Here is a 47,177-nt window from a genome sequence, read left to right as displayed (position 1 = left end):
GGGCGGAATGTTTTTTGCGGGGGAAAGATTTCATGGCTCTTGACCTGTAGATTCCCCGGAAAGCGGGTTCGGAAAGGCAGGAAACGAACGCTCTCACAAAAGCGTGAAGGGGATTCCCTTTTCCGGGGGCAGTACAGCAGGAAGAGGCGTCCGGGGGAGCGTGTCGGGCGCCTCTTCCTCTGCAGATTTAAGGATTACTCCGTAGGTCTCGGGGGAATCGTGTAGGTCTGGTTCACGCCGTCCCTGGTCACCGATATGGTGCCGCCCTGGCCCAGCTGGAGATTCTTCTCAACGGACCTTGAGTGGCTCTCGCCGGTGGTCTTGTTGGTCCACTGGGCGCTGTTGGCCGAGTCGAACTCACCGGTGGCGGCATTGAAGGCAAAGCCGCCTTTCGCCGATCCTGACACATAGGGATTGTCGGTAGCGCCGGCGAATCCGCCGATGGCGCCGTTGGGGCCTGCCGCTGCGAACCCTGCTCCGGCGCTCACGCCGCCGTTGGGTCCCACGTGGTAGCCCGCCCCGCCGATTGCGCCCTTTGTGCCGTCGGCGCTCACTCCTGCGGCCCCGCCGTATTCGCCGTAACCGCCGTAAGGTCCCGCGTAAGCTGTCCTGGGCTGGATGCTGATGTCTGCCATTTTATTTTCCTCCTTCTGGTATCTCGTGCTTTATGGGCTCATGATACCACCCCCCCCTTACAGGACCCTCACAGGTGCCTTACAGGGTTCTTACAGGGATGAACAGCAGGTAAACATTTTGCGCTGCCCTGTTATCTTATCGATGCTCCATGGTGCGGGCACCCAGTTTTCCGGAGGCAGGAGAACATTCATGCTTTGGAAAACCTTGTGGGTGCCAGACTGATGGCAGAAATTGGAGTTTCCCGGAGGAACAAGTGTGTCTGCTGGATATCATTGAAGCAATGGCAGAGAATCAGCCCCAGAGGGTGAAGGAGCTCATCAGCAGCCATGAGGTCAACGTGGACCTCAAGGACAGCAACGCGACAACGCCTCTCCACTGGGCTTCGCAGAGGGGGCATAATGACCTGGTGACTTTCCTCATCTCCAGGGGTGCTTCGGTGAATATCCTCGACAGGTGGCGTGCCACCCCTCTTCATTATGCCTCTCAGAACGGCCACACGGAGATAGTGAAGCGCCTCATTGCCAACGGAGCGATACCTTATGTGGCCAATCTGGAGGGAGCGGTCCCCCTGCACCTGGCGGCAAATGCCGAGATCGCCGCAATGTTGAAGGAATGCGGCGGCGAAGAGTACCTCGTCACGGAGCTTGGAGAGCCCGACTACGACTGAGAATCAGCAGCTGCCGCAGGGCACGCTCTGTGGCATATTCTATCGGTTATGCACGGAGTGCTTTTCGATGCTCTGCCAGGTGCTCACTGCCCATTCCCTGTCAGGCCCTTCATCAAAGCAGATGCTTACAATGCACAGGTTGCCAGGCGCTGCCGTATAGCCCTGCAGTACAAAGCCTCCCTGCTGGTCTTCATTGGGAAATACCTGTGCCCACCCGGCGAGGTCATTTTTCCTGTAATCAATAGTCTCCCGGCACCGGGGATGAAGCCGATCCTTTTCAGGGAGCATCGCCTCTGCGGTGAGCTCATCGCCGGGCCTGGGCTCCGCCGTGATGGAAGAGGCCTGCACCGACCTGCCACCGAACCAGAAAATAAGCTCAGTGCCTTCTCTGTTGCTGTCGGTATAGAAATACCCGGGCAGCGCAATGGACCAGGGTCCTCCCAGAAACTGGCGCACCATACCCCTTTTAAAGCCAATGAGGCCGGGTTTCGGGGGGGCGGGCCGCTCTGAAGCCGGCTTTTCAAGAAGTGCCCTGATCTCCATGATTTCTTCTTCAGGCAGGGCCAGGGCGCCGTCCAGGAGCCTTGCCCTCTCAAAGCACTCCAGAACCAGCCTGTACTTGGATTCCTCGTCATCGGACGCCGGATGATGCCAGGGGATATCGAACCACGCCATGGCAAGGCCGCAGTTCTTCCAGAAGAGCCCGTCAATTCCCTTGTTCCACCAGGGAAAAAAGCGTGACCCCAGGGAAATGAGCCCTTCGGCATCCGCTATCAGCACTTTCTCGAACCATTCCACGGGCCAGAATCCCATGGGCGAGGCGGCAAAGTAATCCCCCTCGATGAGAATGTCTGTGGGAAGAGATATCTGAAGGTTTTTTGTCTGGCTGGAGCCGTAGCTTTCCAGGACAGTGCCTGCGAGGTTCCGGAGCCAGTCCAGCATTCTCTCCTGCACCCCGGCAAAATTTCGGTGCTCCGGGAAGCCCGTTTCATCTCCCGGCCCGCCTTCCGGATCTCTCCACTCCCACGTGAGCCTGCATTCCTCAGCAACTTTTTCAAGGGTTTCCACGAGGAAAGCGTGATAGCCCGGCCCTGCTGAATTCGTTTTTGCCGAGCAGAGGAGCCTCTCTCCCTCGCCGAAGGAGAACTCCACAGGATCTTCGGCAGGGTGGAACACAAGGAGCATCCTGTCATCCTGCAGATCAAAGAGAAAGAACTTCTTCATGAGCGGGTCCGTGAGGGCGCCCTCGAAGGCCTGCCTGACATGTGAGAGGATGTCGCTCTTCTGGGGCTTTGCCCCGAAGAAACCTTTCGGCTTGCTATGGGCCTGCAGAAAAAGCCTCACTGCCATGAGCGGGTCCTCCTTTGCTCCCCTGGGTCATTATTTCAATGAAGGGGCATTCCCTCCCTCTTCGTAGGAGGGAAGCCTCCCTGTGAGCCACATGGTCCTCCTCCACTGACAGGCGAGGTATTTCAGCCCTTCCTGCCCTGCCGAGAGGGCATCAAGGAGAGGAAAAGTCATCGAATGTCCCGGGCCCCACGATCCATCTCCGGCGGGAAGAAGGGACTGACCTTCCCGGTAATTCCTCAGGGCGCCGGCGCTCTCCCCCGAAAACCACCGCTCCACAGTCTCAAGGTGTTCGTCAAGGCTCTCAATGTTCCCGGGGAATCCCAGGGAAGCGCTGCACTCCGCAACAAGCTGAAGGCCTCTCAGGATGTCGTAATTATAGAACCGCGGGAAAAGCGGGCCGAGCCACGAGGAATTCAGGATCCTGCCGCTTCTGGCGCTCCTTGCGAGCCTGTGGGCCATCAGGTACTCGCAGCCCCGCTCGAGGTGCTCAATAAAGGGGATGCCGTCAAGCCGCACAAGGGTGAGAAGAAGCTCCAGCATGGGAAGGGTGGACTCTATCGAGCTCACGGGCCGCGGCCTGGTGTAGGCCCCTTCGTCGCAGTTGAAGCCGCCGTCTGCCATCTGGTAGCGCTCTATCCATTCCCTCACCCAGGGAGCCCTTGCAGGAAACTCACCTTCTTCCTCCCTCAGCAGCCTTGCCATTGTCCCCATGGCGCAGTGGCAGATGATGTGGCGGTAAGGATCGGCCCCTGCGGGGATCTCCTCCTCCGTGAGGGGGAAGTGGTGAAGGTAGTGGGACGAGAGGCGCTCACTCATTGCGGAAATGGCGGGGCGGGGAATCCGGTGCGAGAGGCCTGCTTCATGGAGGGCCATCATATGCCACCAAGGGGCGGTCCATTTCGGCCAGTAAGGATCTCGCCCGAGATCGTCCATCACCTTCCCTGAGCCAAGGTATGAGAGGCTCTGCGAGACCGCTTCCTCTACCTCCCTGCTGTGGTCAACGGTGCTGATGTAGAATCGGAGCTTCCGCGGGGCGCCGCTCCCTCCCGGCAGTGAAGGTATCTCCTCGCCGCCGTTTTTTTCTATGACGCGGCGGGAGGCACTATTGGTCTCGTCGCAGGTGAGGAGGACCCGCATAAGGCCGAGGCGCCGCGCTTCAAGCAGGCACAGGCGGAGCATCTGCGTTGCGTATCCCCTGGTGCGTGCCGAGGGGCGGACCTCATAGCCGATGTGCCCTCCAAGCCTGCTGAGGTTGCCGTTCAGATGGAGGCGCAGGGAGATGCGGCCCACGAAGTCTCCTTCAGCGAGGGCCCAGTACTCGACGGCAGGCACAAGCACTCTCTCCCCCGGGCTTGCGAGGGCCTCGAGGCGCCGGAGATATGCAGGGAAATCCCTTCTCAGGTCGCCGGAGGTGAGGCAGAGGTAAAGCGTCGCGTTATCTCTGAGCTCCGGTGGAAGCTCTTCCATTGCCGCAAGGTAGCGATCTTTCAGCTCAAGTGACGGCCGTGCCAGGGTAAGAGGCTCCATGGTGCCACAATACCATGAAAACCGGGTTTTGCCAAGTGGCAGCCCGGGCCCAGCCTCAGGAATGTATCACCTTTCACATATTTTCACCGGGAGAAGTGATATGATAGCTATGAAGGGGAGGGTGGAAAAAATAAGCAGCGTCCGGGGTGGGAAAAGAAGCAGAGCCTCTGAGACGGGGGAGGTGAGCAGGGCCGCCGGGATTCGGGCAGCCAGGAAGAGCGGCCGGCAGGGGTGAGGGATTTCCCGCCCCTGCCGTGTTTTTGCCCTTGTGCATGCCGGAGCGGCGCTACTTGCCGCGCTTCCAGATATAGTAATCCATATCATCGGAGCCCGAAGATTTAAAATTCATGAGGCCCCCCTCTCTGATGGTGACCACGACTTCAAAGTCCCTCCGTGGTGCCTTGCAGGAGAGGATGGTCTTTGACCCGTCGTTTGACTTCACCGTGTAGGGAATGGCATTCGTTTTTCCTCCCCTGTGGTATATCATCTCCCGGGTGGTGAATTCCACTTTCATGGTCGCCATCAGGCGTTTCATCATCTCACCCATCGCTGCCGCCTCTTTGGCGTTATACTTCGGGCTTTTCTTCGCCTCCTCCATGGTCCTTTCATAATCGACGGCCCATATCCCCACGAAGTTCTGAGCCCCCTGGCCGCGGGCCGGGGCTGCCCACAGCACGGACGCTGCAATGAGCACAATCACTATCACCATCTTTTTCATGAGAGCCTCCTGTGACACTACTGGTGAATTTCGCCTGCCAAGGCAATGAATTTCGCTTTCTGAGGTGATTCCCTCTATTCGCCCAGGATCCTTTCAAGACTCCCGCCGCCTTTACATAATACTGTTCCATCGGCAGCCTTGGTGGGTTCCAGGCCCCTTCGGTTGGAATCCGGAGAGGCTTTGGAATTCATGGCAAGAGCATCGGGCGCAAGCCAGCCGATCCTTTTGCCACTGTCTGAGTCCGAAAGGGCGAGTTGTGGCAAAAGAGGCAGGCGAGCCCAGATGCGCTCCAGGAATGGAGCCTAGCTGCGGAGGATCCACCGGAGGGGCATTGCCCACCATTGCATGAATAAATGTGGCAACAGCTGATACTGTAGGAAATTTCCACAGGAGGCTCATGAGAAATGATTGACATGATTGGCGGCACGATCCTGGAAATGTCCCGTGGAGCACTCAATGCGATGGGAAAGCCCTCCGCAGGCCCTGCAAAGGCCGCCGGTGACGGTGAAAAACCGGGCGCCACCGACAGGGAGGACCTCTCTTCGGAAGCCCTCGCCGAGGGAGAGGAGGAAGGGGCTCCTATCGGCAATATCCTGAAGAACATATTTGGCCTGAACTATGAGGAGCCCGGCAAAGGCTCACCTGAAGATGGCGTGAAAGGGCGCGCCTATTTCGCGATGATGGTGAATTCCTTGTTGTACGTGCCTTTTTTGCGGTTCACGTAGCTTAAGAGGGTGGCCCACTTGCCGTTTTTCTCCGCGCCGATGGTGAGAGTCACGGCATGAGAGGTATCTTCCTTGAAGTGGGCCTTCACCGACACGGTGTTTTTCCCCGGCTTCAGGTGCTCATTGAGGTCGATGCTCGTGGAGGCGGTGACGGTCTGCACGATCTCCCCGTTGACAAGGACCTCGATCTCCCACTTGCCGTAAGTACCCGTGTCGGCGATCACCTTGAGGATATGGTTCTTCTCGATGGTCCGGGGCGCGGCGGCGGCCAGGCCCCTGGCGTCAAACTGGAAGCTCTTGCTCACGGCGCCGCATGTGCCGTGGGCGAAGTTCACCACCGTGTTCCATGATGAGCCGGCCGATCTCCCGATGGTGAGCTTTACCTTGTGGGTGTCCCTTTTCCATTCACCCTTCACCACCACCTTGTTTCTGCCCGGGATGACGAAAGGCGTCACGTCGGCATCGGCCCAGGCTCCGTACGTCCCCACCTGGCGGCCGTTAATGTAGGGCATCAGGGTCCATGAGCCCATGGTGCCCGTGTCGGCTTCAACTTTCATGATATACTGCCCTTCCACGGCCGGCTCCTCGGGAAGGCCCCTCGGCACTGTGATGACCTGTTTGATGACCTCCTGACCCTTGTCTCTCCTGTTATAGCTGTAAGAGGTCATCCACTTGCCTCCCCGCTTTGCCCCTATGAAAAGGCGGACCGGCAGGGTCTCCTCCTTCCAGTCGGCATTGAGGGTGATGGCATTTCTGCCCCATTGAAGATGAGGAGTGATGTCAATGTCTGCCCGCTTTTCAAGTTTCGTGACGTACTTGTCATTAAGCCAAAGCTCTATGGCCCACTTCCCGTAGGTGCCGCTGTCAGTCTGTATCTTGAGCTGGTGAGGCGGAATACTCTCCCCGGCGGAGAGCGGCCCGCGCGGGAAGAGGAGAAAAAGCGACAAGAGAAGGGAGAAAAATATGCCGGTCTTCAGGCTGTGCTTCATTGCCACCTCCATGGTCTGTGCTGTTGCTACTTTTTCTCTCCACTGGAGGCAAATCCTGCAGCAGGAATGATTCCGCGGGCAGGGAAGAATATCGTTGAAGCATTGAAATGCCAGGCTGTCAGGACTTTGAGCGAGGCATCTGTGCAGCCGGGAGCGGGAAAAATATGGCATCTCATGGACTTGAGATTCTCAGGCAGCTTCTTCTGGCCGCGGGGCGCAATGCCCCGGGTGTCCTTCTCCGCCTTGCAGGCTTTACGGCCCTCGGCCTGGCACTCGGAATAGCGGTCTTCCTGCTCTGGTACCGTCTCGTGGCGCGAAAGCGCTGGCTTGAGGTTCATCCCGGGGCAGACCCTCTCATCAGGTTCATCGTGCTTCTTGTGTGGGTTTTCACCATTCCGTTCCTGTCAGGTGCCGCCGGCCTTGTGATGGGCACCACCTCTGCCTGCATCTATGTGGTGACCCATGAGCACCTGGGGGTGAAGGCCGGTGAGCTTGCATTCCAGGCAATAGCAGTTGCTGTCGTGATGCAGGAGAAATCGGCTCAGGGAATGGGGAGCAGCGAGCAGCTCCTCTATGCCCGGGGCCTCATGGAGGGCGAAAAAACCGTTCCCATCTCGTATATCAAGACCATTGTCCCCCGTCATATTGCCGAGGTCTCGGTGGAAAAAATCCAGGGTTATATCCCTTCGGTGGAGAACGGCTTTCTCCGTGTGACAGCCGTAGTGGTCATGGAGCGGTCCATCTCCTGGATGGTCTATGCTGCCGCAAGCGACAGCGGCGATATCATCTACAGGCTCTGCGAAGAGCTCGCAAAGACTGACAACTCGACAGACAGCGACGGGACTGTCACCGTGAAGGAGATTGCATCGGCTGTCTCGCGGGTTTACTTCGAAAGAGAGGCTACAAAGTGGATCTTCTGGGCCGGCGCCATAAAATCGCTTTTTCTCCTTGCCACTCTTGCCGCGATCCTCGTGGCGCCGCCGCTCCTCGCCGGCATCACAAGATATTTCCTGAAGAGACGCAGTCAGGGAAAGTCGCCGGTACTTCCCGCCGCTCCTCCCGCCGATTCTGAAACCCCTGAGAGGCCCCTCTCCTGAGGTTTCCGTCACGAGAGAGGGGCTGCCCGGGATTCTCTGTCTTTATCAGGGGACAAGAGCAAAACTCCATGGCCCGTCGAGCAGCGCTTTTTCCCTGTCACCGGGAGCGCTCTGAAAAGACTCCCGGGAGCTGCACTGCGGGCATGTGACGGGATCCTCTCCGTAGAGCTTTACCTCCCTGAGATTGCAGGGATCAAGATAAAGCTGAAGAGTCTCTGCATTATAAAGGGCGGGATTTCCGCATCGGGTGCAGATATAGATCTGGAAATCATCATTGCCGCATATTGTGGCGCCCCGCAGGGCAATTGCTTCGAGGTTGACTGCCCGGATCAAAGCTCACTGCCTTTCAGGCTATCGCTCATAATAATACGCCTTGACCCCTGAATCCACCCGTTTCCCCTGCTCCCGTCCCCAGACTGCGAGATTTCCATGGCCTGAGGCCTTCCATTCGAGGTAATTCCCGATCAGCTCTGAGATGCCCTTGAGCTCTTTCTCCCAGTAGCGTTTCAATATCGGCTCCGAGAGCTTCCGTATGTGGTCTTCGGCAATGGCGCAGCATTTCATGTCTTCTTCAGGGTCGCCGATATAGGAATCGGGCAGGTGGTGGACAGAGTGGCCCAGTTTCTCCGCGAGGGAGGTGATGACGGCGATCCTGGCCCTGTCATCAAGAGGATTGAGGGTGAGGGCCTTTTCAAGATGGGCGGGGCTGTTGAAATGGATACCGTACCAGCGGAAGGGTGCCGACGAGGCAGTCTCCTCGTCACACCATTTTTCCATCACGGGCTTTATCACCTTTTCCTTGAGGGCTCCCGGGAAGGGGCCGTAGTCGGCATCCATGAGCGTTTCGCACCAGGTGAGGAGGCACGTGGCGAAATCCCTTTTCAGCTCTTCCGGCCATTGCCCGGTGGAGGCGATAAAGGTGTCAAGGTGCGCGAAAGCCTCTTTTCTGAGGCCTTTTTCCCTGGCCCTGCAGTAAAGGACATACTCGCTCCACTCGGGGTGCTTCGAGGCCTCTTCCGCTGCGAACAACAGAGCCCTGTTCTGGCCTGGCGAGTTCATCGGGCTATCCTTTTTTGGCAAGCTTGACGCCGCCGATTACGACGGCCTCCTGATCCTCTTCGACCTTCAGGCCGTCAGTCCTTCTCTGCTCCTCCTCGATAATCCTGGAGATCAGGCTGGAGCGCGCCGATTGTCTCCGCTCAAGCGTTTTTTCAGTGTCTTCTGCTCTCTTGTGAGCTCGCCTGTGACGAATTTATCCGTTTTTTTCGGAATGATCCATTTTCTGCAGATTCCCCTATGGTAAAGCCGTTCTGTGAAACTTGCAAGACTGCAGTCATCGCGATCCTCCTTCGCGCCCGGGAGGTGCTTCCGGCGGCATCGCCCCCCGAATGGCTCCCTGCGCTGATCTTTGAATTGATTGTACCATGAGAACCGCTGTAATTCCATACAGGAATGGTATCCGGTAGAAAAGGGGGCCTATGAGGAGAGAGCCGGTCCTCCATGCGGAACGCTGTACCGTGGAGCACCGACTTTTTCTCCCTATGGCCTTATAATTGAATCACTTGATAGTAAAAGGAGGCCACCCGAAATGTTCAGACGCTCGGTGCTTCTCATTCTGTCTTTTCTTTTTCTTGCGTTTTCAGTAGTTTCTGCCGAGTCTCCCAAAGAATGGTTCACCAGGGGAAATGATTTTTTTGATCAGGGGAAGTACCGGGACGCGGTAAAATGCTATGATAAGGCCCTGGAAGGCGACCCGGAACTCTCGGAGGCCTGGTGCAACAGGGGACTTTCCCTCTATAGCCTGGAGAAATACCAGGAGGCTCTTACTTCATGCGATAAGGCCCTGGAGCTGAATCCTCACTCCGTTGACGGCTGGTACAATAAAGGCCTCGTGCTGGTGAAGCTGGGCAGGTTCAGCGATGTGGTAAAGTGCTTCGACAATGTCCTGAAACAGGAGCCTCAGAATAAAGCGTCATGGAATATCAAGGGTCTCGCCCTCGCCGAGCTTGAAAACTACGATGACGCCCTGAAGTGCTTCGATAAGGTTCTTGACCTGGACCCGGGCTATCAGAAAGCCTCCACCAACAAGGGCCTCGCCTTCTTTGAAAAGGGAAAGACCCTTTACGTTCAGTTCAAATACGATGAAGCCGTCACATGCTTCGGCAAGGCGGCGGAGTTCCTCGGCGACAATCCCGACCTCTGGACTTACAAGGGAATGGCCCTCTATGACCAGGGAAAGTACAGCGACGCCCTCAAATGCTATGAAAAAGCTCTTGCGCTTGATGCAGGATGCACAAAGGCAAAAGAAGGCAGGGGAAAGGCCCTGAAGGCCCTGGAAAAGCAGGAAGTGGAGAAGAACGTTGAAAAATAGAGGGTGATTTTCCCGGACTTCCTCTGCCCGCTGCAGGATCACTCCAGGGCTTCATGTAATATCCTACAGGGAAAGAAACCTTCGTTACCGGGGAGATTGACTGTCTATTGTACCAGGGAGGTCATTCCTCCCTGAGATTGAGAGGAACGCGCGATGAAAAGCTCAACAGTGATTGTGCTCTGTATCCTTTTGCTGCTGGCGGGGTGCCAGGCATTGGGCGACCGCTCGGCGGTGAGCGTGCAGGGCGGCCAGCAGGTTCAGGGCCAGGGGGGCCAGGTGCAGGGACAGCAGCAGCAACAGAGCCAGCAGCAGCAGCAGGTGCAGCAGGCCCCGCAGCCCGGCAAAAAGGCCATGACCTGGAAGTTCCACAAGAAGGATCCGGAGCTTGGCATTGTGCTGGCAGGCCTGGGAGGAGGCGATCCCTATCACGGCGATACGCTCATTACCGAGTCCCTCCCGGTGCTTGCCATAAAGAAGGAGAGCCTTCCAAGGCCCAACTACGCCGTCGATAGAACCGGCGGTTCGATGGATAAGGAGTATTACCGCGGATGGTCAGGGGGACGCGTCAAGCTCACGCCGCCAATCAGGGGAACGGAACTCACCTCCCTTGAAGCGGCCAATGATTACTGCCGCAAGAGCTGCGGTGAGGGTTACCGGATGGCGGAGTTTCACGACGGACTGGTGTGCCCGGGAATGGACAAGGACAAGTTTCATGGCGACACGTGGCCGGGAAGCGATACCCTCCGGAGGGGCGGCTGGAATTTCTGGGCCTATGGAGAGGTAAGCACTGACGGCAGGTTCTGGGTCTCCATAGATGACCAGGACGCCAATTGCTGGGGCCGGTGAAGCTTGGCGCTTATTTTCCCTTGGGCAGCTTCACGCCCCCTATGATGACGAAGTCCTCTTCCTCCAGCACCTTGGGAGCCTGGGGCTCAGGGCTTTCAGGGGAGCTTTCACCATCGCCGGGCATTTTGCCGATGTCGGGCTGGAAGGCGATGATCCTGTCGTAGTTGTTGAGATAGACAACGCCCTCCTCGCCGAAGGAGAAGTTGTTGCTCGAGATCTCCCCTGCCCTGAGAGTGCCCTTATCCCCGCCGTCTTTGTCAAAGAGGCAGAGCTCCCCCGTATGGGCGCTCACGTAGAGCTTCCCGTCAGGCCCCATGTGGGGCTTCGAGGCGAAGCCGCCCTTGATTGTTTTGCTCCAGAGCTCTTTCCCGTTCCCGTCGAGCTTCACGAGGTACCCCTCGGGATAGGCGGCGCTGGTGTCGGAGGCCAGGTAAAGGGAGCCCTCTTCGTCGAATGCCGGGACCTGGGTGAGGCGGGCGTGCCCATTGGCCCCCGTCACCTTCTCATTGAGGGTGTAGGTCCATTTCAGCTTTCCGCCGGGCGTGTAGCACGAGAGGTTCCTCTCGCCGTGGCACGCGTAAATCGAGCCGTCGGGCCCCTCGGCGATGTTGCCATGGGTGTAGGAAGGCCAGGACTCCACGGGGACCCTGAACTTTTCTCTTCCGTCGGGCTTAAGCGCGATGAGGAAGTCCTTCTCCTTGATTTCCCCGGAGGAGAACCATCCCCCCGGTTTTTTCTGCGCCTTTGACGCCGAGAGGTAGACAGTGCCGTCGCGCCCCACCATGGCCCTTGGGTCGCCCGTGGGGTCACCGATGGCGTCGTAGTGCCAGAGCAGGTTTCCGTCCTTGACGGCCTGGAACCTGAGATTCTGTGAAGAGGTGCCCATGCCTTCAGGGTTTCCCCTGATGATATAGACGGTGCCATCTGGGCCTATGGCGGGGGGAGTGTCATCCCAGCTTGAAAATCCCGAGGTGGGGTAGCTCCAGAGCTTTTTCCCGTCCTTATCCAGGGCGCAGAGATTCCCCGCCGTGCGGATATAGGCGTTGCCCTCGCCGTCAAGGACCGGCGAGCTCTTCGCGGGCTCGTCCAGGAAGGCCCATTTCACTGTTCCGTCAGGGTTGAATGCCGTGAGGTACCACTGGTCCCTCGTGCCCACTCCTGTGTAGAGGGTTTTCCTCTCCTTGTCGAAGACAGTGTCGCAGGCTGTTGAGTCCTTCTTTTCAAAGTCCCATATGACACGGGCATTGACTATCTTCTCTTCCAGCTCCTTCTTGTCCGGCGAGAGGAGGGCCTTTCCCACCTCCTGAGAGGTGAACCTGCGGCCCTGGGGCCCGGTGCTCGCTGCAGGGTCCGATTTCTCGAACGTGTCTTGAGGGGGCTGCCCATTCTCCCCGGCAGGCGGCAGCGGAGGCGACTCCCTCCTTGAAGTTCCGGTGGATAGAGGTTTTATGTCCATAAAGCTCTCCTCATCAAATACAGTCTCATTTGTCCGCCATGGTGCCTGCAAGGTTACTTTCGCGGCAGCTTCCCTCACGCAGGCGAAGGACTTTTACTCGAAGCGCTTGAGAAAAAACTTGTAGGTGTCACGTTCCGCTCTGGCCTGCTCAAGAGCCTCGCTCCCCGCCCCGTGCTTCTCGGCGCTTTTCAGGCGCTTCTTTGCCTGGTGGGCCAGGTCCTTGAGGGCGTCCTTGACGTCAATCACCCTGATGTCGGCCTCGCGGTGGTAAAAGGGCTCGCCTTCGGGAATACTCTCAAGCTTTTTGACAAAGACAATCTTCTTGCCGTCAGGCGTCCAGCACGGCGACTGGGCGGCCTTGCCGTAGAAGGTGAGCTGGCATCTTCTGCTGCCGTCGGGAGTGGCGAGCCACAGGTTCTTGTCGCCCGACTCGTCTGAGTGGAAGGCAATAAGGTCTCTTTTTTTGTGATAAAAAGGATGGCGCTCGTCGGAGTCAGGAGTTTTCGTCAGATTCATCTCTTTACCCGTGGCGGGATCAATGGTGATAAGGTCCGACGTGGCCTCAGCGGGGCCTTTCATCTCCTTGTGGGCCACGATGACTCCCTTCATCTCCGAGGGGTGCTTGTAGGCTGCCGCTCCTTCGGAGTCAGTGATGAAATGATAGGTGTGGCCTGCGGGATCGCCTATGAAGATATTGGAGTACTTCTCGGAGGTGAGGTACTTTTCTGACGGCGGGCCGCCGTACCCGATGATGAAGCCCTCGTGGGTCTCCACGGGGTGCTTGAGGTTCTGCCCCGGGTCATGGAGCACAAGCTCCCGCGAGGAGGTCTTTGTGTCAAAGCGGCCGATGCCGAAAGTCCCCTTCTCGTTTGAGCGGTAAAAGATGTGCCTGCCGTCCTGCGACCATGTCCCCTGCTCGTCAATCTTCCCCCGGTGCTTTTCCAGGAAGGCGGGCAGGCTTTCCCTGGTGACGGGCTCGCCGGTGAAAAGGGAGCGGATGTGCTTCCCCTTGAGGTCCATCTCGAGCATCTGGGAGGTCGTGTAATCTCCCACGACGTTGAAGATCACCTTCTCGCCGTCGGGCGAGACCTGGGGGAACTCGGCATAGCCGAAGCTCTCCGCGAGAGTCTTCACGGCATCCTTCGGGGTCTGGAGAGGCTCGAGGCCCCTTATTTCAGAAGAGTCCGCCATGACGGGGGATTCCTGGTCCGCGGAAGGTGTCCTGGAAGACAGCGGGAGCGCCCCTCTGGTCACCTGGCTTAAAGAGAAAGGACGCAGCGGATCTATCATGGAATCACCTCATTCCTCTGGAAAGATTTTCATCGCCCTGCAATGGGCGCCTCCTGCGATGTGAAAGCCATTGCTCATATTATATGATCACGCCGCCCGGAATGCAATTTCCAGTTTGTAAACACCTGGCCATGAAAGGATTTTCAGGGCGCCATGAGAAAGCCTCTTCCTGGGAAGGCAGGTGCGCCGGTGAAAAAAAAGATGAATCTGAAGCTGACTACCAACAGGATTCTTTTTGTTGTGGCGATAGCCGGCATGATTGTCACCGGCGCTCTGAACCCCGGGGGCGGGAATTCAAAGGATTCCGGGGTGACCTTCTCACTGCCTTCGCAACCGGCGCCGGACCCCAACCTTCCCCTGCCTCCCGCAAAGCCCCGTGAGTGGGGCCTGAATCCCTTCGACCGCCCCTTTCTTTTCAGGCTGGGAAGCACCGACAAGATGACGGCGCTGGAGAGGGAGGGCATCGTGGCGGCCCAGTACCACCAGATCCTTACCGGGCTGGGGGACAAGGTGCCCGAGGTGGAGGTGAAGGACTATTCCGGTGTCACGGGAGTGGCCGTTGGCGGGAAACCCCTCGTGACCGTGCTGGCCGCCGACTGCCCGGAATATTACGGAAGGCTCTCCGATGAAGCGAAGAAGCGGCTGGAGCACCAGGTCGCTGAGCAGTGGAAGCACCTGCTGCAGATGGATCTTGCCGGCGAGGCATTGCTGCGATCTCCCGTGTATCTGAGAAACTATCCCTATATTGTCTCCATGCTCTTCTTTCTCTGCCTGCTCCTCCATGTGCTCGCCGATGCGGCGGCAAGGCGCTGGATGCGCTCGCCGGCATGGTCCCTCAAGCTCCTGATATGGCTGGGGTGGCTGTCAGCCTGCTTCTTTCTCCATCCGTTCCTGAAGCCCATGGCTGCCACACTCGGCCGGGGAGCGCTGCGCCCCGTGTTCCTCGCTCTTCTGATCGGCACCCTGATGAACCTGCTCTTCCAGGTCAGCTGCCTGATTTTTGAGCGTTACATCAAGTCTTACAGGAAGGGACACCTCAGCGAGGCTCGCCAGGAGCAGAGGATCGCCACCCTGACCCAGGGGGGGCGTTTCTTGATCGGGACGGTGGCGGTGATATGGGGCACGGCATGGTTCCTCTTCGCCGTCGGAGTCCCGGTCCACCAGTTCTTCGCAGGCGCCGGTCTCGCCGGCATCGCCCTCAGCGTAATCGGCAGGGACATCCTGATAGACTATTTTTACGGCATCAACATCCTGCTGGGAGATTATTTCAGCATCGGCGACTGGATTGAGGCCGGCCCCGTATCCGGCACAGTGGTGAGCTTCAATCTCCGGTCCACCCAGATCAGGGAGATCGACGGCGGCCTCTCCATCGTGACCAACGGGATGCTGAACCGCCTGAAGAACCACTCCCGGGAATGGGCCAACACCGATTTCCGGGTGGGCGTCGCGTACGGCTCCGATCCTGACAGGTGCCTCGCTCTGATACTTGAAGAGATAGAAGGCCTCGCTGAGGCCTGGCCGGAAAAACTGGAGAAGAAGCCGGTTCTGAGCGGTGTGCAGGAGCTTGCGGAGAGCGCCGTCATGCTGAGAGCCCTCGTGAAGACCGCTCCCCTTGCGCAGTGGGAAGTGGGCCGGGAGCTGAACAGGCGCGTCCTGCTCCGGTTCGGCCGCGAAGGGGTGGAGATTCCCTTCCCCCAGAGGAAGATCTGGATAGAGAAAGAAAAGGGGGCCCTGTAATCCCGGCCCCCTATCCCCATTTCTCATCTGCCGGTGTTCTTGATGTTTCGGCCGAACTTTGGCCATGGGCTCCCGGTGTCGAGGCCCCCGCCGTTGCCGTATATGGCGTAGAACACGCCGTTGTAAGCGCCTATGTAGATGGTGCCGTCGCTCCCGATGGTGGGAGAGCAGTAGAAATAGTTGCCTGTGCTGTAGCTCCATTTCGGGGTGCCTGTCGAGGCGCAGAGGGCGTAGAGCTTCCCGTCCATCGTGCCTACGTACACAGTGCCGTCATTTCCCTGTGCCGCCGCTGAGTACTTCACCGGCCCTGTGGAATAGCTCCACTTCAGCGATCCTGACACCGAGGGGTTAATGGCGTACATGAAACCATAGGGGGAACTATTAGTTCCCACATAGATGGTTCCGTCGCTTCCCACGGAAGGCTGGCTTTCTATGGCATCGCAAGAGAAGCTCCAGTTCGATGAGCCCGATGAGGTGACTGAGTAGAGACGGGCGTTGGTGGCGCCGGTGTAAACAGTGCCGCCGCTTCCCACCGAGGGGCCTCCCTTGATAGTCCCCGCGGCTGTGTAGTCCCATTTCAACGAACCGTCAGAAACTGAAAAGGCCATCAGGTGGCCGCTCCATGTCCCCATATAGATGGTTCCGGCTGTGCTGTCAATAGCGGGATTGGATACCAGGCTGCTGCTGAGGCTCATGCTCCACATCGCGGAGCTCGGTGCCGATGAATTGATGGCATAGAGCCAGCCGTCAGTGCAGGGCGCATAGATGATGTCGTTTGAGCCGTCATTGCCGACAGCGGGTCCCCCCCCATCGAAGGCGGCTGATGCCTGATAGCTCCACAGGGGGGTTCCCGAGGCGCTCAATGCATAGAGATAAGTGTCCTGGCTGCCCACATAGACGGTGCCGTCGCTTCCCACGACGGGAGATGAAGTTATGATGCCGCCTGTGGAAAAGCTCCACAGGGGGGTTCCCGAGGCGCTCAATGCATAGAGCTTTTTGTCATAGCTGCCGACGTAGAGGGTGCCGTCCGATGCGATGGCAGGCGAAGAAAAGTACAAATTAGCGCCTGAGCCGGGGAGGCTGCAGCTCCACTTCAGCGCTCCGGGCGACGAAGTCGGGGTGGGTGACGGGTTAGGCCCCGGCCCCGGAGGCTGCGGAGAGGGCACGGGGGAGGGCGTCGGAGACGGCGATGGCTCAGGCGTCGGCGACGGTGAGAGCGTCGGCGTCGGCATCGGCGAAGGTGAAGGAAGGGGCGACAGGGTGGGGGTGAGGGTCATGGTCACCTCGGGATTGTCGCCGGTGGTGACATTGATGTCATAGAAGGCCTCGGCGAGGGCCTCGTTGGACGCGTTGCTCGCGAGGATCCGTATGGTCTTCCAGCCGATGGGCACATTGTCGATGATGGCCGTGGCAGTGGTTCCCGAAGCGGGCCTGTCAACGCGCACGGGGGGGACGGCTTCATCGGTTGTCCCCCGCTCATAAATATATATGGCGAAGTATGTCGTGCCGGCGGGGATCTCCCTGAGGAGGAACTCGTCCCTGCCCCCCGGTATGGTGCCCCTGAGCCTGACGACTCCCGCGGCGCCTTTCTGGGGGAAGGGAAGGGTGATGGCGATCCTCGCGATCCTCGCGCCGCCCGCAAAGCCCCCGATGCCTCCTGCGGCGCCGCCCCCGCCTCCTCCTCCGCATCCGGGAACGAAGAGGGAGAACAAGCATGCCGCAATGAGGGAAACGAGAAACCACATCCCGACCTGGTTGTTTTTCATGAGAACCTCGTTTCTTTTGAATTGGCGTTTTGAATCGCTTTCTGTCACTCCGGAGAGCCTTCTCTCCCTGGAACCGGAAGCAGTTCAGTCCTAAATTGTCAGGCCGCTGAGAAAGCTTACCATAAATTATACATGATCTTCTGCGGGCAGGCAAGAGGTATTGCGTGCGCAGTCCTCAGGAACCCGGGGAGACTCCGGCGTCACGCGCCGCAGATCCCCGCCGGCCCCCCCTGCATAGACCAGGAAAGGGGTCCCTCCAGAGAGGGAGCCGAAGGTGAAGGTGAGATCATAAGGCGCTTTGCCGCTCATGGTGAGAGTCCTGAGGCCATGGAGCAGGTGGAGGTGGCAGGCCTCGCAGAGGGTGATGAGGTTCCAGGGGTCATCAGTGCCCCCCTGGGAGCGCCTGATGATATGGTGCACGTGGAGGTTGCGGCGGCATCGGCAGCCGGGGGCCTGGCAGCGGAACCGGTCACGTTTGAGGATTTTATGGTGATGGGCTGCCTGCTCTTTCCCATTGCATGCCCCTGCATACAGATGATCGCTCCCCGACTGGTTTCCGAGGCCCGCACACAGACAGGAATCTTTTTCAATTTCCATGCTGGCCTCGGCGTCGCGCAGCTCATCGACATCGCTGAAATACTTCCAGAGCTTCTCAAAACACCTGTCCCTGAAGAGGGAGAGGGCGAAGTCCCAGGTGAGGGCAAGAGAGGGTGGCACGCTGAAATACATCATCGTGCCTTCATCCCTAGCTTCGGGAGCGTCGTCGGAAGGGGCCGCCGATCCGGCCTTCCCTTCGGCGAGGGCCCTTTTTACTTCCCTCTCGAGGCCGCACAAAGAGCGCACCTCTGCAATGGTGAGCCACCAGCACTCGTTCTCAGGCGTCGCGACCCTCGAGAGATGACGCAGGGCGCTCTTTGCGATCCTGCCCTCCAGAGGGCCTGAAAGGGGCAAAGAGGCCAAAAAGGACCCTGAAGGTCATAAGGCGGCAGCCAGCGAAGGATTGGGCCTGTTTCCCCGCGTTTCAGAGCCGGTCTGCCGCCGGGCGGAAAATATTTGAGCCGAAAAACTCTTTGTGGCAGGTAATGTGTGAGAGTATCACCGAAGCCATGCACAGGCGCCGGTCCCGCTCATCATGGCAGAAAGGAGGCCCCCCCTTTCTCTCGAACTTCAATAGAAGCGCTGATAATCGGCGAGCTTTCCCTTCCGTATCAGCCATCCTGCAGCATGCCCCGGATACTCCGGGGGGGGGCGTGGCGGGAAGCCATCATTGAAGCGGGGGAATAAGGAGAGCTGAAATGGAGAGCCAGTCGATCCCGACCCAGGAAAGAGGCCGCTCAACAGGCCTGGTTCCCGCCATCCTTGCCCTGCTCTTCTTTGCCCTTTACCTTGCGACCCTTACCCCTGACTGGGGGACCTCCACGCCTTACAACACGTGGGATGCCCTCGAGTATGCCCTCTGTGCCTCCACGGGGGGCATCGACCACCCGCCGGGCCATCCCCTCTACCTCATCGCGGCAAGGCTTTTCTGCGCGGTCCTCTTTTTTCTCCCCCTCCCTTATGCCATGAACCTCTTTTCCGCCTTCTTCGGGGCCCTTGCCGGAGCGGCCGTCTTCATCCTCTCACGGAAGGCCCTGTCCCTGATCTTTCCCCGGTGCGCCGCCCTGCCGCTCCTGGTCCTGGCCTCTGCCGCAGCCTGCACCTTCGGGATCTCAGGGCTCTTCTGGAGCCACGCCGTCATCACCGAGGTCTTCACTTTTTTCATGTTCCTCATGGCGATGTCGCTCTATTTCGCCTTTCTCTTCCTGGAAAGGGGCGGGAAAAAGTGGCTTGCCCTGAGCAGTCTCTGCGCGGGCCTGATGATGGGAACGAGCATCCTGAATGCCCTCACCTTTGCGGCGCCCCTTCTTCTTTTTCTGCTCCTCTGCCCTGTTGAGAAGACCACCGCAAAAGAGAGGCTCCTCTCCCTGCTTCTGGTGATTCCCGGCCTGCTCGCCTACCTCTATTATCTCTGGGCCCTCGCCTCGGTGCCTCCCTTCATTCATCCCACCGCCGTGATGAAGGGCATCGCCACGGGGTCTCCCCGGTGGTTCGCCGCCTACATGAGCGGGAGCCCCTGGCGCGAAGGCCCCATGTTCAGCATCGGCAGGCTTTTTTCCAATATAGTGCCCTATTTTCGGAATATAGTGCTTTCTCAGCTCCCTCCCGTGACGCTTGCCCTCTTTCTCGCCGCTCTTGTCCTCACGATAGTGCTGCTGTTCCCGCGCCGCGGGGAGGGACTTTCCCGCTTTTCCACAAGAGCGAAGGTTCTCTCCCTTCTTGTGCTTCTCTTTCTCTCAACTACCCTGCCGTTTCTCACGCTCAGCGCCATGGAGGGGCAGGGCGCCAACACCTCCTTTGCCCTTCCCTCGCTGCTGCTCTACCTTGTGCTCGCTGCCGCCGGCGCCCTGGCGCTCTATCTCCGTATCCTGGAAGGCCCTCTTCTTGCCCTTTCGGGACGCGCAAGACTCCCGCTGTCAGCGATGCTTGTGCTCGCGATTTTTGTGCTGCCGCTCTGGCTTCTCGCGAAGAACTTCCCTCTTGTGAACGGCCGCGCCATGGTGAGCTGTTATGAGCCGACGCGGGCCATCGTCGGCGCTCTCCCGCCCCGCTCGATCATATACAGCTCCCTCATCCTCCAGCAGCTTGTCACCTATTTCAACCGTTATGATGCCGCCGTGGCGGCAAAGCATCTTCTTGTGAAAAGTCCCGATATCTCTGTCATGGAGCGCATTACTGCCGGTGCAGTTCCTTCGCGGCAGGCCCTCCAGAAGAACGCCTTGCTCAAGGAAGACCTCGAGAGGAGCCTCTCCGGCGGTATTCCCCTTTTTATAGGCGGCGACAGCATCGACGAGGACAAATACCCCGAAGTGCTGCTGATGGGCGACGTGACGCTTGAGCCTTACCTCCCCGACGTTTTTTTCAGGCCGATGGCCGTCGTGCCCACCGATGCCCTCCCATACCGGATAAAGGGCTTCAGGAAGGCTGTCACGGTCAAGGCATTGCCTCCCGGTGTCTTCAGGGGGATTGCCAACGACGGAACCTTTGGCGGTGAGCTCCAGTTCCTTGGCTACCGGCTTCCCCCCCAGCAGGTGAGCGCCGTGTACCGGAAAAAGCTCACTTTCTGCTTTTACTGGAAAGCCCTGAGGGAGATCCCCCGCGACGTCCTGGCGTCTCTCATCCTGCTTGATGAAAGGTATAGAAAAGTCATGCCGGAGAAGACCACCAGCTTCTTCACGCTGGGGGGAAAATCCGGCACCTCGAAATGGCGCACCGGTGAAATCACCGAGGACCAGGTCTATTACTATCCCCCGCAACGGCTTAGGGGGAAGCATTTTCTTGCCCTTGGCGTCCACGACTCAGGCGGCTCAGTCATCCGCTACATTCCAGGGAGCCAGGGGGAGGACGGGAAAGGTTTTGATTTCATGCTCCTTCTTCCCCTCGTGCTCTGAATAACAGCAGGAACATCGGGGGGCGGCATGTAAATTAGAGAGTGACACTTATAAATTAGAGAGTGACACTTATAAAAAGGAGGACTGCTCATGGGACTTCAGGAGCGCAGGGCTGTAAAGAAATTCCAGGATGACATCTTTCCGGGGCTGAAAAAGAAGGTTGACGAGGCCGCCGCATTCGAGGTGGCAATGGAGATTGACTGGGAGTCCCTGGGTATCGAGGAAATGACCCATCTTTACGAGGACTCTTTTCCCAAGGTATATTTCCAGCCTCTCATCAACGGCTTCAAGGAGATATGCATTGACGACATGGGTAAGGAAGCACTCCGCGCCGGCCTCAAGAAAGTGGTCATCTGCAACAGGATGGGGAATTACTCCGCCGGCTCAGCCATCAACTTCGACGGCGGCGTGCTCACCATCGATCACCTTCCCACCACCAATATCGACGACGTGAGAGACCGCACAAAAGCCGTGGTCGAAGTGATTTCTAAAAAGCTGTAAGAAGGAAAGCGCATGGACACACAAGGCTCAATCCTCAACAGGCTCCCTCCCCGGAAGCCTCACGAGATCCTCGAGGAGCTCGCCGCCAGGACACAGGCCTCTGACAATGACCTGTTTCTCCTCACCCTTCACCTCAATTCGGGGCGTGATGTCAAGGGATATCTCACCGGCGTCGAGGAAAAGACCTCTGGAGGGAGCCGGGCAGTGACGCTGAGGCCGGCAGATCACTCGGGCTTTGCCACCAATGATGTCTTTTATGTCATGATGTCAAGCATTGAGGCTCTCACCGTCCATGGAGCGCAGAAGGCGGTGAGCCCCCTCTCTGGAGGAAGCCTCGAGGTGCCCCCCGGTGGCACGCCTCCCACCCGCCTGGACCTGAAAAGGAGAGCCGAGGAGCACTCGCGCCTTCTTGCGGAAAAACTGGGCCATGCACTCGCCGTATCGGTCGAGTGGGATGCCTTTCCCTCGTCTGACGGCGCCATGTGGGCTCTGAAGGAGCAGCTTGACGCCCTTGAGAAAGCGATGATCCGCACCGCTTCAGATGATCTGGGCCGCTCAGAGCTCTCGGCAAAGGTGCGCGAAGTGAGGCTTTCGGCAGCAGGCATGAAGAGCTGCCGCATTGCAGGGGGAGTCCTTTCCGTGGCTCTTGCCGCTGAATCCGGGGGAAAAGGCCGCTTCAGCGCCGATGAGCTGGAGAAGGAGATAGAGAGGCTCCTCTGAAGGGGCAGAGAAGGGATTGCGGGAAGCGGGACCCATCGCTTGAGTCATCGGCTTCAGCCTGTTGCCTTTTTTTCCGCGCTGTTCAGGGAAAGAAGGCATATTCATAAATGCTTCCAGAAATCGACAGAAGAAAAGAGGTCCCCATGGAAATATTAAAAGAGAAGACCACAGGCCTGTGCAGTGAGTGTTACAGGAAAGTGGATGCCCAGGTCATCGCCGAGAATGACAAGGTCGTCATTCTTAAGAGCTGCCCTGAACACGGTGTGACCAAGGGGGTGCTTGAGAGGGATGTAGATTTTTTCAGGCGGGTCATCTCGGTGAAGCGCGTCAGTGATCCCTGTCCCTATCCTTTCAGGACCCTGATGATCAACATCACCCATGGATGCAACCTGAAGTGCCATCTCTGCTATCTCCCCGAGAGGGACACAAGCCTTGATTTCACCCTTGACGAGCTCAAGAAGGCCATCAGGGAGTATCGCGGCGCTACGGTGACGCTCTCGGGCGGCGAGCCCACCACGAGAGAAGATCTCCTGGAGATAATCAGCTATGTGAGGTCCCAGGGAAAAATAGCCGGCATTGTCACCAACGGCGTGAAGCTCGCCGATATCCGCTTTGTGGAGAAGATCAGGGAAGCGGGCTGCACCCTTGTCAATTTCTCCTGCAACGGCCTCAATGAAGAGTCTTTCACAAAGATCGAGAATGCCAACCTGCTGGAGACAAAGCTGAAAGGCCTGGAGAACCTGAAGAAAGTGGGCGGCATCTTCTGCCAGCTCTCGTACACGATGGTCCGGGGCATCAATGACGATCAGCTTGGTGAGCTCACCAGGTACGCCCTGGAAAACAATGATTTCATCTACCAGATAAGGGCCCGCGTAGCCACAGGCATAGGGCGCCGCATGGGTGAGAAGGACATCTATCTCTCGGACTTCGTCAAATACCTGGCAAGGGAGATAAGGATGCCTTACGAGTACCTCATGGCGTTCTGGACCTCCACCATGTGGTTCCCTAATACCTATCTCTTTGATTTCGACTACTACGCCTTCCTCGAGCATCCCATCATCAGAGAGAAGCTTGGCTATAAAAAGAACGGTCCCGAGAGCATGACACGGTATCTTGCCCGGTACATCGGTGAAGAGAATGCCAGAAATATCCAGGCTTATAAGGATGCGGCGGAAAAGAAGGGCCTCGTTGAGCCCAATTTCGTCTATGTCATTTTCTCGTGGCCCGACAAGCACACCATGGATTACGAGGAGACCAAGGCCCTGAACCTGGATATACTCTTGCGCGACGGCACCGTGACGGAGTACTGGGACGGCATCATCAGGAACGAGAAGTTCGCGATTCTCTAGCGGAGCCTGTGGAGCCTTACCTGCGGGGCATGTAGAGCATCAGTTTCCTTATCATGGTCGCGAAGCGCTCATCGGTAAAAAAGTCATTTATGAGGTGCTCCTTGGTCTTCCTGAGGTCTTCCAGGGTAGCGCTGCTCACGTTGAAGTTCAAAGACTGGTAATCGTATTTATCTCTGAATTTCTCGATGTCAACGCCCTCTTTCTTGAGGGTTTCCGCCATCTCCGTCCCCTCGAAGGGATTTACGGAATGGATAATGGCGAAGTCCACGGCGGGGTCAAGCGAGAAATCACAGGTCATCTGAAGCTCTTCCTTTGTCTCCGTGGGGAATCCGAGCATGACGAAGAGCTTTATGAGGACATCCTGCTTCGAGGTGAAGCGGATTGCCTCGCGGAGGCGCTCCAGGTTGATGTTTTTCCTGATCATCTTCTGCAGGCGCGGTGAAGCGGTCTCCAGGGCATAGGTGGCCTGGAACATCCCGGCGGCCTTCATCTTGAGGATCAGGGCCTCGTCCATCATGTCGCCCCGGAGGCCATTGGGGAAGTTCATCATTATTTTAAGGTCCTTCTCGATGAGAAGGTCGCAGATGGCGTGGACCCTCTTCTTGTCGAAATTGAATATATCATCCCTGAAGTCGAACTGCCTTATGCCGAAGACCTTGTAGAGGTACTCGATCTCCGTCACCGTCTTTTCGGGGCTCTGGGCACGGAATTTTTTGCCGAAAATGCTATGGCAGAATGTGCAATTGAAGGGGCAGGCCCTCGATGAGAAGATAGAGACCACCTCACGTCTTGCGCTCAGGTACACGGGGACCTTGGGGAGCCACATGAACTCGAAATATTTCTGGTGTTCCACGAGGTCCCAGGCGGGGAGGGGAAGGATGTCCAGATTCTGGATGAAGGGCCTTGGCTCGTTGACCTGGATGGCGCTGCTGGCGTCCCGGTAAATGAGGCCCTGGACCTCCCCGAACCCTCCGCCGGTCTCTATATGCTCGAGGAGATCGATGAGTGTTATCTCGCCCTCGCCGAAGACGGCGTAATCCAGGGGCGCCTCCTCCATGACCTTTCCCATCCAGGCCGTCACATGGGGGCCCCCGGCCGTGAGAACGGCTTTCGGAAGAAGGGTTCTGAAGAGCTTGATTATTCCGTTGGCGAAAAGTGAGTCGCGGCTCACCACGCGGAAGCCCACGAACTCGGGGTTGAACTCTTTCACCGTCTCTTCGAGCCCATGGTAGTCTTTTTTATAGAGCCGGAGATCTATGATGCGTATCTCGGCATCACTGTCTTTCTCCCTTATCATGGCCGCAAGCTGAACGAGGCCGATGGGCTGCACGACATCGAGGGGCACATCGGCTTTGAAGCCTTCGATGTAAACGTGCCAGAATTCCTGGGCTTCCACAAGGAGATATCTTTTCATATTTCTCTACTTCTGAGCCGAGGGTGCCATTACCTTCCTTGCTGGAATATGGCGCGTAAGTTTCTCAGCCATCATGGCAAAGCGCTCCTCGGAAAAAAACCTGTTGACGGCGTCGTCTTTAATGGCCTGGAGCTCCTGGGCGCTCACCTCGCTCACGCTCATCCGGGCCTCCAGGTAATCGTACTTGTCGCGGAACTCGTCGAGGTTGACGCCGCTCGCCCTGAGGCTCTCGGCCATCTCGGTGCCTTCAAAGGGATTCACGGTGTTCAGTATCAGGAAGTCGATGGCCGGGTCAAAGGCGTACTCGAGGGTTTCTCTCATCTCCTCGCGGGTCTCCGTGGGGAACCCCAGCATGACAAAAATCCTTATAATGATGCCCTGGGCCGACGTGAAGCGTATGATATGCCTGAGCTTATCCAGGTCAATGTTCTTTCTGGTCATCTTCTGGAGCCGTGGTGAGGCCGTCTCAAGCGCGTAGGTGCACCTGAACATTCCCGCCGCCTTGAGCTTCAGGATCAGCTCCTCGTCCATGATGTCTCCCCTGATGCCGTTCGGGAAGGCCATCCTGATATCGAGGCCTCTCTTGATGATGAGATCGCATATCCGGTGAACGCGCTTCTTGTCCAGGTTGAAAATGTCGTCCCTGAAGTCGAACTGCCTGCAGCCGAAGGCTGTGTAAAGGTATTCAATCTCCTCGACGACCTTCTCAGGGCTCCGGGCGCGGAAGCGCTTCCCGAAGATGTTGTGGCAGAAGGTGCACTTGTAAGGGCATCCCCTGGAGGTGAAGATGGAGACCACCTCGCGCCGGGCGTTCAGGTACGCCGGTATCAGTGGGTAATACATGGCTTTAAAATATTGTTCGTGGTCCACCAGGTCCCAGGCCGGCATAGGGAGGCTGTCCAGGTCGTCGATTGTGTCCTGGGGTGCGTTCTCTCGGATTCTTCCTTCTGAATCGCGGTATATGAGGCCTTTTACCTCGCCCATGTCACCCCCTTCGTCTAGGTGGTAGAGAAGGTCAAGCAAGGTGATCTCCCCTTCGCCGAAGACGGCGAAATCGAAGGGGGCCTCTTCCATCACTCTTCCCCTCATGGCCGTCACATGGGGCCCCCCGCCCACCAGGAGGGCCGAGGGCATCAGCGCCCTGACCATCCTGACCATGTCATTCATGAAAATGCTGTCGCGGCTCACCGTCCTGAAGCCTATGAACTCGGGCTCAAAGTCCCTGATGAGCCCCGGAAGGGTGGAGAAGTCGTTCTTCAGGAGCCTCAGGTCCAGGATCCGGATCCGGGCGTCGGCATAGCGCTGCCTTATGATGGACGCAATCTGTGCAAGCCCCAGGGGCTGCACGAGGTCGAGGGGGATGATGGTCTTGTGGACGGGCAGGTCGAGCTCCCAGAGCTTCTGTGCTTCAATGAGGAGAAATCTTTTCACTGTGGTGCTCCATTCTGCTTATCTGATGCGATGCCTGTTTCCTGTATGGTTTCGTGCGTCGGCGCGCAGTTCCTGCCCGGGCCCTTCCCTCCGGAAGAGAAGGATATTTGGCGGGGAGCCTGAATCTACTCCCCAAAGGCATATTCAGGGAGGATGGCGGTGAAACCTCTTGTTCACCTCACCTTTACTCTCAACGGCACCCCCGTAGAAGACCAGGTCCCCGGAGATAAATCGCTCCTCTGGTATCTCAGGGAGAGACGGGGTCTCACCGGTGCCAAGAGTGGCTGCGGGAAAGGCCACTGCGGCGCCTGCACGGTCCTTCTGAACGGCGATCCCGTCCGATCATGTGTGATCCCGCTCTCCTCACCCCGGCTGCAGAAAGCCATAGTGGAGACCATCGAAAGCCTCAGCCCCCCGGGCGGCCCCCTCCATCCCCTCCAGCAGGCCTTTGTCGATAACGGTGCCATTCAGTGCGGGTTCTGCACGCCGGCAATGATAATGTCCGCAAAGGCGCTCCTCCAGGAGAACCCCTCGCCGGGCGAAGAGGAGATCAAGGCCCATTTCGCCAGGCACAGGAATTTCTGCCGCTGCACCGGCTATAAGAAGATCGTGGACGCCGTAAAGGATGCTGCGGCCCGCATCAGCGGAGGGGAAGCTCCCCTTGCCGGGGGCTCAGAGGATATGAGCGTCAGGCGGGCTGAAGCCGGGGAGAAGGCGAGAGGGGCCCTGAAATACGGGAACGATCTCGTCCGCCAGTCCATGCTTTATGGCAGGATTCTCTGGTCCGGGAGGGAGCACGCCCTGCTGAGGGAGCTTGACTGCAAAGAGGCTGAGGCACACCCGGGCGTCAGGGCCGTGGTCACTTATCGTGATATCAGGGGCACCAACAGGATCGGCTGCATCGAGCGCGATCAGCCCGCCCTGCTCGCCGTGGGAGATAAGACACGCTTTCCCGGCGATCCCGTCGCCTGCGTCTTTGCCGAGAGCGAAGAAGCGGCCGGGGCAGCCCTTGAAAAAATCATCATGGTCTTCGAGGATCTTGTGCCCGTGAGAACTGTGGAAGAGGCCCGGCGGCCCGGGGCGCCCCTCGTCCATGAGGAGAAGAAGGGCAACCTTTTCCGCCACGTGAGGCTTGAGCGCGGAGATGTCGATGAAGCCTTCTCCCGCTGCGACGCCGTCATTGAAGAGCGTTTCTTCACCCCCAGGATCGAGCATGCTTACCTTGAGCCTGAAGCGGGCCTTGCATACCCTGACGGCACCGGCGGCCTGCTCATTGAGATCGCCACCCAGGATGCCTTCAGCAACCGGGCGGAGCTCTCTGAAGCGCTGGCGATCCCTGAGGAAAAGATAAGGATTATCCAGATCCCCGTGGGAGGGGCCTTTGGCGCGAAAGGGGAGCTGGTGCTCCAGGCCTGCCTTGCCCTCGGTGCCCTCAAGTGCAGCGCCCCGGTGAAAATTTCGCTCTCCCGCGAAGAATCCATAATGGTCCATGTCAAGCGCCATCCCGTGGCGATGCAGTACAGGCTGGGAGCGGATCGGGAGGGAAAGCTCCTGGCCCTTGACGCGTCGCTTGAGATAGACAAGGGGGCCTATGCTTCCTGCGGCCTGGAGATCATACAGAACATGGCCATCTTTGCCGCAGGCCCTTATTTCATACCCTCCGTGAGAATTGACGGCAAAAGCTGGTACACCAACGCGGTGCCCTCGGGGGCGATGAGAGGCTTTGGCGCGAACCAGGTCACCTTTGCCATGGAGTCCATGGTAGACCTGATGGCCCGGAAGCTCTCCCTTGACCCCATTGAGATCCGCATAAGGAACGCCCTCAGGCCGGGCCTCCCCAACGCTGCGGACCAGGTCATCGAGCCGGGCATGCTCGGCGTCGTAGAGACTCTGGAGGCCCTCAGGGACGTCCTCAGGGAGACTCCCCCGCCGCGCCCCGGGAAAGGAAGAAAGCTGGGCCTCGGCATCGCCTGCGGTTACAAGAACATGGGCTTCGGCCACCATGTCCCCGAGAGCGCCGCTGCAGACGTGGAGCTCTCTCCGGGCGGGGACCTCACCGTCAGGATCAGCCATCATGAGCTCGGCCAGGGGGCCCTCATGGGCACGCTCACCATTGCCTCCTCGGCCCTCGGCATCCCCAAGGAAAGGATATCCGTCATCACGGCTGACACCGCGGAGACTCCCTATACAGGCTCGACGAGCGCCTCAAGGCAGACCGTCATGACGGGAAATGCCGTCATGACGGCTTGCAGGAGCCTCCTCTCATCGGTACGCCAGGCTGCCGCCGGGCGGCTCGGCATTGCCGAGCCTGCCGCCCTGTTTCTGGACGGCCCGCTCCTCAGGACGGCAGACTCCCGCCGTTCCATCGCTCTCGGGGACCTCGGCTGCCCCCTCGCGGCCTCATTCAGGTACTTCCCTCCTGAAACTGTGGCCTTCCCTCCGCCAGGAGAAAAAAGCGCCTGGGGCACACCGGGGTTCAGGAGCAGAAAGGCCCACTGGGGCTTTTCTGCCGGGGCCCATGCCGCCTGGGTCGAAGTCGATGAGGAGAGGGGCGACATCAAGGTCCTGAAAGTCATCGCCTGCCATGACGTGGGCAAGGTGCTGAACAGGCGCGCCGTGGAGGCCCAGATAGAAGGCGGCGTGATGATGGGGATAGGCTATGCCCTCACCGAGGAGTGGCCCCTCGTGGAAGGCCGTGCCCTCAATGACACATTCCTGAAGTGCGGTGTCCCTGACGCCTCGATGGCCCCCGAGATAGTCTCAGTGGCCGTCGAGGTTCCCTTCCCTGAGGGCCCCTACGGTATGAAGGGCTTCGCCGAAGTCACCTGTGTTCCCATAACCCCGGCGGTGATAAACGCCATCCACGATGCTACGGGATGCCGCGTAAAGGACCTGCCGGCAGGGACAAAATGGGCTGAGCTCCACCCGTCAGTACCCCCTGGTAAAAGGAAGCTCAATGGAAAGCCCCGATGAAAATGAAAGCCCACGGAGCGAAAGGGGTGATCCCGGCGCTCAGGAATCCCCGCCCCTGGTGACATACGGCCTCATGGGATCCGTATTCCTCCATCTGGGCATCAGCCACCTTGTGATCAACATGTTCTGCCTCACCATTGTGGGCATCCCTCTGGAGCAGTTTTATGGAAGAGCGCGCTATCTCTCCCTTTTTGTCTTTTCAGGGCTTGCGGGAAGGCTGGGGACCCGTCCGGGGAGGCTGTTCGGAAACCCTGAATACTGTCGCCTTATGAGCTCTGCTCCTGCAGGGCCTGACCTCGCTCACTGAAAATACATAGTATCCGGGGTAGTATCTCTGATTCTCCACGCCGATGTGCTCCCCTACGGAGCTGAGCCTCCCAGTGATATCGACCTCGGCCCCTTTTTTCACCCATTGAGCTCCCTTCGCGCTTTCAATGCCGCTTAATCTCATCCCGTTATTGAGGACCCGGTACTCATTCCAGAATGTGGAGTCTGTCATCACCTGGCATTGTCCGCCGATGGTCCCATGGATCGTGATAAGCTTGCCTGCATCGGAAGCAGTGACAACCCCGGCAATCGTCGCGCCTGGAGCCTGCGCGGCTGCGGGAATGGTGCTCTTCTGGAAGCAGATGAAAAGCAGGAGAACTGCCCAGAAAAAGGCAGATGCCCGGTGCCCGTTGTTCTTCATCGTATCCCCTCCTTTCTTTTCATGGCTCAAGAGGCTCCATAAGGCCAGCGATGGCTTTATGGAACAATTTTCTTGTAAAAAACATACTTGGCTACCTTTGCAGTGACTATGTAAAGCGCAAGGATGACCACCAGCCCCGCATAAAAGTGAAGGGGAAGGGGCTGGAACTGAAAAAGCGCACCCAGGGGGGTGAAGGGAAGCAGAAGGGTGGCCAGCACTGTGAAAATTGTGCCCGCCAGCAGCAACGGGCCCGGCAGGAGAAGCTCCCGCCGGGCCTTTGAATCCCTGCGCGCCGCCGCTCTCTGGAGGGAGTATCCCCAGGACCTGCTGGTCATTCATGGCGATAATCTTGAGGTGCTCCGTGACCATATCAATGACAATTCGCTGAAGTGGTGACAGACTCCTATATTCACAGAAAGCCCCCAGGTTCTTCAGCCTCCGGGGGGTACCCCGCCACGCTGAAGAGCCCTGCTGCCCTCCCGCGGATTCTGGTCACAGGAGAGAGGATCTGTGACTGGAGCCGTGGAAGCATTTCCTGGAAAACCTCACCCTGTCTCTTAAGGGAGGATTATGACCGGCCAGAAGAAATGTCCGCCTCACTCCCGCTGGACAACCATCATAGTTGAAATGACTCGTTTTTTCAGCGCAGCGTTGATCTCAGCGGCCCTGTCAGTCTCAGTTCTTGCTCTTCTTATCAGCCCGGCCGGTGCGGTGGATTTCGGGCCCCCATGGGTCACCGTGATCGAGAAAGGGCAGGTCCTTGTCTTTGACAGGCTTGAGGATGCCCGCCTTAAGAACAGGGAGTCATTTCCTTTTCTCGGCAGCCTCAGGGAATGGGAGGAGGAAATAGTGCCGGATTTAGTTTATAAGAAAGGGAGCCGGGATTTCCAGGTGCCGGCTCCCCGGCATTACGGCGATAAAGCCGTTCGCGCCTTTCCCTTCAAATACTTCACCCCTTCCGGCGGCAGGCTCGTGTTTCTCAGCTTCGGCCTCCTCCCCACGGAGGGAAAGGCAGGGGTGGGTGACGATGATTTCAATGGAGTCTTCGCAGTTCTTGATCCCTCTCAAGGCTCGATTCGTACTGAAATTCCCGGCGTGTACAAAGTCCATGGAGCAGGCCGCGGCACCCTGGTCATGGAGCCTCAGCTTGCCGTTGCCGGCAGATATGCCTTCTTCGGGCGCAGTTCCCGCCTCGTCGCTTTCGATCTTGACAGCGGAAAGGAGCTGTGGGAATCAGCGGGTTCCCTCGGGTGGCAGCCTGCTCTCCGGGGCGCCTGGCTTCGAGGGAATGCCCTCTATGTGAAATCCAGGGGCGGCCTGGCAAGGTATGAGCCCGAGGCGGGAAGCCTTATCTGGGAAACCCGGAAGGTGAAAAACTGGATTTCAAACCTGGAGCTCGGGCCCGAACAGAGGCTCTACGTGGTGAGCTATGACGCCCCCTGAAAAAGGGGCATTCACCTCTCCCCCATTCTGGGAGTCTGCTTTCCCGGACATAGAATGCCCTGTGCCAGATTTTTTTTATATCCTCCGTGACTTTTTCATGGGTGGGGAGTCTAAGGGAGAAAAAGGAGGATGGAGTTATGAAAAAAATGATGGTTTTCGTGGTAATCGCCCTGGGAGTGCTGATGACAGGGCAGCTCTTTGCCGATGATACGGCAAGGGGAGCGGTAAACTTCAACGGGAACGGAGTTCTCTCGACAGGAGGAAGCGGCGGTGCAGTGATAAACGGCTCCGGTACGGTAACCACCGGGGGCAGCGGACTGCTTTTTGTCCCCCAGGGCCAGGCCACCCAGGTTTCAGGCTACGGCAGGAAGACGAACATGACGATAGGAAACCAGCGCGGAACCCTCTACATGGGCAATGGCATCGTCACCACTTCGGGAACAAGTACGAAATCATGGGCCGTCGGAAGAGGCTGTTTCAGGGGCCAGGGCACAGGCTCAGCAACAATAAGAGGCCAGGGAAGATACAGGGTGAGGTGATCATCGTGGGCGGCGGCCCGGCAGCCGTGTCGGCAGCTCTCTATGCCGCGGCAGTCGGGTGCCGTCGTGGGAGGAGGTAATTCGGCCTTTACCGCTGTGAGGGATCTTGCAGACTTTGCCTCAGGGATTCACCTCTCCCGGTGAAAAATCTGGACAGTTGATATAGACGAGTCTTGTCCATGCTTTTGCAGAGCTGAAGGATATGGCACAGGGTGTTCAGAACTCTTACAATGAGTAATTCTCTGATTATGTCAGTATGAGGAGAGAAGCCCATGCATATCACTTTCAACGTGAACAATATCCAGACGCCCGCCGAGGCGGAAGCCATGAGGCGCTCCCAGAGCCTGATGAAGGAGATCCACAACCGCGCCCGGACCCTGATGGAAAATGACAACGCGCCGGGCTTCGACGCGAACCCCGCCGACGGCTTCGTAGAGTTCAAAGATCCCGACAATGGTATCGGGAAGATGCTCTTTGATCCGGCAACGAGGGACCTCAAGGAGATGGAGACCTGTGATGAAGGCACCCTGGTGAGGTTCAAAAAGACCGGGGAAGCCTCCGGAGCGGAAGAGCTGTTCTACGAGATGGCCCAGATCGACGAAAACTCCGATCCCGACGCCACCCTCACCGAGAAGGTGCAGCTCAACAAAGGCACGGGCACCCTTACCTATATCAGCAATTTCTGATCCCTCCCCTGCCGCCTCCTCCCCGGAGCGCTCCTCAAAACAATGGTGCCTGGAGAAGGTATTGCCCGAGACCCCAAGAATACTGCGTATATGATCCAAAAAGCAGGCAGTTTCCTGAAGCAGGCGCTCTCCGTCAGCGAGGCTCACAGCGGCTCGATGCCCCAGCAGGCCCGCTTCACCTACAAGATCCGCGATGCCAGTGGAGAGGTGAAGGAAGGGCAGATAATGGCAGGGAGCCTCAATGAAGCCGTGAGAATGCTTGAAAAAAAGTCCCGCTTCATCCTGCTGCTTGAGAAGATTCCCCAGAGGCAGGATTTTCTGCCGTCACGCCTCAGGATCAAGGACCTCATCACCTTTTTCAAGGCTCTCTCGATGATGGCGAAGAGCGGCCTCAATGTCCGGAACACCCTCTCAATCATGGAAGCCCAGGCGGAAAGCTCCTCCCTTGCCATGATCTTTCACGCCATCAAAAAGGCAATTGAGGAGGGGAAGTCCTTTTCCGAAGCCCTGGGCCTCTTTCCCGCCGTTTTCACAAACTTCCACAGGAGCATCGTGCGAGCCTCGGAAAAGGGAGGCTTTTTCAGCGAGGGGCTCTGGTACCTCGCCGACGTGCTGGAAAAGGAGTACATTCTCGGCAAAAAGGTAAGGGCAGCCCTTAATTACCCCTTCATTGTCTTCTGTGTCGGCATGCTCATATGCGGCGCCGTGTTCTACTGGATACTCCCCATGCTCACCACGCTGGTGAAGGACATGTCGGTAAAGCTCCCCTTTTACTCCCAGATAATAATAACTTTGGGGGAGTGCATGAGAAAGTGGTACATCTTTATCCCCTCGGCAGTCATCGCGGTGCTCACGGTGGTCTATCTTTTCATCTATCTTTCCGGGACCCTGGGGGGAAAGCTCCTCTGGGACAGGCTCATCCTGGAAATCCCCGTGATGGGCGAGATCAAGAGGAAAGCGGTCCTCACCCACGCCGCCATCATGCTTTCATGCCTCACCAAATCAGGAGAGCACATTGTAAAAGCCCTCGAGATGGCCGGCGACACCTGCGAAAACCTTGTGATCGGGAGAGCCTTTCTGAGCATTGCCGACTCTGTGATGGAGGGGGACACCCTGGGAGACAGCATGGGGATGTTCCCCGCCATTTTCCCGCGGACCATGGTGGCCATGGTGACAGTGGGGGAGGAGAGCGGCGAGCTCCCCGAGGTGCTGAGCAAGACCGCCGTCATCTTTGAGCTTGAGCTGGACAGCCTTCTCGCGGCCTTCACGAAGCTGGTGGAGCCCATGGCCATAGTGGTTCTGGGCATCGTGATCTCGATCCTGCTTCTCTCGATGTTCGTGCCTATCTATGCGGCAATGAATGCGTTTTAATGTCAGAACCCGGGTGAGGCTCCCAGGGGAAGGGTAAATCTGAAGGTGGTCCCCTTGCCGGGGGTGCTCTCCAGATCAATGGATGATCCATGCCCCTCAAGGAATTTCTTTACGATATAGAGGCCGAGGCCCGTGCCTTTCTGTCCCTTCTGCCCGGCGGCAAATTTTTCAAAGACCCGCCCCTTGATCTCGGGGCTCATGCCGCGGCCGGTGTCGGAGACTTTCAACCCCACTCTCTCTCCCTGGGTGGCGGCCTCTATTTCGATGCGCCCTCCCTCGAGGGTATGGTGCAGTGCATTGATGATGAGATTGTGGAACACCCTGGTTATCCTTGTACTGTCGATATGGACCATGGTCCCGTTGTCGCACTTCCAGGTGATGGTGATCTTCTTGAGGCTGGCAAGGCCCTCAAAGGTCTCGGAGAGCTCCCTGAAAAGCATGGAAAGAGGAATATCCTCGAAGGAGTATATGACGCTGTCAGACTCTATCTGGTCGGCTTCCACTACATTGTTGATGATATTGAGCATGAAGTGCCCGATGTCCTTCACGATGGCAACGTTTCTCGACACGTCGGGCACGTCCTTGGCGATCTTTCCGATAAGGTAGGTATAGGCAAGTATGGAGGCGAGGGGGCTCTTCAGGTCATGGGAGAGAATGGAAAGAAATTCATTGCGCGTGCCTGCCAGCCTCTCGTCTGCAAGTTTCTGGGCCGTGATGTCCATGATGCAGATGATCACCCTGGCAAGGGATCCCTCGTAGCCGGGAACGGCGGACCAGCGGAGGTAGATGTAAAGCTTCTCGCCGTCGATATTCTGGTTTACTGACTCTTTTTCAAATTCCGTCCTGCCTTCGGCGATGGCGACAAGCTCCTCCTTGACCTCATCGAATGATTCAAGGCAGAAGAAGGTGTTCAGGTTCTTCTGGAACTCCCTCTTGCTTCTTGCCCGGTAAAGCTCGAGGGTCTTCAGGTTCACGTCCATTATCCTGACAAGCGAGGCGAGCTCGAGCACCATCTCGGGATGGGTGTCGAAGTATGTCCTGAAATCATTCACTCCGGTCCTGCGGATCGCTTCCATGACCGCCTTGACCTGGGAGAAGTCCTCTTCCCAGAGGGAGATGGGAGCGTTGTCAAAAAGGTTCCTGTATTTGTGCTCGCTCTCATTGTGGCCGCTTATCCCTTTCAGGGCTGAAAGGCGGCTGTTCTGATGGCTTCGCGCGTGGTATTCCGGCCTCCGCATGACACCTGGTCTTTTCATGCTCCCGCCCCTCTCTATTGAGTGAGGGATGTGATGGCATTTGAGGTGTACGTGGTTTAAAACCCCCCAGGTAGACCCTCCCTAGATTATAATAACATAAAAGAGGGGCTTTATCATCCTGCAGGATGGGTACCGGTAATGTTCCGATATGAGTATGGAGAATACTCCTTTCGACCGAGTACTGCCGGCCCTGCCCCCCCCCTTTACTTATTCTGAAAAATCTGTGATAATTTTATCAAAGGGACCATGATGCTTCATGGTATTTTCTTGCATGGGGGCAGAGTATGAGGCACACAGCGAAGCAGCGGGGCATTGCCCTCGCCACCATGCTGATGATCATCCTTGTGGTGATAGTGCTTGCCGTCACCGTCGTAGGCATCACCACGAGCCAGATGCGCTATTCCCTGAAGAGGAACAGCGAGATAGTCACCAGGCAGGCGGCACTCTCGGGCATGCAGGAGGCCAGATACCTGGTGAACAGCTGGTATGACTGGAACACCCTGGACTCGCTGAATATGGCCCCCCTTCCTGCCGGAGCCCTTATCCTCCACGAAGCAACACCCGCCGAGCAGTACCTCGAGTATGAGGCTCCCCTGGCGGGGACAGGCGCTTTTTTTACCGTGAGGATAGAGAAAATAAGCGATACTGAGTGCAGGGTGGCTTCAAGCGGCTACTTCAAGGACCCCGCGCTCCATCATCAATGGGAGAAGGATATTTCTGCGTCATTCAGGCGTGACCGTCTCGATCCCTTCTACATCTGCGGCGACGGCAGCAATGGTGGCTTCCTTGGGATAGTGGACACCGACGTGGGCGGCGATATCTCCTCCAATATCAAGGGAGACTACTATATCGTCAAGGGAAAGAAGACGGGGGATCTGGAAACGGGGAAGTCCTTCAACGTGTACAGGCCCGAATCATGCAAATGGGAGCCGGGCCTTCCCAACTGGATTTACAAGCTCTTCGGGGGAAAGAAGGTAAACTGCCAGCCGGAGAAGACAAAGATGTCCGAGCTTGCTTTTGAGCACTACGACGAAAGCGACGAGAGCATCAAGGAAATTCCGAATGTGAGCGGCAAGAATGTGTCGCCCCAGACCATACCGCTCACCCCGGGAAAATGGTTCACCGGGGAGGCGGAGCTTTCCAACTATACCTTCCTTATTAAAAATTCGGGGTCCGGGGGCACGCCTACCTACATATTTTTAACGGGAGGCCTCCAGAAATGGATTTCCACTCCGAGTTTGTCAGAGCTCACCGAAGATAACGGCGATCCCTTCTGGGAGGCGATTGTCGGAAACCTGGAGACCAACCTGGTGGCTCTGCTGGGTGACTTCAAGTTCAATGCGGCGCTGACCAACTGCAAGGTGGAGCTTGAGGATCCCTCGAAGCCCTCACCGGTCATCATAGGCGGCAAGGACCCCGATGACTTTTCCGTCAGCCTGGTGAACTCCTCAGTCAACGCGACCATCATGGCGAGAAAGGTCTTTGCCCATGACAGCGAGATACGCTCGTCAGGAGTGCCTGTCTACACCGGTGCCCGCATCCTCTCATGGCAGGAGCAGTAAAGCCTCTCTTGAAAGGCCGGCTGAAGGTATCCGCACTGTCCCCGCAGAACCATTGCAGTAACCAGGCACAAGGAACGGGCTGCGGAATTATGAATTCCCCGAAAAGCAGGACAGGCGGTCATTCTCCCGGTGGGAGCGAAGGCTTCTCCCTGCTGGAGATAGTGATCGCCATGGGCATCCTTCTCCTTGTGCTCTTTTCCCTCGGCGTCGTTATTCCTTATTCAAGGGCGAAGATGGTGAACACGGCCCACCAGGACCTTGCCGCCTCCTGGGCGGAAGAGAAGGCCGATGAGCTCCGTGCCCTTCCCTGGGACACGGTCCAGGCCACTTATCTCAACAAGGATGTCTATGACAATTACTCCGATAAATTCAGCGCAGGGAACGACGGCACCACCGCAGGCGGTTTTCATGAGATTGAGTTTCACCGCTGCGTGATGGCGGAGACAGACAAGGACATATATGGTAATGATATTCCCGACCTGATGAAAGTCTCGATCCTCATCTTCTGGGATGAATCGGGGCGCCCCACGACCGACCAGACGGGGACCCGGCTCTATAGGGATTACAAGCTCAGCACCAAGGTCTACAGGGGGCAGTAGCCATGAGGAAGCCCACTGGAGCAGAGAAAGCCTTTACCCTTGCAGAGATCCTCGTGAGCATGTGCTGCTTTTCGCTTATCCTTGTGGCTTTCACGGTGTTTTTCTTCTCCTCTATAAAAAACTTCAACGCCCTCAATGCCCAGCGGGATGTCCAGAGCAATGCCGTGATGGGCCTGGACCGCTTTGCGAGGGACTTCAAAGAGGCTTCCAAGACTGAAAGCGACATTCATCTCTCAGCTCCCTCTGACACGACAAAGAATTATATCTATTTCCCTTCACCGAGGGACATGCAGGGAGATTACACAAGCCATGGGGAGGGAACCCCATGGAGCTCGTGGATCCTCTACTATCTCACCCTCGATCCCCAGGCGCAGCCCTCGGGAACGGGGCCTTACGTGCTCGTGAGGAGCCGGCTTGCAAGCGAACCCTCATCGGTGCCGGCCATAAGCTCAAAACAGATCAGGGGCCGGGCCGTGGCAAAGAATGTTGCCTCCTTTCAGGTCACTGCTGATCTCACCCTCTCGCCTCCCCACTACTCTTATTCAATGACCACCTGCAGGGCATGGGGCTCGGCCACCTATGACTTCAAGGTAAGCAAGAATTTCTTCGTGAATGACCTGCATAATTTTTGATGGGGACAGGCTCTTCCCGGGAAAAAGAAAGAAGCGCCCCATCGCCGCGATGGAGCGCTCCATGGAATTTTTTTTTCCGGTCTTAGTACCCCGTGGCGAACTGGAAGTGCATGGGGTCGTTCTCCAGCTGGTGGAAGCCGTACTTCTCGAAGACCTGGGCAAGCTCGCGCTGGCCCGCAGTCTGGCGGGAGCTCCCCATGGGATTGGCGCCGGCGTTGATATCGAAGCCGATCCCCCACGAGTGGATTGAGAGCGATGAGCCACCCCTCTTGTTCCGGTAATTATAGCAGCCGTCAAAGGAGTCTATGTTGTCTGAAAGGCCCTTGGCCTTGATCTCCTCGAAAGCGGCCTTCATGCGGTCAGCGACTTTTTCGTGGCATGTGACGTTGATCATCTTCCCGTCAGGGCCGGCAGGCATCTTGGTGGTCACCTGGTTTTTGCCGGGAGCGCCGAACTCCTCCTTGATCCCTTTGAGGCCGTTGGGACGGTCCTTGGCTCCCTCTTCCTTGAGCTTCTCCGAGGCCTCCTGCTGGGCCTGCTTCACCGCCTCCTTGTCCTGCTGGGCAGTCTGCTTGGCCTGCTGGAGCTGAGACTGGTCCTGCTGGAGCTGAGACTTGGCCTTGGCTTCCTCCTGCTTGGCCTGTGCCTCTTCCTGTTTTGCGGCATTCAGCTCCTGCTGCGCTGACTTCAGCTCATTCTGGGCAGCTTCCACTGCGCCGTTGTCAGGAGCCTGCGGGGAAGCCGTTGCTCCGGTTTCCTGAGACTGCTGCGCTTTCTGCTGCTGGGCCTGCTGCACCTTGTCCTGGGCGCTCTGCACTTTTCCCTGGGCTGACTGGACCTTCTGGCCTGCCTGCTGGACTTTCTGCGAGGCCTGCTGCACCTGGTTCTGATCCTCTTTCACCTTGCTCTCGAGGTCCTGGACCTTCTGCCCTGAAGCATCGGCCTTCTGTTTCGCCTGCTGGACCTTGGGATCGTCGCTCATGAAGTTTTCATCGCCCTGGGGGTCCTTGACGTTGTTCTGCGGAGCGTGGGACCCCGAAGAGCTCGGTGAGGAATGATTGTTCTGCGGTGAATACTGGGGCGCATGGCTGCTTGACGGGGCGCTGCTCTGCGAGGGATAAGGATTGGCCATCATGGGCTGCTGGCCCATCGCCTGCTGGGGGACCATGCCGAGGGGTGAGTTGAACCCGTTCTGGAAAGGATTACCCTGGCCCTGCTGCGCTCCCATTCCGTTCTGCTGCATCATCTGCATCATTGTCATGAGCATCATCATCATCATCTGCATCATCTGCTGCATCTGCTGCTGCTGGGGATTCATGGAGGCCATCATTCCGCCGAAGCCGGGGACCATGCCCATGCCGCCGTTGAGGCCCATGGGAGCCATCTGCTGCGCGTAGGCAGGCATGAAGCCGGCGGTGGCCTGATCTGTGAGGTCCTGGGAGAACATGGCCATATCATTTCCGTAGGGAGAGAACTGCTGCGCCATCACCCCTTCCATTCCCAGGCTTCCAAGCCCCACGGCCCTCTGGGGGCCGGACATGAACTGCGTAAAATCGACGGCCATCGAATCAGTCATTCTTAATTGTGCAAGCGGGTCCATATCATGTACCTCCTGGTTGAATGCAACAAAAACACATACTACCCTGTTATCAATATACCGACATGGAGAGAAGTTGTAAAGGGGGACCTGCTCATTATTTTCGAAATGGAAACAAAAGGACTTCCGGCAGGTGAGACCCAGTCTTCATCCCCCGGCGTCCCCTGAAAAGTGATCCCTTCTTTTGTGATTTTTCCATAGAGGAAATGTCGGTAAAAGTTACTGAAGATTTGTAGAGAAGGAGAAGGCGCGTAAAGTAAAGAATATGTTTCGTAATACAAGTCATTTCTATTGGGCTTCGCACTCCTCCTCATACCCTGCACGCGCTCCTCAATAAAGAAGTCCTGTAGAAAATCTGCTGATTTCCCGAAGAGAGTGCGTGTGAGATGAAAAGAGCCATAAGTCTTGTTTTTCTGATGTTTTTTTTATGCGCGGCTTCTGCGCATGCCCAGTCTTTCTACCCCGGTTCAGGAGTGAATGAGGTTCCCTGCCCGGAGCCTGTGCCCGCACATACCTACCAGATATTCTCAAGTTATACCTGGAGTGAATATACAGGCTCTCAGAATTCGCAGAGCAACGGGGGCGTCAGTGTGGGAGGGAATTATGGTATCTGCGACAGGTTCGCGCTCGGCATTGAGCTGCCGTACTCCTTTGTCGCCGACGGCAGCAGCGGCGCCCGGGGGCTCAATGATATCCATTTCGGCTTTAAATATTATATCATGCCGATTGGGAGCGCGAAGCTGGGAACCGCATGCGGCGTAAGACCCGCGACGGCAATCAATAACGGTATATTGAGCAATGGCACGACAGATTATTCCGCAGAGCTGATACTGGGGACAGATGTCAATAAATTCAACTTCCGCGCCTATTACGGCCAGAATTTCTGGGGAGATATCCCCGATATTCCGAGGGCTTCCTCGCCGTTTTACGGTTTCGCCGTGAAATATACGCCTACGGACGACTTTGTCATCGGCACTGAAATATATGGCACGCAAAGCCCGAACCCAGGCTATTCTTCCTCCACTGCCACTGCGGATCTCTGGACAAGAACATTTTTCGGAGCCTCGTGGAGCCTTGACCTGGGAATGAGCTTCGGCCTGAATTCACAGACGCCGGTAAGGCAGTACATGGTGGGGCTTACCTTTTACAGCAGCGATCCCGCGGAAAAGGATAAAACGGCAAAGAGGCGGCCCAAGCCCGGCCACCAGCCATAAATTCGAATAGCCACAATGAAGTGAGGGAGCGGTCTTTTTCAGCATCTCCCCGCAGTAATAAACGAGAGGAGCATTTTGAGCGATGAAAAGCGCGGAAGAGAAATTATACGAGAGCCTGAGTCCTTTTGAGCTGAAAAACAAGCTGATTGATCTTGCAGAGGACCATACGGAGCGGTTGATGCTGAATGCCGGAAGGGGGAACCCGAACTGGGTGGCGACGACGCCGAGAGAAGCTTTTTTCCAGCTGGGGCTCTTTGCCGTCGAAGAGACGAAGAGAGCTTTCGACCTGCCCGGCCTCGGGGGGTCGCCTGAGGGCAAGGGCGCCGCGCTGAGGTTTGAAGAGTTCCTGAAGAGAAACCCGGCTGCCCCGGGAATCTCTTTCCTCGGGCAGGCCTATGAGTATGCCTGCAGAGAGATCAAGCTCAACGCCGACGATTTTATAGGAGAGATGGTGGACGCCATCATGGGCGATCACTATCCCACGCCTGACAGGATGCTCAGGAACACCACCGGGATTGTGAGAAAATATCTTGATCAGGAGCTGTTCAACGGGAATCCTCCCCCGGGGAAGTTCGAGCTTTTTGCCGTTGAGGGAGGCACCGCCGCGATGGCCTATATATTCAACTCCCTCGTGGAAAACAGGCTCCTTCACAGAGGGGACAGGATCGCCATCGGGACACCGATCTTCACACCCTATATTGAGATTCCCCGGCTCAATGATTATGACTTCGTCGAGCTTGAAGTAAAACAGGATGAAAATCTCACCTGGCAGTTCCCCGATGAGGAAATTGAAAAACTTGAAGATCCTTCCGTAAAGGCTTTCTTCCTGATCAATCCCTCGAACCCGGCTTCGGTGAGAGTCTCTGAAAGCACGCTGCAAAAAATAGCCGGCCTGGTTACCACGAAGCGTAAGGATCTCATCATCCTTACCGATGATGTCTATGCGACCTTTGTGAACGGCTTCAGGTCCCTGGCATCCGCGGCTCCTCATAATACCATCCTGGTCTATTCCTATTCGAAATACTTCGGTGCAACGGGCTGGAGGCTCGGGGTGATCGCTCTCCATGAAGAGAATGTCCTGGACAGGAAAATCGCATTGCTGCCGGAGGAGGACAGGAAGGCGCTCCATGCCCGTTACGAGCATGTGGAGCTTGATCCTGACGCCATGAAGATGATAGAGAGAATGGTTGCCGACAGCCGCTCCGTTGCGCTTCACCATACCGCGGGCCTCTCCACGCCGCAGCAGGTGATGATGGCCCTTTTTTCGCTTTTCTGCCTTGTTGACGGGAAGGGTGAATACAAAAAAGCCACACAGGGCATCGTGAAGAAAAGGTTCAGGACGCTCTATGACGCGGTAGGCATTGCAGTCCCCGATAATGAATATATGGCCCGCTATTATGCCACTATCGATGTTCCGGCCATTGCAAAAGCAAGGTATGGCGATGAATTTGCCCGCTTCCTCGTGGAGAGAAATGAGCCGATAGATTTCGTGGTGAGGCTTGCGGAGGAAAAATCCATTGTCCTTATGGACGGAGGCGGTTTTGATGCTCCCCGCATGTCGGTGCGCGTGTCGCTTGCGAACCTTCCTGATGAAGCCTATGAAAAAATAGGCAGGGGCATCAGTGACCTGCTTGCCGATTACCACAGGCGCTGGGAATCAGATCGGCATTGACGCTGCCACGAGAACTCCATGGAAAAAGGGGTGATTACGCTGAATCCGGTGATTGAATTCTTTCGGTCCTATCCCCAGGTCGCCATTTTTCTCGCCCTTGCCCTGGGCTATTCCATGGGGAAGCTCAAGTTTCGAGGCTTTGCACTCGGCTCTACGACGAGCGTGCTGCTGGTGGCCATAATCATGGGACAGATGGATATCGAAGTGCCGGGTCTGGTCAAAACCATAAGCTTTGGCCTGTTCACTTTCGGCATAGGCTACAAGGTGGGGCCACAGTTCTTCGGAGCGCTCAGAAAAGGGGGGCTCAATTACCTCTGGATGGCCCTGATTGTAGCGGCAGGAGGGCTCACGACCGCCATTGTGCTGTCAAAGATCCTGGGCTTCGACCCGGGAACCGCCGCGGGTATTCTCTCCGGCGCTATGACCACTTCGGCATGCCTTGGGACCTCCGAGGGCGCAATAAGCCATCTCGCGCTCCCGGAGGCACAGAAAGCTGTTTATTCGAGCCATGTTGCCATTGCTTACGCCATCACTTATATCTTTGGGACGGGCGGTACAATCCTTTTCCTGAAGCTCTACCCCCGCCTGGTAGGCTTGAATGTGAAAAGCGAAGCGAAGAAGCTGGAGCAGCAGCTTGCAGGAGGCAGCGGGGGAGACGAGGAAGGCCCCGGCTTTTTTAACTGGGCAAAGCAGATAAGCCTGCGCGCCTACCTGGTGCAGAACGAGGGAGCATGCGGCAGGAAAGTGAGGGAGCTGGAGGCTCTCTTCCCGCCGATGATGGCTGTTGAGAAGATCAGGAACGGAAATGATATCATCGCCCCCGCGCCGGATACTGTTGTTGAGAAAGGAAACCTTATAGCCGTTGCAGGGACCCCGCCTGAATTCGTCAAGCTTTCCGGCATAATCGGCCCCGAAGTCTTTGACGGGAAAATGATGGAAATTGAAGGGGAAGTGATGGAAGTCTGTGTCCTCAATCGCGATGTAGCCGGGAAGACACTGGGTGAGGTCGGTACATTGAAAGAGGCCCATGGCGTTTTCCTGAAGAAAATTACCCGGCAGGGTCACAGGCTCCCCATTGCTCCCGGCACGGAAGTCCAGAAATGCGACATTCTCGAGCTCGCCGGCAAAAAGGAAGATGTCGAGAGGGCTGCCGGATTCCTTGGTTACCCTGAACGTCCTGCCGCGGCGACCGATCTTATCATGGTGGGCCTGGGCTGCGCGCTTGGGACCCTCATAGGGCTTCTCTCAATAAAGCTGGGAGGGATAGCGATCACTCTCGGCATAGGAGGAGGCGTCCTTGTCGCCGGGCTGATTTGCGGGTGGCTGAGGTCTCTTCATCCTACTTTCGGGCAGATACCTGCGGGGGGGTTGTGGCTCATGACAGACCTGGGCCTCAACCTTTTCATTGCCTGTACCGGTCTTTCAGCAGGCTCCAGCGCCTTCGAGGCCCTTAAATCCACCGGCCTCTCCGTGTTCCTGGCCGGGGCCGCGGTCTCAATTCTGCCTGCTTTCGCCGCCCTGCTTTTCGGGCAGTTCGTTCTGAAGATGAATCCTGTACTGCTCCTGGGCTCATGCTGCGGGGCAAGGGACATCACGGCGGCTCTTCTCAGCATCCAGGATGATGCGGAAAGCTCGACGCCCGCCCTTGGGTTCGCTGCCCCCTATGCATTCGCGAATGTCTTCATCACCGTATGCGGCTCCCTGATAATCAACATAATGGCAAGGCTGTAAGGAATCGAGTGGCTTAAGAGCCGCATCCCATTTGCAGCCGCTCCGCTCTGCGCAATGTTGAAACGCCGGGAAAAAAGATGCGGTTTCAGCATTGCAAAAGGAGAGAAGGCTCCCCGTTTTGAATTCATGGAAAGAGAGCTTCCCCCGGATCTCTCAGGTGACTGAAAGGAGCCATGCCCATGCTGAAACTCAACAGAACGCTGATCCTGCTGCTCCTGGCGCTGTGGTTATGCCAGACTTCAGCCATTGCAGGAGACCGGCTTATTTTCACGGTGGTGCTGATCAGGCATGGCGACAGGACCCCTGTCAATGACATCCCCGCGGATCCATGCCCATGGAAGCTCGGCCTGGGAGAGCTCACTCCTCTGGGCATCCACCAGGAGTATCTGCTGGGGAAAGAGCTCCGGGCCCGGTATGTCGATGAGCTCAAGCTCCTGCCCCCCCGCTATGAGCCCAACATGATCCATGCCCTTTCAACGGATCTGAACCGGACTATCATGAGCGCCCAGTCGTTCCTTTGCGGGCTCTATCCCCCCGGTACGGGGCCCCTTCTCGATGACGGGAGCCCGGCCCTCCCCGGCGCTTACCAGCCCGTTCCCGTGAGAACCCTGCCTTCTGACCAGAACACCCTTCTCTTGGGCTACGAGAAAAACAAGGAAAAGGTGAAGCAGATGATGGAATCCCTGGTCTATCCCACCGATGAGTGGAAAAAGATGACCGCCACATGCGCTCACAAGTTCCCACGGTGGAGCGCCCTTTTCGGCGCGCCTGTCACCAGCCTGGAGGATCTCATCAAGCCCGGCGATAACCTTTATATAAGGCTTCTGAAGGGAGTATCCATTCCCCGGGAGCTCACCCAAAGTGATGCCCGTGAGATAGTGAGGCTCTATCAGTGGGCCATGGCCGAGGCATTCAGGCCCGGGGAGATTTGCCGCCTCGTCACGGGGGAGTTTTTCCGGACGCTGACCGCCCATATGGAGAAGGCCGCCGAAGGCACGCAGGGCGCCAGGCTTGTCCTTTACTCCGCCCACGACACCACAATTATGCCCGTGATGAGCGCCCTGGGGACCCCTCTTGACTCTCAGGCGCCTTATGCGTCACATATATGCTTCGAGCTTTACCGCCGCCCTGACGGCCACTATGTCAAAGTGCGCTTCAACGGGAAAGATCTCGTGGTGCGGGGGACAGGCGGAAAGACTCCCTGCACTCTCCGGCAGTTCAGGGATGCCATGCGGGAGGATTCCTGAGCGCCTGTTCCCTTATTCATATCTCTCATCATCAGCATTCAGAGCAGTTGTCTGACTGTTTTGCTCTTTTCCTCCATATCCGGAACAGCGCGGGGACCCATTTGTACCCGCCGCAGCGGAGCTGCTTGAAGACCACCAGCACCGCCAGCACCAGATATATGTAAGAGAAGATGTGCCGTGACTCAGTAGTGTTGAGGAGAAGCTGGGCGATGAAGAGCGAAAAGAGCGATCCTGCCTCGAAAAGGCTTATTCTCCTGTCCATCAGGATGGAGACGGCAAAGAGCGACTGGGCGGAAGTGAGAAAGACCTCCTCAACCTGCCTCGCGTCGAGCATAAGGGGGTGAATCCTGGCGGAGGAGATGCAGAAGACGACAGGCAGCAGGCCTACGAGAAGGGTCCACTGGTTGACCTTGGACGAGACAAGGGTCCCGATGCTCGCGCTGGGGCTGCCCTTCAGCGCGAATATGGCCGCCACGATGAACTCAGGGGATTCCGAGGCAAGAGGGGCGAGCCACTGCACGAGCAGGAACTCCTCTATGCCATATGTCTTGCCTATATGGATGAGGCCCTCGGCAAAAGGCTCCGCTGACACGTAAATCGCCAGGGCGGAATAGAGAAAAATCAAAGCCGTGATGACTCTCCTCCACAGCTTGGGCGCCATTGCTATCGTGGCAGGGGGGCCTTCCAGCTCGGGCTCCTGCACTTTCTCCTTCATGGCAAGGTAGAGATAGACAAGGAAGAATGAAAAGAGCACCGCCCCGTCAATGATCGATATGGAGCGCTTCCAGGGTATCAAAAAAGAATACACGGTGGCCATGAGAAGGACTACAAGGGCCGAGAGGTAGGGGCTCTCAAGGCGCACGCACTTCTTCCCCGACTTCCACCAGAAAAGGATCACCACGAGGGCCCAGGCCACGCCGATAATGAGCCTGTTGGAGCCTGTCATGTTCGCCACGGCATAATGGGCATAGACAGGATCCTTGCCCGCTTTCCAGGCGAAGACCATGTCCACGGCATATTCAGGCAGCACGGCGATCAGCGCGAGGACTGCAATCGCCATAGAGGGGGGGATGTCAAGCTGGGCCACCTCTGCGGCCCATGAAAGCAGAAAGGCGGCGGCAAAGATAGAGAAACCGGAGAGGAGCGTCGCGGAGACAGGGTCGAGATGAATACCGGCGATACGCATCACTATCCAGGGAAGGGGCACAAGGGGGAGCAGAATGAGGGCAAGCCATCTTTTCATAGTATGAGTATCCTTTTCTCCATAAGGGTATTTTTCCGGGAATGTGGTGCCGGGAAGGGCTCAGTGCAGAAGGGGCCTGAGCCGGCATTCAGGCCCCCGATGCGGTGATATCAGGAGGGCCGCGCAACAGGAGGGAACATGACAGGGCTTCCATGAGAGCTGAAGAAAAGTACCGGCCCAAAGAGAATGAGAGGGAACACAATATTGAATGCTGGCAAGGTGCCGCCATGAGGGCGCCTTGCTGTCCAGCAGGGCGCCCGGAGGCGAGTTTTCGGGCGATATTGTCAAAGTGCTCACCGGTAAGGCACAGTGAGGAGAGCGGCCTGGTGCGTCTTGCCCACAGCGCCTCTGCGCCCGAGGGGAGATGGCTGTCCGCAGAGCAGAGCGGTACAGAGCCTTCCGCCTGGAGCCCCAGGTAAAGGACTCCCAGCAGCGTGACCAGGAATAAGAATTGCATCTGCCTGTTCCGCATGGTCTTCCCCGGATTATTCAAATGGCTCGGAGCATTGAAAGGGCCGGGCTCTGAACCCTGAGCCCGCCCTCTGCCTTACCGATTATAGCACAGATCTTTCAAATTGCCTATCATGAGAAACGAGAGCCCTGCATAACTCGCAATGAAAATGCCTGTGGGAGATTGTGGACACAA

The 47,177-nt window shown here is 57.4% G+C and carries 40 protein-coding genes; 23 read left to right on the top strand and 17 right to left on the bottom strand.

What is annotated here, in order from left to right:
* Positions 1–194: 194 nt before the first annotated feature.
* Entirely contained in the window at positions 195–635 is a 441-nt protein-coding gene (locus tag RDV48_29410; protein MDQ7826953.1) for a hypothetical protein, read from the bottom strand.
* A gap of 254 nt (positions 636–889) precedes the next feature.
* Between RDV48_29410 and RDV48_29405 the strand changes: the two genes are divergently transcribed.
* The gene (locus tag RDV48_29405; GenBank protein MDQ7826952.1) at positions 890–1,303 is read left to right on the top strand and encodes an ankyrin repeat domain-containing protein; all 414 of its coding nucleotides are present in this window, start codon (positions 890–892) and stop codon (positions 1,301–1,303) included.
* A gap of 39 nt (positions 1,304–1,342) precedes the next feature.
* On the opposite strand, the gene RDV48_29400 is transcribed toward RDV48_29405, so the two are convergent.
* The 3 genes from RDV48_29400 to RDV48_29390 all read right to left on the bottom strand — a co-directional run bounded on the left by RDV48_29400 (position 1,343) and on the right by RDV48_29390 (position 4,898).
* Positions 1,343–2,653: a hypothetical protein gene (locus tag RDV48_29400; protein MDQ7826951.1), complete on the bottom strand. Its 1,311-nt coding sequence runs from the start codon at positions 2,651–2,653 to the stop codon at positions 1,343–1,345.
* 30 nt (positions 2,654–2,683) lie between these two features.
* A complete protein-coding gene (locus RDV48_29395) occupies positions 2,684–4,180 on the bottom strand; it encodes a GNAT family N-acetyltransferase (protein ID MDQ7826950.1) in 1,497 nt (498 codons plus the stop codon).
* Between the two features lie 286 nt (positions 4,181–4,466).
* Positions 4,467–4,898, bottom strand: coding sequence for a hypothetical protein (locus RDV48_29390; protein ID MDQ7826949.1), 432 nt, complete (start codon positions 4,896–4,898; stop codon positions 4,467–4,469).
* A gap of 404 nt (positions 4,899–5,302) precedes the next feature.
* On the opposite strand from RDV48_29390, the gene RDV48_29385 reads away from it, so the two are divergent.
* Complete coding sequence (locus RDV48_29385) at positions 5,303–5,623, top strand: hypothetical protein (GenBank protein MDQ7826948.1); 321 nt, start codon at positions 5,303–5,305, stop codon at positions 5,621–5,623.
* On the opposite strand, the gene RDV48_29380 is transcribed toward RDV48_29385, so the two are convergent.
* The gene (locus RDV48_29380) at positions 5,566–6,612 is read right to left on the bottom strand and encodes a hypothetical protein (protein ID MDQ7826947.1); all 1,047 of its coding nucleotides are present in this window, start codon (positions 6,610–6,612) and stop codon (positions 5,566–5,568) included. The two genes, RDV48_29385 and RDV48_29380, sit on opposite strands and share 58 nt — an antisense overlap.
* A gap of 164 nt (positions 6,613–6,776) precedes the next feature.
* Between RDV48_29380 and RDV48_29375 the strand changes: the two genes are divergently transcribed.
* Complete coding sequence (locus RDV48_29375) at positions 6,777–7,709, top strand: hypothetical protein (GenBank protein ID MDQ7826946.1); 933 nt, start codon at positions 6,777–6,779, stop codon at positions 7,707–7,709.
* A 45-nt stretch (positions 7,710–7,754) separates the two neighbouring features.
* On the opposite strand, the gene RDV48_29370 is transcribed toward RDV48_29375, so the two are convergent.
* Both RDV48_29370 and RDV48_29365 read right to left on the bottom strand, forming a co-directional pair.
* A complete protein-coding gene (locus tag RDV48_29370; GenBank protein MDQ7826945.1) occupies positions 7,755–8,042 on the bottom strand; it encodes a hypothetical protein in 288 nt (95 codons plus the stop codon).
* 18 nt (positions 8,043–8,060) lie between these two features.
* Positions 8,061–8,768, bottom strand: a complete 708-nt coding sequence (locus RDV48_29365; GenBank protein MDQ7826944.1) for a hypothetical protein — start codon at positions 8,766–8,768, stop codon at positions 8,061–8,063.
* A 529-nt stretch (positions 8,769–9,297) separates the two neighbouring features.
* Here RDV48_29365 and RDV48_29360 point away from each other — a divergent pair.
* Together RDV48_29360 and RDV48_29355 are read left to right on the top strand one after the other, a co-directional pair.
* Positions 9,298–10,080 carry a tetratricopeptide repeat protein gene (locus RDV48_29360; GenBank protein ID MDQ7826943.1) on the top strand — a complete coding sequence of 261 codons (783 nt, stop codon included), beginning with the start codon at positions 9,298–9,300 and terminating at the stop codon, positions 10,078–10,080.
* 153 nt (positions 10,081–10,233) lie between these two features.
* A complete protein-coding gene (locus RDV48_29355) occupies positions 10,234–10,926 on the top strand; it encodes a hypothetical protein (protein MDQ7826942.1) in 693 nt (230 codons plus the stop codon).
* 10 nt (positions 10,927–10,936) lie between these two features.
* Here the strand turns inward: RDV48_29355 and RDV48_29350 are convergent, their stop codons facing one another.
* Together RDV48_29350 and RDV48_29345 are read right to left on the bottom strand one after the other, a co-directional pair.
* Positions 10,937–12,382 carry a PQQ-binding-like beta-propeller repeat protein gene (locus RDV48_29350; GenBank protein MDQ7826941.1) on the bottom strand — a complete coding sequence of 482 codons (1,446 nt, stop codon included), beginning with the start codon at positions 12,380–12,382 and terminating at the stop codon, positions 10,937–10,939.
* Positions 12,383–12,475: 93 nt separating this feature from the next.
* Positions 12,476–13,672 carry a hypothetical protein gene (locus RDV48_29345; protein ID MDQ7826940.1) on the bottom strand — a complete coding sequence of 399 codons (1,197 nt, stop codon included), beginning with the start codon at positions 13,670–13,672 and terminating at the stop codon, positions 12,476–12,478.
* Between the two features lie 189 nt (positions 13,673–13,861).
* Here RDV48_29345 and RDV48_29340 point away from each other — a divergent pair, with 189 nt between their 5' ends.
* Positions 13,862–15,409, top strand: coding sequence for a mechanosensitive ion channel family protein (locus RDV48_29340; GenBank protein ID MDQ7826939.1), 1,548 nt, complete (start codon positions 13,862–13,864; stop codon positions 15,407–15,409).
* A 23-nt stretch (positions 15,410–15,432) separates the two neighbouring features.
* Here RDV48_29340 and RDV48_29335 read toward each other — a convergent pair whose 3' ends face one another.
* Positions 15,433–17,175, bottom strand: a complete 1,743-nt coding sequence (locus RDV48_29335) for a PQQ-binding-like beta-propeller repeat protein (protein ID MDQ7826938.1) — start codon at positions 17,173–17,175, stop codon at positions 15,433–15,435.
* Positions 17,176–17,301: 126 nt separating this feature from the next.
* Positions 17,302–18,135 carry an HNH endonuclease gene (locus RDV48_29330; protein MDQ7826937.1) on the bottom strand — a complete coding sequence of 278 codons (834 nt, stop codon included), beginning with the start codon at positions 18,133–18,135 and terminating at the stop codon, positions 17,302–17,304.
* Positions 18,136–18,470: 335 nt separating this feature from the next.
* Between RDV48_29330 and RDV48_29325 the strand changes: the two genes are divergently transcribed.
* The 4 genes from RDV48_29325 to RDV48_29310 all read left to right on the top strand — a co-directional run bounded on the left by RDV48_29325 (position 18,471) and on the right by RDV48_29310 (position 23,233).
* Positions 18,471–20,663, top strand: coding sequence for a DUF2723 domain-containing protein (locus RDV48_29325; GenBank protein MDQ7826936.1), 2,193 nt, complete (start codon positions 18,471–18,473; stop codon positions 20,661–20,663).
* A 90-nt stretch (positions 20,664–20,753) separates the two neighbouring features.
* Positions 20,754–21,164 (top strand): hypothetical protein, encoded by a 411-nt coding sequence (locus RDV48_29320; GenBank protein MDQ7826935.1) that lies wholly within the window; start codon positions 20,754–20,756, stop codon positions 21,162–21,164.
* Positions 21,165–21,176: 12 nt separating this feature from the next.
* Entirely contained in the window at positions 21,177–21,884 is a 708-nt protein-coding gene (locus RDV48_29315) for a hypothetical protein (protein MDQ7826934.1), read from the top strand.
* 143 nt (positions 21,885–22,027) lie between these two features.
* A complete protein-coding gene (locus RDV48_29310) occupies positions 22,028–23,233 on the top strand; it encodes a radical SAM protein (GenBank protein MDQ7826933.1) in 1,206 nt (401 codons plus the stop codon).
* 16 nt (positions 23,234–23,249) lie between these two features.
* On the opposite strand, the gene RDV48_29305 is transcribed toward RDV48_29310, so the two are convergent.
* Positions 23,250–24,647 carry a radical SAM protein gene (locus RDV48_29305; GenBank protein MDQ7826932.1) on the bottom strand — a complete coding sequence of 466 codons (1,398 nt, stop codon included), beginning with the start codon at positions 24,645–24,647 and terminating at the stop codon, positions 23,250–23,252.
* A 6-nt stretch (positions 24,648–24,653) separates the two neighbouring features.
* Positions 24,654–26,078: a radical SAM protein gene (locus RDV48_29300; GenBank protein MDQ7826931.1), complete on the bottom strand. Its 1,425-nt coding sequence runs from the start codon at positions 26,076–26,078 to the stop codon at positions 24,654–24,656.
* A 159-nt stretch (positions 26,079–26,237) separates the two neighbouring features.
* Between RDV48_29300 and RDV48_29295 the strand changes: the two genes are divergently transcribed.
* Entirely contained in the window at positions 26,238–29,051 is a 2,814-nt protein-coding gene (locus RDV48_29295; GenBank protein MDQ7826930.1) for a molybdopterin-dependent oxidoreductase, read from the top strand.
* A gap of 199 nt (positions 29,052–29,250) precedes the next feature.
* Here the strand turns inward: RDV48_29295 and RDV48_29290 are convergent, their stop codons facing one another.
* Positions 29,251–29,739, bottom strand: coding sequence for a hypothetical protein (locus RDV48_29290; GenBank protein ID MDQ7826929.1), 489 nt, complete (start codon positions 29,737–29,739; stop codon positions 29,251–29,253).
* 219 nt (positions 29,740–29,958) lie between these two features.
* On the opposite strand from RDV48_29290, the gene RDV48_29285 reads away from it, so the two are divergent.
* The 5 genes from RDV48_29285 (at position 29,959) to RDV48_29265 (ending at position 33,778) form a co-directional block, all read left to right on the top strand.
* Positions 29,959–30,135, top strand: coding sequence for a hypothetical protein (locus RDV48_29285; protein ID MDQ7826928.1), 177 nt, complete (start codon positions 29,959–29,961; stop codon positions 30,133–30,135).
* Between the two features lie 174 nt (positions 30,136–30,309).
* The gene (locus RDV48_29280; protein MDQ7826927.1) at positions 30,310–31,182 is read left to right on the top strand and encodes a PQQ-binding-like beta-propeller repeat protein; all 873 of its coding nucleotides are present in this window, start codon (positions 30,310–30,312) and stop codon (positions 31,180–31,182) included.
* Positions 31,183–31,319: 137 nt separating this feature from the next.
* Positions 31,320–31,721, top strand: coding sequence for a hypothetical protein (locus tag RDV48_29275; protein ID MDQ7826926.1), 402 nt, complete (start codon positions 31,320–31,322; stop codon positions 31,719–31,721).
* Positions 31,722–31,993: 272 nt separating this feature from the next.
* Positions 31,994–32,407 carry a hypothetical protein gene (locus RDV48_29270; GenBank protein ID MDQ7826925.1) on the top strand — a complete coding sequence of 138 codons (414 nt, stop codon included), beginning with the start codon at positions 31,994–31,996 and terminating at the stop codon, positions 32,405–32,407.
* A gap of 90 nt (positions 32,408–32,497) precedes the next feature.
* Positions 32,498–33,778: a type II secretion system F family protein gene (locus RDV48_29265; GenBank protein MDQ7826924.1), complete on the top strand. Its 1,281-nt coding sequence runs from the start codon at positions 32,498–32,500 to the stop codon at positions 33,776–33,778.
* A gap of 2 nt (positions 33,779–33,780) precedes the next feature.
* Here the strand turns inward: RDV48_29265 and RDV48_29260 are convergent, their stop codons facing one another.
* The gene (locus RDV48_29260) at positions 33,781–35,034 is read right to left on the bottom strand and encodes a PAS domain-containing sensor histidine kinase (GenBank protein MDQ7826923.1); all 1,254 of its coding nucleotides are present in this window, start codon (positions 35,032–35,034) and stop codon (positions 33,781–33,783) included.
* A 284-nt stretch (positions 35,035–35,318) separates the two neighbouring features.
* Between RDV48_29260 and RDV48_29255 the strand changes: the two genes are divergently transcribed.
* From RDV48_29255 to RDV48_29245, 3 genes are all read left to right on the top strand, one after another.
* Entirely contained in the window at positions 35,319–36,596 is a 1,278-nt protein-coding gene (locus tag RDV48_29255; protein MDQ7826922.1) for a hypothetical protein, read from the top strand.
* 89 nt (positions 36,597–36,685) lie between these two features.
* Positions 36,686–37,195: a hypothetical protein gene (locus RDV48_29250; protein MDQ7826921.1), complete on the top strand. Its 510-nt coding sequence runs from the start codon at positions 36,686–36,688 to the stop codon at positions 37,193–37,195.
* A gap of 2 nt (positions 37,196–37,197) precedes the next feature.
* Complete coding sequence (locus RDV48_29245; protein MDQ7826920.1) at positions 37,198–37,827, top strand: hypothetical protein; 630 nt, start codon at positions 37,198–37,200, stop codon at positions 37,825–37,827.
* 82 nt (positions 37,828–37,909) lie between these two features.
* On the opposite strand, the gene RDV48_29240 is transcribed toward RDV48_29245, so the two are convergent.
* Complete coding sequence (locus RDV48_29240; protein MDQ7826919.1) at positions 37,910–39,427, bottom strand: M15 family metallopeptidase; 1,518 nt, start codon at positions 39,425–39,427, stop codon at positions 37,910–37,912.
* Between the two features lie 587 nt (positions 39,428–40,014).
* On the opposite strand from RDV48_29240, the gene RDV48_29235 reads away from it, so the two are divergent.
* The 4 genes from RDV48_29235 to RDV48_29220 all read left to right on the top strand — a co-directional run bounded on the left by RDV48_29235 (position 40,015) and on the right by RDV48_29220 (position 45,288).
* Positions 40,015–40,638, top strand: coding sequence for a hypothetical protein (locus RDV48_29235; GenBank protein ID MDQ7826918.1), 624 nt, complete (start codon positions 40,015–40,017; stop codon positions 40,636–40,638).
* An 82-nt stretch (positions 40,639–40,720) separates the two neighbouring features.
* Positions 40,721–42,310, top strand: coding sequence for a bifunctional aspartate transaminase/aspartate 4-decarboxylase (locus RDV48_29230; protein MDQ7826917.1), 1,590 nt, complete (start codon positions 40,721–40,723; stop codon positions 42,308–42,310).
* Between the two features lie 30 nt (positions 42,311–42,340).
* Positions 42,341–44,041 (top strand): aspartate-alanine antiporter, encoded by a 1,701-nt coding sequence (gene aspT / locus RDV48_29225; GenBank protein ID MDQ7826916.1) that lies wholly within the window; start codon positions 42,341–42,343, stop codon positions 44,039–44,041.
* Between the two features lie 179 nt (positions 44,042–44,220).
* Positions 44,221–45,288: a histidine phosphatase family protein gene (locus RDV48_29220; GenBank protein MDQ7826915.1), complete on the top strand. Its 1,068-nt coding sequence runs from the start codon at positions 44,221–44,223 to the stop codon at positions 45,286–45,288.
* A 31-nt stretch (positions 45,289–45,319) separates the two neighbouring features.
* On the opposite strand, the gene RDV48_29215 is transcribed toward RDV48_29220, so the two are convergent.
* Positions 45,320–46,531 (bottom strand): sodium:calcium antiporter, encoded by a 1,212-nt coding sequence (locus RDV48_29215; protein ID MDQ7826914.1) that lies wholly within the window; start codon positions 46,529–46,531, stop codon positions 45,320–45,322.
* Positions 46,532–47,177: the final 646 nt, after the last annotated feature.

The organism is Candidatus Eremiobacterota bacterium (assembly GCA_031082125.1).
Classification (GTDB): Bacteria; Vulcanimicrobiota; CADAWZ01; order CADAWZ01; family Ess09-12; genus Ess09-12.
The sequence above is the reverse complement of the archived record's forward strand: the minus strand, read 5'-3'. Positions and strand labels throughout refer to the sequence as shown.

What these genes read in the sequence shown, in the direction of transcription:
- RDV48_29410 (MDQ7826953.1), bottom strand. Translation starts at nt 635, where the DNA reads ATGGCAGACATCAGCATCCAGCCCAGGACAGCTTACGCGGGACCTTAC.
- RDV48_29400 (MDQ7826951.1), bottom strand. Translation starts at nt 2,653, where the DNA reads ATGGCAGTGAGGCTTTTTCTGCAGGCCCATAGCAAGCCGAAAGGTTTC.
- RDV48_29395 (MDQ7826950.1), bottom strand. Translation starts at nt 4,180, where the DNA reads ATGGAGCCTCTTACCCTGGCACGGCCGTCACTTGAGCTGAAAGATCGC.
- RDV48_29390 (MDQ7826949.1), bottom strand. Translation starts at nt 4,898, where the DNA reads ATGAAAAAGATGGTGATAGTGATTGTGCTCATTGCAGCGTCCGTGCTG.
- RDV48_29385 (MDQ7826948.1), top strand. Translation starts at nt 5,303, where the DNA reads ATGATTGACATGATTGGCGGCACGATCCTGGAAATGTCCCGTGGAGCA.
- RDV48_29380 (MDQ7826947.1), bottom strand. Translation starts at nt 6,612, where the DNA reads ATGAAGCACAGCCTGAAGACCGGCATATTTTTCTCCCTTCTCTTGTCG.
- RDV48_29375 (MDQ7826946.1), top strand. Translation starts at nt 6,777, where the DNA reads ATGGCATCTCATGGACTTGAGATTCTCAGGCAGCTTCTTCTGGCCGCG.
- RDV48_29365 (MDQ7826944.1), bottom strand. Translation starts at nt 8,768, where the DNA reads ATGAACTCGCCAGGCCAGAACAGGGCTCTGTTGTTCGCAGCGGAAGAG.
- RDV48_29360 (MDQ7826943.1), top strand. Translation starts at nt 9,298, where the DNA reads ATGTTCAGACGCTCGGTGCTTCTCATTCTGTCTTTTCTTTTTCTTGCG.
- RDV48_29355 (MDQ7826942.1), top strand. Translation starts at nt 10,234, where the DNA reads ATGAAAAGCTCAACAGTGATTGTGCTCTGTATCCTTTTGCTGCTGGCG.
- RDV48_29350 (MDQ7826941.1), bottom strand. Translation starts at nt 12,382, where the DNA reads ATGGACATAAAACCTCTATCCACCGGAACTTCAAGGAGGGAGTCGCCT.
- RDV48_29345 (MDQ7826940.1), bottom strand. Translation starts at nt 13,672, where the DNA reads ATGATAGATCCGCTGCGTCCTTTCTCTTTAAGCCAGGTGACCAGAGGG.
- RDV48_29335 (MDQ7826938.1), bottom strand. Translation starts at nt 17,175, where the DNA reads ATGAAAAACAACCAGGTCGGGATGTGGTTTCTCGTTTCCCTCATTGCG.
- RDV48_29325 (MDQ7826936.1), top strand. Translation starts at nt 18,471, where the DNA reads ATGGAGAGCCAGTCGATCCCGACCCAGGAAAGAGGCCGCTCAACAGGC.
- RDV48_29320 (MDQ7826935.1), top strand. Translation starts at nt 20,754, where the DNA reads ATGGGACTTCAGGAGCGCAGGGCTGTAAAGAAATTCCAGGATGACATC.
- RDV48_29315 (MDQ7826934.1), top strand. Translation starts at nt 21,177, where the DNA reads ATGGACACACAAGGCTCAATCCTCAACAGGCTCCCTCCCCGGAAGCCT.
- RDV48_29310 (MDQ7826933.1), top strand. Translation starts at nt 22,028, where the DNA reads ATGGAAATATTAAAAGAGAAGACCACAGGCCTGTGCAGTGAGTGTTAC.
- RDV48_29305 (MDQ7826932.1), bottom strand. Translation starts at nt 24,647, where the DNA reads ATGAAAAGATATCTCCTTGTGGAAGCCCAGGAATTCTGGCACGTTTAC.
- RDV48_29290 (MDQ7826929.1), bottom strand. Translation starts at nt 29,739, where the DNA reads ATGAAGAACAACGGGCACCGGGCATCTGCCTTTTTCTGGGCAGTTCTC.
- RDV48_29280 (MDQ7826927.1), top strand. Translation starts at nt 30,310, where the DNA reads ATGACCGGCCAGAAGAAATGTCCGCCTCACTCCCGCTGGACAACCATC.
- RDV48_29275 (MDQ7826926.1), top strand. Translation starts at nt 31,320, where the DNA reads ATGAAAAAAATGATGGTTTTCGTGGTAATCGCCCTGGGAGTGCTGATG.
- RDV48_29270 (MDQ7826925.1), top strand. Translation starts at nt 31,994, where the DNA reads ATGCATATCACTTTCAACGTGAACAATATCCAGACGCCCGCCGAGGCG.
- RDV48_29265 (MDQ7826924.1), top strand. Translation starts at nt 32,498, where the DNA reads ATGATCCAAAAAGCAGGCAGTTTCCTGAAGCAGGCGCTCTCCGTCAGC.
- RDV48_29260 (MDQ7826923.1), bottom strand. Translation starts at nt 35,034, where the DNA reads ATGAAAAGACCAGGTGTCATGCGGAGGCCGGAATACCACGCGCGAAGC.
- RDV48_29255 (MDQ7826922.1), top strand. Translation starts at nt 35,319, where the DNA reads ATGAGGCACACAGCGAAGCAGCGGGGCATTGCCCTCGCCACCATGCTG.
- RDV48_29250 (MDQ7826921.1), top strand. Translation starts at nt 36,686, where the DNA reads ATGAATTCCCCGAAAAGCAGGACAGGCGGTCATTCTCCCGGTGGGAGC.
- RDV48_29245 (MDQ7826920.1), top strand. Translation starts at nt 37,198, where the DNA reads ATGAGGAAGCCCACTGGAGCAGAGAAAGCCTTTACCCTTGCAGAGATC.
- RDV48_29240 (MDQ7826919.1), bottom strand. Translation starts at nt 39,427, where the DNA reads ATGGACCCGCTTGCACAATTAAGAATGACTGATTCGATGGCCGTCGAT.
- RDV48_29230 (MDQ7826917.1), top strand. Translation starts at nt 40,721, where the DNA reads ATGAAAAGCGCGGAAGAGAAATTATACGAGAGCCTGAGTCCTTTTGAG.
- RDV48_29220 (MDQ7826915.1), top strand. Translation starts at nt 44,221, where the DNA reads ATGCTGAAACTCAACAGAACGCTGATCCTGCTGCTCCTGGCGCTGTGG.
- RDV48_29215 (MDQ7826914.1), bottom strand. Translation starts at nt 46,531, where the DNA reads ATGAAAAGATGGCTTGCCCTCATTCTGCTCCCCCTTGTGCCCCTTCCC.